This window comes from Leptospira limi (assembly GCF_026151395.1).
GTDB classification, from domain to species: Bacteria; Spirochaetota; Leptospiria; order Leptospirales; family Leptospiraceae; genus Leptospira_A; species Leptospira_A limi.
In genome coordinates this window covers 1,268,774-1,326,444 of the sequence record NZ_JAMQPV010000001.1, presented here as the reverse complement: position 1 = coordinate 1,326,444, position 57,671 = coordinate 1,268,774, and the positions used below count along the sequence as shown (strand labels likewise).

Here is a 57,671-nt window from a genome sequence, read left to right as displayed (position 1 = left end):
CAGTTAAATTTTCCGCAGGAAGTGTGCCCCATCCATGGCAAATATCTATTACGACGACAGTTGCGATCTCAATCTCCTTAAAGGTAAAACCATTGCAGTGATTGGCTACGGAAGCCAAGGTCACGCCCAAGCTCAAAACATGAAAGATTCTGGTTTGAAAGTCATTATTGGACTTCGCGATGGATCCAAATCCGTGAAAGAAGCAAAAGAAGCTGGTTTTGAAGTTTATAATGTTGCGGAAGCATCCAAAAAAGCAGACATCATCCAAATCCTTGCTCCCGATACCATCCAAGCTGACATGTATAAGGCGGACATTGAACCAAACCTGAGTGAAGGAAAAGCTCTTGTTTTCTCTCACGGCTTTAACATCCACTACGATCTAATCACTCCTCCGAAAAACGTAGACGTGTATATGGTGGCTCCGAAAGGACCAGGTCACCTCGTTCGTCGTGTTTACACAGAAGGTGGTGGAGTACCTTGTCTCATCGCGATTCACCAAGATGCAACAGGACAAGCAAAAGCTCGTGCACTTGCTCACGCTAGTGGAGTCGGCGGGGGAAGAGCAGGAATTTTAGAAACATCTTTCCGTGAAGAAACAGAAACAGACCTTTTCGGAGAACAAGCTGTTCTTTGTGGTGGTGTGGCAAACCTCATTATGAGTGGATTTGAAACATTAACAGAAGCAGGATATGATCCAGAAATCGCTTACTTCGAATGTTTACATGAAGTAAAACTCATCACTGACCTCATTTATGAAGGTGGACTTGCTCGTATGCGATTCTCCATCTCTGATACAGCAGAGTATGGTGATTACATCAGTGGCCCACGTGTGATTGATGCTGGTGTCAAAGCTCGTATGAAAGATGTTCTCACAGACATCCAAAAAGACAAGGGGGCCGCGTTTGCAAAACGTTGGATGGCTGATACAAAAGCTGGATACCCTGAATACAAAAAACTCAAAGAAAAAAATGCAGCTCACCCGATCGAAGCAGTAGGATCAAAACTACGCTCCATGATGAAGTGGCTTGCAAAGTAATTGTTTAGGTAACGAAAGTTAGAAGAAAGAAAGGAAGAAGGATTTTATATGAAAGTAACACAAAAGATAATACTCGCAGCACCTGCTCGAACTCCTTTTGCACAAATTGGTAAGGCGCTCGCACAGTATCCAGGCCACCACTTAGGTAAAATAGTGGGTGAAGAAGTAATGAAACGCAGTGGCCTTAAGCCATCTGACATTGACGGTGTGATCGTAGGAGAAGGTTTTGCAAATGCACCAAACTCTGCTCGTGTGATTGCAAACCTAATGAACCTACCTTTAGAAATTCCTTGCTTAACAGTTGCGAACAACTGTGTATCAGGACTCGAAGCAGTAGCAGAAGCATCTCGCCGAATCATGTTAGGTGAAGGTGAAGTTTTCCTAGTAATCGGTGAAGAATCCCAAACTTCTATGCCATTCGTTGTGAAAAATGCTCGTCTTAACAAAAAAACAAACAGCTTAGATTCACTTGTAAAACTACTTCCAAACGACCTTCCTGAAGGTGTAGAACTTCGTGATACATTAGAAGATGGTCTTGGTGATGGTGAAACTTCTTACGGAATGCAAGTAACAGCAGAAATCCTCGCACAAAACTATGCACTTCCACGTGAAACACAAGACAAAGTAGCTTACGAATCTTTCAAAAGAGCTTTCGAAGCAACACAAGAAGGTCGTTACAAACCATATATTATGGAAGTAAAAGACGATGAAGGTAACCCACTCCAAGCGGACGAAGCGGTTCTCCTTCGTGAAGGTCTTGTGAAAAACCCAACTCGTATGGGACGCGCTATGCTTATGTTTGATAACCCAGCGATGAAATTTGATGCTTGGAAAGAAAAATACGGCAAAGATTTGAAAAAATCTCATGGTCCTACTGTTTCCATCTTCAATGCAAGCCCACGTTCTGATGGAGCGGCTGGAATCATCGTCGCTTCTGAAGCAGCGGCAAAAAAACTCGGTCTCAAAGCAGAAGCAGTTGTAACTGGTTTCAAAATGAAAGGTGTTGCACCAAACCTTATGGGACTTGGACAAGCGGAAGCAACTCTTGGTCTTTTGGAAGAAGTTGGCGAAAAAGTGGAAAACATCGATGTAATCGAAATCCATGAAGCATTTGCAGCGACTGCCGTAGCAGCTCTTGAAGAAATCAAAATCAGAACTGGTTTTGATTGGGAAAAGAACTTTGATGCAAAGAAAATCAATCCTAATGGTGGATCAATCGCCATCGGACACCCGTTTGGTGCGACTGGAGTGAGATTACTACATAATGCGATCATGGACTTCCATGAAAACAAAGATGCAAAGAAAGTTCTTGTGACAGCGTGTGCACACGGTGGAATCGCAGGATCGATGATCGTAGAAAGACCATAATGCGAATCTAAGATTCAATTTTGTTCGTTCGAAAGATCGAAGAAAAAAGCCAAGGGAAACCTTGGCTTTTTTTGTTTTTTAAGGAAGAGTGAGTAATTTCGGGAAGGAATCTGCAAAAGGATGAACTCTTTTGAAAAGAATTTTCTGTATTCGAGAAGGGGTTTGCAAAAAGGGAATAGAGGTGATAAAGAGGACGTATTGGGTGGCGGGTGGTTAGCCCCACCCAATTCAGGGCGGGGATACTAGATTCACACCTTCCCCCCAAACCGCTCAAGCATCGGAACAACCCCATCTCGCGACTGCCTCGCTGTATCGTAACCCGGAAAAATTTTATATAATTTTATATAAAATTGTTTTTCGACGCGTTTCGTACCACCACTCGTTCTTTCCAGAATATCTTTTGTATAAAAATGAAATTCAAAAAAACCAATTTTAAATTTTCCGTCTACGCTCAGTCTTCCACCTAACCGTAATCTCAATGGTGTTTCTATGTTGATACTCGGATACATAGAAAATCCATCTTCAAAATCTGATTTTGTGATCTGAATGGTTTCTTTCATATCCATTTCCCGAAAATCTTTTTGATTTGGCAGTTGGCATAGAACTTTTCCTTCACGGCGAAATTCAATCTGGTAGGACAAATACTCTGTATTTCCAACATCGATAGGAAAAATATCGATTCTAAGGTGGTGATCTAAAATTTCAGTCGAATGGGTGATGATATTTCCTTCTCTTTGTCCAATCACAATGATTCGTTTTCCTTCATTTGGGATTGAATACTTGTAGATCGTTCCCGGTTCCGGTAAATCTTTTCCAGTTACCGTTCGTTCATTGTGAACGGGAGTTTGTGTGATCGTATGGACATCGATGATATTTGGATCTTCCATCTGACTCTCAATGGAACCTTTATCAACGGATTTAAAACTTTGTTTTAATTTAAAAAGTTCTGAGGATTTTAGTTTTGCCAATGCAAGTTTCTGCATGACAACAATTAGTAGAAGTACGGCAACAAACAAAACCAAAGCAAACACCCATATCTCATAAGTGATCATTTTCTCTTCTAAGATTCGAATTTGTTCTAATGAATATGGTTTCATATTGGTTCTTATTAAGTTTTGTTTTTACTTAAAAACAATCTTACCTTGAATATCGACTTCTTTGATTCAGAAAAATACCCTATGTTAGGAAAAGAGATCGACTCTAGTTATGCACTTCCCTATTTTTTACACTATGTCAGGTATTGTATTCTTCTTATCTCTTCTTTTAACGAGCCTCATTTCACCAATACTCTCACAAAATCATTGGGATGATTATATCGCTGAAAAAAACATCAAATCCACCTATTACATATTTGGTGACAATGTAAACTTAAGAGAAGCGGATCATCTCAATGGTAAAGTAATCCGAAAACTGCCTCTAGGAACAGTGATTAAGATTCTGACAAAAACGAACCAAATATTAGAACAGAATTCCTTGAAAGAATATTGGTATAAAGTGCAAGTTGGTGAGGAGATTGGTTATCTTTGGGGAGGCCTCATCTCAGATTATTCATTTCCCCTGAACGACACGATTGTCCTTTGTAAAAATCTTGGAACAAAAACTAAAAAATTGGAATTAAAGATCCTCCAAGGATCGAAAATTCTAAGCCAAGGAAGTTTTGAAGTTGGACCATTGAGTAATGAATCATGGGACCATACGATATACAATCCAAGTCTTTTTTCACCAAGTCCGAATGCAATATTTGCTATCAAATTTTTAATCTTTTCAGAAATTGAGTATGGTTATTCAAATGAACAAGTATTCACTTTGAACCGAGAATTGAAAATTACTCCGCAGTTTTCGTGGAATCCTGGTTCTTGTGATCCACCAGCATGTGCGGAAACATGGTTAGTTTTCCCAAAAGAAATCTTACCAGAAGATAAAAAAATGAATCGAAACACCCTAAAGGGAAAAGAGAACACAATCATTGAACTTATGCATAGTTTCGATATAGATGAGACAAACCAACATGATTTTTACCAATCTGAATATTTATGGAATGGATCTCAGTTTCAGAAAAAGGAAAAATAAACACCAATGAAAAAACAAATCATCTACAGTATTCTTATATTATTTTCCATACCCTGTTTTGCTTGGAATAATCACGCAGGTATTACCTATCTTATATTAAAAGACCATTGGAAAAATCAAAACACTCCCAATGTCAAAGTGGAATCATTAAAATCATTTTTAACAAAAGAAAAAGATTCAATCCAGGAAACATTATCTCTTTCAGAAGATTGGGCAATCAATCGTTTACCTCATTTATCCAAAACAAAGGATGAATTGAAGTTTTCGCCTAACAAAAACGAAGTGGATATTATTACCAAATTTTACCATGCACTACGTGTGAATCCCAAACATAAAGCAGCATTGTACATCCAATCGGTTCCAAGAAAAAACGGAAAAAACCTACCACTGGACGAACTCACAACATTGAATGAAAAGGGAAAACTCGTAAACGAAACATTTCTTTCACTCAAAGAAGGACAGATGATTGGTGCCGATGAAGTCATTGTTTCTGCAACAGATGAACCTGATTATGATTTGGACTTATACCTTTTCGAAGATAATGAAAGTGATGTGGGTAAGTTATATGGTTTTGGTTACCAACCTTTCGGAAATCCTGCAATTGAGTTTTCATCCCAAGCACCATTTCACATGGGTTTCTTTTATGAACCAAAAATCATTTTTACCCTAGCTGGATTTTTAAAACGTACATACCCAGAACTGAGAATCCATCAATTTACAGAATTATCAAAATTAGCTTTTAGAAAAGGACATCCCTATTGGGGTTATCGATTTGCAGGTTGGGCATTACATTACATACAAGACCTAACTCAACCGTATCACTCATCTGTATTGCCAAGAGTGAGCGCTTCCAAACAAATTGGAGTTCAATTGGTTTCAATTGTTGGTTACCAAATGCCCAAAGACAATATGATTCAATTTGTATCTGGCCGACACACTTTGATTGAAGAATACCAATACTATCTCATTAAAAATGTAATCTCTTCCAAAAACTGGAAACATCCAGTTGTAACTTCGATTATGAATTTTGGTCCAAATGATTTAACAGAATGGAAAAGTTTGGATGATCTCCGTGTGAATGTTTGTAAAGAAGCTTATGATGCAGGTGAACCAACCGACGAACAATTGGAAAACCTAAACATACCAAAGTATGAAACTTTATATGATGAAAATCATCCCATTCATACGATCTTAGCAAGTCTTTTAAGAAATACATCCAAACATACGAGAGCCTATTTGGATTCACTCAATGTGAAACGTTAATCGATAGGTTCCACAGCAAATCTTTCCAGAAGTTCCAAAGGAATGATTTCTAACGCTCGTTTGTGGGTTGACTCTAAAAAAACCTTAGGAGCTACTCCGTTTCGATATGCCTCGAGCCACCTTGAGGCACATAAACACCACCGTTCCCCTGGTTTCACACCAGGGAATGCATATTCAGGCCAGGGAGTGATGAGATCATTTCCAGATTCTTTTTGAGAAAGCAAAAAATCCTCAGTTGCCAATACACAAACGGTATGAGAACCAAAATCCTCATCTGAAGTATTACAACAACCATCCCTAAAAAATCCAGTCAAAGGATCTATAGAACAAGGTAAAAGAGGTCCGCCGAGTACATTGAGAGATTCATCCATATTGATACCAAATGTATAGGAATCTATAGGAGACGAGTGAGGAAAGTTGTTTCTCTACCCTAGATCTGAAAAAAGAAGGGGGTTTGCACCCCCACAGTACGACCAAAAGGTCTTGGAAAGCCCATAGCCATACTACTATACATATATTTACTTGTCAAACGATTACGCACTAACTTGGAAGAAAAAAACTTTTTTTTCGACACCATTTACTTTCACAACCATCCTCCATTTACCTACAAAATTTGGGTGTTTTGGGATTTCGAAATAACGAAATTCAACCGCTCCTTCATTTTGTGAGAACCACTTCATATAATATGGCTCGACTTTATCACCATCCGTTGTCAGTAAAAGTTCGATTTGATTTTTTGTAGGTTTTAAAAATTCCAATTGTAACGCATATCGATCACCCAACCGAAAATTTGTATCATTACATTGAGTTAACAATTCTTTTCCATTGGACTTACATAATAAGATATCTTCTTCCAATAGGTCCGTGTTTGGTGGGTCAATTCCTTGTATAGGTTTCCAATATAGATAAAACGGAGACAATGTTTCGTGATCGTTATATTGGGTGCGAAACGATGTGGGGAGTGTTATAATTTGAGAATCTTTTGTTGGTTTATGAACTTCAAAGTGCAAATGTGGACCTTGCGAATAACCAGTATTACCCGAATATCCAATCAATTGTCCTTCTTCCACTTGGTCTCCAACATTTACAATCACTCCGTCTTTCTTTAAATGAGCATAGTTACCAATAGTGCCGTCTTCATGTTGGATCATTACATAATTTGCTTTTGACAATAAATCTTTCCTAACTCCCCCTTCTGAATATTTTTTTACAAGAGAAACAACGATTCCTTTTCTTGCTGCATGAATTGGAGTGCCAATCGGCAAAGAAAAATCTAATGAATACTTTAAATTACCTGAATGAGTGAATCCTCCATTGTATCCTTGTCCGATTCTTGCACGAATTCCACTTGGGAATGGCAAAGAATAAGAATACGTATCATCATGTTTGGCATCCCAATCTCCCATATTGACTGTGATAGAATAGGAATAAAAGAAAGATTTTGTAACATCTTCAATCTTTAAGTTTGTTACAAAAACTGGATCTGCACCTCGAAGGACAAAAAATTTGGGGAACACTTGTTCCGAACTCATATTTTTGAGTGAAATATTGATTGTTACTGACTTTATTGCTGCGAGGTTCGGATCTTTATTTTTTAAATACAGTTCATAGCCATTTTCAGTTGGAACAAGGATTGTACATGTGCTCTCAACGATACAAGATTCTTCTCCAATCATTTCAGGCGCAGAAACAATCGGTAATGTAATCAAACAGATCAATAATATTAATTTTTTCACTTTAAACTCGTTATTTGGAATTCCATTTTCTTTTGGGTAATATGGTTCACCGATACAGTGAGGTTCCATTCACCATCTAAAGGTTCCTGAAACTCTTGGATGGGAATCATAAAGGAAGTCCACCAATCTTCTTTTTTAGAATCCCAAGTATATTCGTAAAGTATGTTACTATCTTTTTTACGCAAATACAATTGAAAAGTATAAAGATCAGGTCTTAAAATTGGGAGAGTTATGAATATTGGTTTTAGTTTCGAAAATATGTTTTGGTTACAAAGACTAACTTCGTTTACCTCTGAATTTTCACATAAATAAATCCCTTCTGGGTCAACTAACTTCTTTTCAAGTGGGATCCCAGATTCCCGTCGCCAAACAAGAGATCCCTCCGAAAGGATTTCTCCATCCGATATCTGGGTTTTAAATTTTGTTGGAATTGTCTTTTTTCTCAAAGTGTTAGTTGGTTGGTATACTTCAAAATGAAGGTGTGGTCCCTCACTGTATCCTGTACTCCCCGCATAACCAAGGAATGTTCCTATTTCCACATGTTGTCCTCGTTTGACAACCACACCCATATATCGCAAATGGGCATATTCTGCAATGGTTCCGTCATCATGAAGAATCTTAACAAAATTGGCGGATTGTTTATATTTTGGATCAAATCCACCTTCATTATTTTTTTCTTCGGTATCAATTACGATTCCTGGTCTTGCAGCCATAATCATATCATCTTCTTTCAGTCCAAAATCAATAGAATACCGATTATCTCCCGAATGGCTTTTTTTCCCATGATAGGCTTGGAAAACTCGAACCTTTAGTTTCGAGTCAAAGGGAAGCTCGTAAACATATCCTGAGTTATGCGATACATGGTAATTACCCAAAATCCACTTATAATGTATTTTATAGGAAATCTTCTTTCGCCGGTTAATGGTCTTTAAATGGAATAATTTAATCCTCTTTTTCCCTTTCAAAATTGTGACAAGTGGCAAAGGAACCGAACTTTTCATATTTTTGTATAGTGCATTCACAGAAATTGATGTTTCCGTAACGTTCGTTGCAATCTTATTTTGAAAAAAAACATCAACACCATTTCGATTCGGCTCAAAGTCTACGCATACACGATTCATAGAACAATAGGAAAGTGGTTCATTGGCAATTAACAATCCTAAAGGTAACAAAACCACTATTGAAAATAAACCGAATCTCATAATGATGGAATCAGATTATAGAAAAGAACAGTTTCGACAATCTATTTTCCGAGATAAAAACATAGTTGCATAAAGAATTATTTATTATGAAAGTCGACAGATGAGTGCAAAGCTTTATACGTTTCCGATCTCTCACTTCTCCGAAAAAGCAAGATGGGGTCTAGACTTAGCAAACTATCCTTATTTGTTAAACCCATTAATTCCTGGCCAACACATCCAAACCCTAAAACCACTTGTGAGTGATTTGTATGTTCCCGTTTTGGAAACTGATTCTGGAATTGTCCAAGGATCCGGGCTTATTTTGGATCTTGTAGAAGAAAAAGCCTTTGGTTCCAAATCTTCTGAAGAAGAAAAACAGATGGAAGAAACGATTGATTCAAAAATTGGGAAAAGCCTTCAGACACTCTTATACCATTTTATCCTAGATTTTCCAGAAATTGTAGGAAAACTTTTTTTACTCAAACCAGCACAACTTTCTGATACTGTCCCACCACCGGAACATTTTGAATTGATAGCATTATCACTAAAACGCAGGTATAAAATTACTCCCAAAAACATTGATGTCGTAAAACAGGCCCTAGATGAATGTGCAAAAGAACTGATTGAAATTTATAAAACAAAAAAGTACTTCAATGGAAAATCTTTCGGCAGAGTTGACTTAACAATTGCTAGTTTGATGGGAATGCTTGTGGAACCAAAAGAGTCCCCTGCTTACCCATGGTTTACTTCAGTCACAATGCCAGATTCATACATTCAGTGGAAAAAAGACCTTGGATACGAATTTTTGTTTGATAAGATTAAGGAATTTTACAAAGACTTTCGGATCCAGTCCAAATAATTTGGATACCCTTTTAGAATCGGCCAACCAACAATGCAGGGTGTTTCATAAGAATGTAATTCTCTTATCCTCTGCATGAGTGGTTCTGATTTTTCCATAGTAGTTTTCAATAAACAAACTACTTCGGTTGATTCCTCTAGTTGTTCATTCCAGACATAAATCGATTCCATTTGATCAATGAGATTTGCGCATGCTGCTAGTTTTTCTGTTACAAGAATCTTTGCCGTCTCTTTTGCTTCCACTATTGAGGGAAAAGTGGTATAAACTGTTACATATTCAATTTCAATTTCCATAAATAATATTTCCTACTTGCCCATTCTATCCACTGCTTATGATTTTGCTTTATGAATCTTCGTAATTTCAAATCCACATTACTCATCCTGAGCATTTCTCTCCCACTATTTTCCGAATCATTAAATCCACCTGTTATCACATCCACAAGCCAACTCCAACCCAAAACCAAAAAATATATCCCTGTCTTTGCCATGGATGGAAAACTAAAAACCAGTTGGGTAGAAGGAGCAGAAGGAGAGGGATTAGGTGAATCCCTCCAATTCAAATACAAAACTCCAATCAATTTCAGATCACTTTCCATTTATAATGGTTTTGGTGATCCGAAACTATGGGCTGCCAACAACCGAATCAAAAAATTAAAAGTTACGACGGAAAGTGGAATTGAAGAAGTGGTCACCCTAAAAGATTCACTCTCAAGACAAGTAGTAGAATTCAAAAGCGAGATTCGAGCCAAAGAAATTTCCTTAACGATCCAAGAAGTATACAAAGGAACCAACGCAGAAAACACAGCCATTGCAGAAGTGATGTTTGATTCAGAACAAGCTGGATCAGCATTAGTGCCACCTAAGAATACATGGGCGATTGGAAAATGGAAAACGAAATCAAACATTGCAAGGATCCAACTTCATAATGATGGAACTTGTGAAATGGGATATGAAACGGCAAAAATGTTATGTACTTGGACAGAAAAAGGGGACAAAGTCATTGTTAGCTTAGAAGCAACTTTACCTCTAACCAATACTGATATTTTGGAAATCAAACGTAGAGGGAATGCCACTGACCCAGTACTTGAAATCAATGGTAAACATGAATTTGTTCTCAACAGAGATGAAGTTTAAACAGAATCGCTAAAACTTCCTTCGGTCCATGTAGACCAAATGGATTCAACCACAGTGGATTCTTTTTCTACTGTGGTTTCAAAATACAATACTGCATTTTGGTAGGCTTTTCCAGCTAAATCCCGAACAGGTGTGAGTAGAACCAAATCACAATTTAGATCCGTTTCTAATTTCCTTAGTAGGTCCCATTCCTTAAGTTTTCCTTGTTTCGGATACGGTAACACTAGTAATCCACTAATCGTTTCCAATTTCACATTTCTTTTTTTGCGAACTTCCCATAAAATGCGCCCTATCGAATAACGAAAATTAAATTCTGAAACAGGTTGCACTACAGTAAATACCTCATCTGTATACAAAAAACCATCAATTGCACAAGGCCCTGTATATTCACTAGGGATGAGATTCTTCAAGTCTTTGATTAGATCATATACTTTCGGAAGGAACAAGGCTTCATATCCACTAGAATTGCCACCAATACGAATCCCTCTAAAACCACCATCAGGATCTATCCACATGTTTGTGGCTGTGAGATAAAAGAACTCGCTCTCTTTGACATCCCAAAGTGTGGAAAAATCAAAAAATCGAGAATCTCCCACCCATTCTTCACATACGATCGGATAACCAAACAATCGTTTATTGACTTGAGAGAGTTTCCATGAATCAGAAGGTGTTTTAAATATGATATGATTGCGACCTGCAAGTCCAAATTCACTTTTTAAAACTACAGGCAATTTTGTCTCTTCCAAATCGGCAAACAGATGTTCTTCGGATGAAATCAATTTGGCAGGAAGTGGGGAGTGGTTTTTGCGAAAGTCAAGTTGGGTGACCTTAGAATTTAGATACCTAACCATTTCCAATTGAATCGGATCAACTACAAGTTCACCATCTTCCCAGACATGACGCCTACCCCATTCGACAAGTGTTACTTCTTGTAACAAAGACCCAACTTGCGTTGGAACACCTGGAGTGAATCCTTTTTCTTTCCAATGTGAATACAATTCATCAGAAGGAAGTTCTTCAACAAGGACATAGTCCTCTTCATTTGTGATGGGGAAAAATAGTTTCTCCAAACAACGATTCCTCCTCTTAAGCGAGGAATCTAAATTGAGTGGAGGTGAATGGAGTTTATACTCAAATAATGAGTCTAAGTAATATAACTTTGGCACCAATCAATAGATACGTCGGATGGCGGTTGCAATCCTTTGCACATTATCTTTTGTTAGGTTAGGATAAATCGGGATACAATGCCCTCTTTGGAATAACCTTTCAGCATTTGGGTATTCTAAGTGGTTTTCTTCCAATACACGGTGAAGTGGTTCTTCCACTGTCCTTTGAGTTCCAATATGAATCGATTTAAAGTATCTTTGGATTTCTTCATAATTTTGTCCAGAGACAACAATTGGAAACCTTTGGAATGTATCTTCGTTTGGATTTTGGAAAAAAGTTTCGAGTCTTGAGTTTTGAACAGCTTGCAAGTACGCGGAAGCAATTTTTTTCTTACGTTCTAAAATCACACCAAGTTTTGACAATTGTTCGATTCCAAGAGCAGCTTGGTAATCCACCAAATTATAATCATATTTTGGTTCACCAAAGTTACGTTTGGCGGAAGTACCAGACTTGTAGGATTTCACAGCACTTGCTAGGTTACTTTCTGCCGTGATGATCATCGCACCATTACCTGTGGTGATGATGTTTTCAGCACTGAGTCCGCAGATGGCGATTTTGGTTTGTTTTCCAACAGTGATGGTTTCGGAAGTTGCACCAATCGCTTCGGTGAAGTCTTCTATCACTTCCAATCCTTCGATGGAATAATCAGTGATTCGGATGAGGGAACCAAAACTATGATCAAACAAAGCAAACTTTGCACCTGATTCATTTTTTTTACGTAAAAATTCTTCAGGGCATGGGTGGAAGGAATTACGTTTTAAATCCACTATCACCGGTTTTGCTTGGATTAAAAAAAGTGCATCCAAAGCAGAAATAGGTGCATAACTAGATAACAAAACAGAATCACCAGCTTTCACACCTAACCCAAGTAAAGCGAGGTGATAAGCGGAAGTTAAGGAATTAGAGGAAATGGCATATTTAATTTTGAATGTATGGCAAAATGTTTTTTCAAAACGTTCTACAATTTCACCTGTAGAAAGATGTTCTTCCACGAGACATTCTAAAACACCCTTTAAATCTTCTCTTGAAAGGGTCGGTTTGAAGAATTCGATGTTTTTTTCTTTTCGAATCGGTCTTTGTATTGTTTCGGTGCTCATCCAACAGCACTCCTCTTTATTATGTCACTTAAATACTCGATTTACGAATTATGTCACTTCATTTTTCGAAATGCGAACATAATTTTAGAAAATCCAAGGAAAATTGGTTCTGAGTAGAGAAAGTTCCCAAAATATGACCGAAACCATGGACCAAAATTACTCTTTGTGGGCCGATCGACTCCGAAAGAACCAAGGGATTCGATCTCTAATGGAAGACTTAGGCAAGGCCACTGGCCACCCAAATGAAATCCTCCTGGGTGGGGGTAACCCCGCTCATATCCCAGAAGCTGAGGCGATTTTTGAAGAAACGTTTGGCAAATTGGCAAAAGACCCCATCCTTCGCTCTCTACTGGGAGATTACCAAGCACCGATTGGAAATGACTCCTTTCGTGAATTGGCTGCTGACTATTTGTCTACCCTCCTCCAATCAAAATTCAGAAAAGAGAACATTGCATTTTTTAATGGAAGCCAAAATGCCTACTCCTTTCTTCTGAACCTCCATTCAGGACTTATGGCAGATGGGAGTTTTAAAAAAATACTTTTGCCAGTTGTTCCAGAATACATTGGTTATGCGGACCAATCCATTGCGGAGAATGTATTTTTAGCAAATCCACCGAATGTAGTTTCGACTGGGGAAAACCGTTTCCGATATGAGTTAAACCAATCCACTTTCGATCTAACGGATGTAGGTGTTTTGGCAATTTCCAGGCCAACCAATCCAACTGGGAATGTTCTTTCACTGGAACAATTGGAGTGGATGGAAAAAAGTACCACAAAACAAAACATTCCCATTCTCATCGACCTTGCCTACGGAAATCCATTTCCAAATTTAATTGGGAAGGAATCACCTATCCAATACAAAGAAGGACGAACTTTATCCCTAAGTTTTTCCAAAATCGGATTACCTGGAGTCAGGTTTGGAATCGTCGTTTCGGATGAAGAAACAATTGATACCCTCTCCTCTTTTGCTGCTGTGTCAAACCTTGCGGTTGGAAATTTGGGAGTGTATATGATGCAAATCCTTTTCCAAGAAAATGTATTACCTAAGTTATCAGAAAACATATTACGTCCGTTTTATGAAGCAAAAGCTAAACTCGCACTCCACTTGTTCACAGAGGCATTTGAGAAGATGGGAGTTGAGTATGAAATCCATGATCCAATGGGTGGTTTTTTCCTCTGGATTCGATTTCCATCACTCTCCATATCCAATCATGAATTGTATCACCTTTGTAAAGATAAACGGCTCTTCATTGTTTCAGGACATTATTTCTTTCCAGGATTAAACACTGATTTTTCGCATTCGAAAGAATGCATACGTTTGACATATTGCCGTAAGGAAGAAGAATTAGCCAGGGGAGCCCAAATCCTTGCAGAAATTGTGGCCTCTCACCAGGCGAATTCCAAATGAGTGAAGATAGTATCGATTTATCAGACACAGTCTTAGAGAATCCCTCATCTAAAGAGGAGACTACTTCTGAGAGACCATCTGCTCAATCTTATATATTTTTGTCTGATTCTGTTGGTAGCCTAACTCCCACAGCACGTTGTATCTTAGATGAATTGAAAGACTGGCACAAACGTGTCGAAAAACATGGGAGTAAAGAAAAACACGCATCTTACCTCATGACAGTGGACAAACTTCCAGAGGCCCTTGGGAAGTACACAAACCTAGGTGCACAAGGAAGATCGGAAAATTCCATCCACCATGCTCTCCGCCAAATTTTAGACATAGACCACCGTGGCCAAAACAGGGCCGCTTATGCATACCCATATCTGATTCGTACGGGAAGTAAAATCTCTTCGAAAATTGCCCTCATTGCACCACAAAACGAGAATAAGACGGACACCCAACCATACAGGCAAGCTTGTTTTCGATTCTCACAAGAACTCATTAAAGTTCTTTTGGAAAACAGAGCCAAAAAAGGAAGGAACTGGGACGAAGACAATCCGGGTTCTCTTCTTTTACAAAAAAACAAAGATGGGAATACTTGGCTTTATCCAAAGTTAGGTTCTCTGGAAGCAGAAATTTCTTCCCTTGTTCGTAAAGGTTTTGGGAACTTACCTTATATCCCGATGCCAGATTTTTTACAAGACTTCACCCTCTTTGCGAGAGAACAAAATTTGGCACTTCCAATCTTAACGGATTATCATATTGTCATTGATGAACTGAATATTTTACCAGATGGAAGTTTCAAACGATTACCAGAAGTGGTAAACCAAATCCTCGCACATTTAAATGGATTGGAACATTTTGCAAAGGAACAACTCACAAAACTTGCAAAGGATGCAAAATACGAATCGTTCTTATCACAATTTAATGAATACACTTCTGTTCCAAAGTTTTCTTCTTTAGAAGCAAAGATGAACCCAGAAGAAGAAGTAAAAAAGTTTTTATCCATCATCGAAAACTTTCCTGTCCCTGCAGAAAAAAACAACAGAGCACTTTCCATCAAAGAAACCATCGATCTCAGCATTAAAATATTAAAACGACTCGCTGAAGAAAAAGGATCTGTTTTAACCAGAAAAGATGATAGTATATACGGTACTGTCAAAAATGCAGTCATCAGCAAAATTCCGGAACATACAAAAAATCATAATACACTACTACGTATCAACTTTGAAGAAGAAGTTGCCAATGCTGGGATCACAGATCCCGCTAAGGTGTCAGAATACATCAAACGATTAAAGGACGATGTATTTTCCGAACATTCTTACTACGAAGAAAAAACTCCGGACGGTCGAGTTGTCTATTATGTTGTTGACCATGGTTATATGGCAGCTGTCATCCACAAACTTGCGTTTGAAGGGAGAACTAACCCAGAATACAAAAAACAATTGGGTTACGCTAAAATTATCAATCATAAACTTTCCAATCCCAAACACCCAGGACTCAATAGCAAACTCAAACCCGAGTTAATTGCAAAACTCAATGCAGATGTCAAAAATATGGAAGTGGAGGAATTGGAAAAAGAAAGGTCCAATGAAATCCGCTCACGTTTTAATGTCATTCCAGGGATTTTAACCTTCGTTGTGAGTACGATGATTTTTATTACAGGAGCGTATTACTTACGTTCCGCGATGCCAATCTTTTTTGGTGTCCCTTTTTCTGTGGTTCTTGGATTTTTAGCAGCGATTTATTTTAGAGAAAAAACAACAGAAGAAATCCGAGAAGACATTAAAAATTCAGGGAAATTTTCTGGGGTGGGTGACTGGGGAAAACCAAGTTATTCTTCCAGTTCCTCTCCTAGTTATGAAGAAGAACAAGAGACTAGCAAAAAAGAAGAAAAACTTTCTCACATTTACAAAGCTGCTGACAATTTTGTTTTTCCAAAACGTTTTAATAAAATCACAGACAAAGTGTTAGATCCAAAATCCTTACGATCCCGTATCTACGAAAATTTGGACAATATCAAACGGAACAACATGACTCTCGCCAAAGAAAAAGATGAGGATAAAGTTGCTTCCACCGTTGAATATGCGGTTTTACAATCTGTGTCAACAATCGTCATACCCGATGATGTAGCCGTGCGTGACCTTCCGAACACAATTCTCATCAATCGAAATGATATGAAATCTGCGCTTTTCCGAACCCAATTGGCAGATTTTTACCGCGAAGAGATGAACAAAAAGAAGTTCGATAAAAAATTAGTCAAATACTACACCTATCTCATCAATACAGTTGAGATGGAGTATTACAAATACCTTCCGAAAAAACGAGTTTAGAAACTAAAATCATTTGATTCTCTGTGGGACATACCTCCTATGGAGTTGATGTATCAAAACGGTATCGTACAATTTCCTATCATCATCATTGATGAAGATTTTCGTTCCGAAAATGCCAGTGGTCTTGGCATTCGAGCTATTGCAAAGGCCTTAGAAGGCGAAGGAATCGAAGTTTTGGGTGTGACCAGTTATGGAGATCTCACGAGTTTTGTACAACAACAAAGCCGGGCTTGTGGATTTATCCTCTCCATTGATGATGAAGAGTTCACTCCGGAGACAGAAGGTGAAGTGCCAGATGCTCTTCGCCAACTCAAAGACTTTGTGACCCAAGTGCGTCATAGAAACGCAGACATCCCTCTCTTTTTGTACGGAGAAACAAGAACAAGTCGCCACATTCCTAATAGCATTTTAAAAGAACTCCATGGTTTCATTCATATGTTTGAAGACACACCAGAGTTTATGGCTAGGGCCATCCACAGAGAAGTAAAATCGTATTTAGATAGTTTACCTCCTCCGTTTTTCCGAGCACTCACTCAATATGCACATGATGGAAGTTATAGTTGGCACTGCCCTGGTCACTCAGGTGGTGTTGCCTTTTTAAAAAGCCCAGTGGGTCAAATGTTCCATCAGTTTTTTGGTGAGAACATGTTACGAGCTGACGTATGTAATGCGGTAGATGAACTCGGACAACTTTTGGATCACACGGGTCCCATTTCTGCCAGTGAACGAAATGCTGCACGGATTTTCCAATGTGATAGTTTGTATTTTGTAACAAACGGAACATCCACTTCCAATAAAATTGTTTGGCATAGTACCGTTGCTCCTGGTGACGTTGTGATTGTTGACCGTAACTGCCACAAAAGTATTTTACATGCGATCACCATGACAGGTGCCATCCCAGTTTTCTTAATGCCAACTCGAAACCATTTTGGTATCATTGGCCCTATTCCCAAATCCGAATTCACTTGGGAAAACATCAAAAAGAAAATCGCCGAACACCCGTTTGCAAAACATGTAAAAGGGAATCCAAGAATTTTAACCATCACACAAAGTACTTATGATGGCATTTTGTATAACGTAGAAGACATCAAATCCGAGTTAGATGGTAAAATTTCCACCCTTCATTTTGATGAAGCATGGTTACCGCATGCTGCGTTCCATCGTTTTTATACAGGGATGCATGCCATAGGATCTGACAGACCACGTCCGAAAGAAAGTATGATCTTTGCAACACAGTCCACTCATAAATTGCTCGCGGGACTCTCACAAGCAAGCCAGATCCTTGTCCAAAACAGTGAAAAGGAAACCTTAGACCGAAATTTATTCAACGAAGCATTTTTGATGCATACAAGTACAAGTCCACAGTATGCCATCATTGCTTCCTGCGACGTTGCCGCAGCGATGATGGAATCTCCCGGCGGAAATGCACTTGTGGAAGAATCCATTGAAGAGGCGTTAGACTTCAGACGAGCGATGCGCAAAGTGGATTTGGAACTAGAAGAAGATTGGTGGTTCAGTGTTTGGGGTCCAGAGGCCCTCGCCGATGAAGGTGCTGGCGAACGAGACGAATGGATCCTCAAGGCAAATGACCGTTGGCATGGGTTTGGTGACATTGCAGAAGGATTTAATATGCTCGATCCGATCAAAGCAACTGTCATCACACCAGGTATGAGTGTAGAAGGTGAATTTGCTGATTGGGGAATCCCTGCTCTTATTCTCACCAAATACCTCGCCGAACACGGGATCATCGTAGAAAAAACAGGGCTTTATAGTTTTTTCATCATGTTTACCATCGGTATCACAAAAGGCCGTTGGAATACAATGGTCACCGAATTACAACAGTTCAAAGATGATTATGATTCCAATCAACCATTGTGGAGAGTGATGCCAAAATTTACGGCAGCACATCCAAAATACGATCGAATTGGGTTACGTGACTTATGCCAATCCATGCACGAAGTATACAGAGCCAATAACATCTCTCACCTAACAACGGAAATGTATCTGAGTCCGATGATCCCTGCGATGAAACCATCAGAAGCGTTTGCAAAAATGGCCCACCGCGACATCGAACGAGTTCCGATTGATGAATTGGAAGGAAGGATCACTTCAGTGTTACTCACTCCGTATCCACCAGGCATCCCACTCCTCATCCCAGGAGAAAAATTTAACTCAACGATCATTCGTTACTTACAGTTTGCTCGTGAGTTTAATACAAAATTCCCTGGGTTTGAAACAGACATCCATGGTCTTGTTGAAGAAAAATCGGAATCAGGAATTTTGACATACTTCGTTGACTGTGTGATTGAATCCTAAGTCGATAAAACCAAGGAAACAAAATCTATAAAAAATCTCTCGTGCAGTACAATCTGCACGGAGATCAAACTTCGATAGTTTTACCTTCGATTCACAATATTTCTTCAAAATGATTCGATTGGATTTTTTTGATAGTTATTCCCATTCAATCATTCTTACAACATCTTTCAAACAATCTTCCCTAAAAGATTGGTCTCCTTTTGCAGAAGGAAGACCAGAATACCATTTGCCATCAGGGAATTTTAAATCCACCCAATAGGTAAAGAGTGTCGTTTCTCCATTATTGTTTTTGATTTCGATGTTCAAAAGTTTTAAATCCGAAACTCCCGTTTCTTTATAAAATGTTTCCCCGTTTTTTGTACGGATGCGGATCTTTTTGGGCAACACTTCGTAAGTGGTTCCTTTTTTTTCTTCTCGTTTTGATTTGAGTTCCCAGGAATCAATTTTAATCGAATCAAGTTCTGCGATTGTTAATTTCTTTTTGTATAAAATCCCATCTTTTGTGTGTTCAAAAAATATCGACTGACTACCGCTAGTTGATTCTCCTCGGACCGTTCGTCCATCACAAAGGGTTAAGTTCAAAACCTTTGCTTCACCCGATTCTTTTTCACCACGGGCATTTCTTGGTTCTTTCGTTTCTTCATTCGGTAATGAAGGTAAACTAGGTTCTTTTGGCATTCGTGGTTCTCCGAAGGCCGGAGAAAAAAAACCGAGGGTCCCGAGCCAAAGAAAGAGTCGCAGTCGAAGTAAGTAGTCCATATTCTGACCTTTATCCATGGATGCATTTCTGACTGCAACTTTTCAAACCCTACCCTTACCATTCCTCATACTTGTCATCATTGGCTCTATCCTTGTCCTTGGGAAAGCTGCTGATGTTTTGGTAGACGAAGCCGTTTCCCTCTCCACAAGATGGGGTGTCCCAAAGATGATCATTGGTGCAACGATTGTCAGCTTAGGGACCACTCTTCCAGAAGTTTCTGTTTCTGTCCTCGCTGCCCTCGAAGGGAATCCTGGAATTGCCCTGGGAAATGCTGTGGGATCGATTATCTGTGATACTGGCCTCATTCTCGGGATTGCCATTCTAATTTCACCACCTGACATCGACAAACGCCTTGTCAACCGCCAGGGTTGGATCCAAGTACTCAGTGGATTTTTACTCGTGTTTGCTGCCTTACCATGGTCGAACCTGACTTCCGTTTTCACAACAGGTGGACGAATTGACCAAGGAACAGGGATTGTCTTTTTAATTTTGCTCGGTGTTTATGTTTACTTAAGCATTCGTTGGTCAAGGTCCAAACCAGGAGAAGTTGAAGCAGGTCTCGATGACACAACCGAATATGACGAATCTCCTTTTTGGATTGTTTTGATCAAACTGGTGACTGCCATCACTCTTGTCATTTTATCCTCGAAAGTGCTTATCCCTTCAGTACAAGAAACAGCAATTCGATTATCAATTCCTGAATCCATCATTGGGGCAACTCTTGTCGCATTCGGAACCAGTTTGCCTGAACTTGTCACTGCAATCCAAGCCTCAAGGCGTGGACACTCTGAACTTGCTGTGGGAAATATCATTGGAGCCGATATCTTAAACGTTCTCTTTGTATCAGGTGCAGCAGCTGCCGTCACAAAAAATGGACTCGAAGCTCCCGTAAGTTTTTTCAGTTTTTATTTTCCTTCGATGCTCATTGTTCTCGTTTTATTCCGTTTGGGAATTGTATTCTCCAAAGATAAAATCAAACGTCCGTTTGGTGTATTTTTACTAGTGATCTATGTAATCGCAACAATCGCTGGCTTTATCTTTAAAGGTTAAATTGAAAATCCAACACCACTTCTTCCTTTTTCTGAAGGAAGGAGGTGTTTTTTAGTTTTTGCCACTCTTCGTAAGTATAAATGTTTCGTTTTACCGTTTCCGTTTTTACGAATTGACTCCCACCATACAAAAGACTCGCACCTTGCCGTAACAACATCTTACCTCCTTCGTTATCAAATTGTTTTGGGTGATCAAAAACAAATATTTCTCTGTTTTGTTCCATAGCACTCATCGCCGTTGAAATAGTGCCCGATTTTTTACCTGACTCCATGATAAAAACCTTTTGGCAAAGACCAGAAATCACACGATTTCGTTTAGGAAATGTCCACTTTGCAGGTTCCGTATGCAGTAGGAATTCAGAGATTAACAATTGTTTGGGGTCATTTTTAATTTGTTTGTAAAGGTCACGATTCCCTGGTGGGTATTCGATTCCAAGTGTGGTGCCGAGAACTCCCACAACTGGGATTCCAAATTCGAGTGCAGTGACAAAAGCCTGTCTGTCAATCCCGAGGGCCATACCTGAGACAATGGCGATGTTTTCTTTTTCAGAGAATGAACCAACAAGTGCTTTTGTTGCAGATAAGGAAACAGGTGAAGATTTACGAGTGCCCACAATGGCAAAAAGGTCTTTCTGCAATAAAGTTAGGTCACCCATTCCCACAATCACAAGTGGGGGATCATAAATTTCTTTGAGAAGTTTTGGATAATTGGAATCAAAATAGGATACCAAGTTCCAACGAGGGTCTTTGTTTTGTTCCCAAGCCTTACATTCCGTTAACCAAAATTTCCAATCATCTTCTTTGAAGAACATGGGCAAAGATTGAAATAAAGGTAAAAAGTGATCATAATTACGCCAAATCTTTGTTTTGCGTAAAAAAGAAAGAACTTTCGGATGACCCAAAATGGAAAGTACCACATGGGATTAGGTCAGTTAGATTTGTTTTGGGCCCCAAGTGCAGTTAAATTCTTCAAAACATTTTGGTAAGAAGAGTTTTCTTCCAAAGGTTCTCGGATACTTCCTTTCCCCTTCATTTCTTCTAAAATGGATTTGATACGAAGGTATTCATCATAAGCTAGAGAAGACTTTCCAATTTGGTATAAAAAATTGGCCTTCGCAAAACGAGTGGGTACATTATAAGGTTCTTTTCGCAATATTTGGTCTAACAATGAAAATGCGGAATCCAATTCATCATAACCATTTGCTAGTTTTCCATTCCAACTTTCATCTTTCAAGGAAGAATCAAAATAGATCAGTGCCAATTGAAATGGGAAGCGAGTATCGTCTTTGTCTAATTTTGCCAATTGTTTGAATAAACTTATAGCACGGCTCCTTCGTGTAGGTTCCCACCCCATATCTTTAGATGCATTTGCATAAGCAACAGCTGTTTCATATAACAATTGTTTGTCTAATTTTCCCGACTGGATGGCCTTTTCAAAAAAAGGTAAAGCGGATTCGTAAGAATGGATTTCAAATCCACCTTGTTTTGCATTGGGAATGGATTCTGTGACGGCTTCTTCGTAATAACGGACACCCACATCTGCGGAACCTGCACGCATATAAGCGCGGGCAATTTTCCATGAGAGTGCAGCCGATTGGTTGGACTTTTGGACCAATTTTCGGATCCGTTTGTCCATTTCTTCAATTTCTGCTTCTTCCAAGGCCAATTTCTCTTTCCAATTGACGATGTCTTTTTCTGTGGGTTCTCCACCGATTCGTTTGCGGTAGCGGGATTCGGTAAGGGATTTTAAGTAATCACAATGGGTCAAAAAGAGGAGCGAACCCAAAACAACTCCCCACTTGAGTGTGAAAACCATTGAAAACCAGTTGTTTTTTGTGCCCATCGGTTCGATTTTAGTTTCTTTCTTTTGGATGAAAAGAAAAAAATGTGATTATGTCTCTTAGTTTTCAAAGGTTGGGTGAAGTCCATTTGCCAGAGATCCTTACTTGGGAAAAACTATGTTTTGCAGGTGAAGAATGGACACATAAGATGATCCAAACTCATTTGGAATTCCATGCCGCATTTGGTATTGGTGACCAAAACATACAATGTTATGCGTTAGTTTGTGAGACACCTTGGGAAATTGAAATTTTCCGAATCGCTACATTACCCAACTTTAGAAAGTTAGGCCTAGCAAAACAATTGTTAGAACACTTATTTAAAGAATTCCCAAAAAAGGAATTTTTCTTAGAAGTGAATGAATCAAACGAACCAGCAATCAAACTCTATTTGTCTGTTGGTTTCAATGAACTTGAGAGACGTAAAAAATACTACCCGGACGGATCAACTGCCGTTCTAATGAAGAGGAATCCCATCGAATGAAAAATGCATATGTTACAGGCGCATCGCAAGGTATCGGAAAAGAATTTGTTAGAGCACTCGGCAAAGATTATAATGTTTTTTTAATTTCTCGGACGGAAGCGGACTTAAAAAAAGTCATCCACGAATTGGAACCAAAGTCGAGAGGAATGTTGAAGTATTTCGTCTTAGACCTTACCAAAAAGAAAGATGTGGAAGAACTATCAAGTATCATTGAAAAAGATAAAGATGCCGAACTATTGGTGAATAATGCAGGATTTGGAACTGTTGGTGAATTTGCGGCCCTTCCTCTTGATAAAGAATTAGATGAGGTGAGTTTGAATGTAAAAACCCTTGTTCACCTTTCACACACAGCACTGAACCGATTCAAAAAGAATAAAAAAGGTTATTTAATCAATGTGGCATCTATCGCTGGTTATTTGCCAGCACCTGGCAGTGCTATATATGCGGCAACAAAAGCGTTTGTTAAATCTTTCACTGAATCCATTCATGAAGAAGCTAAAAACTACGGCATTCATGTACAAGCACTTTGCCCAGGCCTCACTCATTCTGACTTCCACCAACGTGCAGGAATCAGCAAGTCCAAATACCCTTCATTTATGTGGCAAAATGCAGATGAGGTCGTTGACGAGTCGTTAAGTGCACTCAAATACAACCAAGCAGTTTGTATCACTGGAAGTTTTAACCAAGGTGCGATCACCGTTTCAGAACTCATCCCTCGAGGTTTTTTACGAAAACTCAGTGGTAGATATTTAAAATTAGAAGAGGAATAAGATGGATGTTGCTAAGTTAGATACTTGGTATCGTAGACTCCTCGTATTATTTTCCGTTATTTGTGGTGGGTTTCAAATTTACTACGAAGGGAATATTTGGATCAACGCAATCTTTGTTGTGCTTATGGCGGGCATGGTTGGTTATTACACCAACTTCCTTGCGATCAAAATGTTATTCCAACCAAAACATGGTAAGGTGCTCGGTTGGTCTGGGCTTGTCCCCAAAAACAAATCAAAAATTGCAAAGTCTTTAGGAGAGAGCATCCAAAGTAATTTACTCCATCCCGACATCATCATTGCTTATATCTATGAAAGGAACTTAGTCGAAACTGGAATCCAAAAAATTGTCAAAGAAATTGACGAAGCCATCCACAACGACGAAATCCGCACCTTACTTGTTACCAAAATCATTTCCATGTTAAAGGAACGTGGCCCTGAAATTTTAGAAGTGATCTTTGATTTTTCAGAAGAAACCATGAAAAAAATGGCGGAACGTCCTGAAGAAGTACAAAAACTTTGGGAATACACAAGAAACCGCCTAACCTATTACCTAACAGAAGAAACCAATCGTGAAGAGTTGGGAAAACAACTCCGAGTCATTTTACTAGAAGAGATGCCTAAACTTGCGAACCTTTTAAACGAAGGACTCGAAGAATATTTAAAAACACGAAGTACATTGGGAAAAATTGGAATTGGTGTGAAAAAAATATTTTCCTTCAACGAAGATGCAATCCGCGAACTGTTAGAACGTTTTGTCAAAGACCCCGAAACATCCGATCAATTTATGAAAATGATGGATGATATGATGGCTGGTTTACAAGAAAGACTCAATTCCAAGGAAACACAAGAATTCATTACAGGTAAAATATCCAATTGGTTGGAAGCCAGTGGTGATTACGCCAGACAAAACCTATTGCCATCGGGCATTGAACGTTTACAATCTTATTTGGATGATCCCAACAACTGGGAAGAAATCGAAAAAAACTTTTTCCGTGCAGTGGATTGGGTAAAAAAACGCCTTCTTGAATTTATGAATAGTGAAGAAGGAAAAGCGTATCTCAAAACCAATATAGAAAAATTTGTCCATAATATCAATGTAACAGCACTTGTTGAAGAAAGAGTGATGGCACTTGATACAGACGATTTGGAAAAAATGATTTTGGACAATACTGGTGGGAATTTGGTCGTAATACAATTCTTAGGTGGAATTTTGGGAATGATTGCTGGGCTCATCCAAGTTCATATCTATTTTGCCGTTCCTGTAGGGGCTTTAGTTCTCATAACCTATTTGGCTCATTACAGAAACCAAAAAAAATTTGAAGAACCAACTCAAAATAAATAATGAAAAGAACCAGATACTTCTTGGTAGTTTGGTTCCTTTTTCATTTCCACACGGAATTCTGATTCTTGTGACCATAAGTATCGCAAAGTAACAGTCGATCCAATTTGGTTTTTGATGGTTTGGTTCCAATAGTGTTGGATAAAAAACCCACCTAACACCTTCCAATTCCCCCACTCTTTTTGGTAAAGGGTTTGGACGTTAGGACCAAACCTTCCCCCTTGTTCCCATCTCGGATGGAATTGCGATTTGATACCCAATAAAAAGGATATCGTGCCTAACCGATCTTTGGTTTTCGAAAATTCATCAGCAAATGTCCAACCTGCGGCAAGATCTAAATTGGGAACTTGTTTTCGTTCCCATTCTGTTTTCGCTCGTCCATTCAAACCTTCCCACCATAGATTCTGTTTGCTTTTGAAAAGAGTGGTTTGCATTCCAAAGTCGAATAAATAAGACAAATGTTTTGAGATAGGATTGTAAGGACTTAATGAAACCAATCGAACGAATGTTAAGGATGTAAGTTCTGTTTTTTTCCCTTCATAGTGACGAACACTCCCATCAAAAAACACCAACTCACCGTTTGGTGGGGAACCCTGACTCACATTGAGTAAATCATGGTAAGCAAATCGGTATTTCCATTCCAAAAATGGTCCAAAATTGGAAGTACCACCACCGGTCACAATCCTTGATTGGGGATGTGCCAATTCAGGTGGAGACGGAATGAGTCTTTCATACAGAGTTTCTGTTGGGTTTGGGAACCTAGAACGAAACTCCAATGTTTTTTGTTCATTGGATGTTTGGATCTCATTTGGTTTTGGAGATTGGAAACTTTGGTAACGAGAGGCCAATAAAAAAGCATCGAGTATGAGTGAATGGCGGATTCCTTTGTCTTTGTTTTCTAAGATGTGTAAATCAAAGGATTTATTTTTAGATGTGTCTAATAAATGATAGAAGGCTTTTTTTTCTTCCGGTTCCATTTGTCCAATAAGGAATGAGATCTCCGAATACAACGATGGTCTGTATTTTGTTTCCACGACTAGACCTTCTGTTTGGGTATACAGTTTAATGGTATCAACGGGACTCACAACACCACCTAATTTTGATTTTAGATGGAGTTCTGGTTTTACGACATCCAACCATTCGACAAGGAATGTGCCACAGTTGGCATTCAGAAAATAATAATCAAATTCTGCCCGTGACAATTCCCAAAGATGCGAAACAAGGAGTTCCAACTCATCTTTGTTTAACGACAATCGGTATTCCCATATATCACGACTTTCGAGGTCATTGTATTCATTCACCTTTAAATAATATGGGAACAATGAAAACTTGGCTTTGAATCCACCAAACAATCCATGGTAGGCATAACGAATGGGATCTAGATTGGGAGCATCGGCGGAAACATTCACCGCATAATCCAAAATTTCAGATCCATTCTCTTCATTTGACTTTTGGTTGAACTTGAGCATTGTATGCCCAAAAACAGAAGCAGGTGCCATTAGATAATAGGAAGCAAATACAATGGAAACCGAATCGACATGGATTGATTCTTTCCAAACTTCATAGCGATCACAACGAATTCCATTTCGTTTCAAAAAATCCACACCAAACTTTTGTTTAATGAATTGATGCCTTGCTGGATACGAACAAACAGGATGAATGAGTCCTTCGGGAATGGGTTCCTCTACAAAAAAACTATGAATGGTCGCTTCCAATTCTGCTCTTGGATTGGTTCTACCCTCGGAAGAAAAGTAAAAACGAGAATTTACGATTTTACTTTGGTAGTTTTCTTTTCCCTTCGATTCATAATGGACGAGCCTAAGCCATTTGGGATCCAAATCGAACCGCCTAACACCGATTTCATCCAACATGGATTGTAGTAAATTTTGATCGACTTCTCGTTTGGGAAGAAACTCACCCCATTCTTTGGTTTTATCTGCATCCAGGAGAATCAGAGAATTGGGTTCTCCGAAGAGGGAAAATGGCGGAAAACAAAAATGCAGTGCCAAAACAAGGGCCCACTCAAATTTCGTTTTTTGCATTCGCACAAGCCAGAATTCTCCCTCCTCTCAAAATGAAAAAATGCTTTTTACTTCCATCCGTTTCGTGGGGAAAACGGGAACATATGCCTAGAAAAGAGCCACTCATTTTGTCCAGTTTATCGCGACAAAATTCCAACCTAGCAAACGTTTAGAATGCAGAATTCGATTTTATACTTGAACCCCGGTCTTTGATTCTAAAGCAAACCTTGTTCTGGAACTGTCTTTCATTGGAATGATTCTCAATTTGCATGTTCTGTCATATTGGAGCTTAAAAATATGCGATAAAACAAATTTACGAAAAGGGAAAAGAATGTAAGGCGACAAAATGAGCCAAACTTTTGCTAGTTTAGGAAGTTAATCTCCTGTTAACGCAAGTAAAATAATAACATTTTAAATTTTTATGAAGCGAATCATGTTTAAAATCTTTGACTCATCTTAAAATTTTATTTGATTCAATTTGATAGAAAAGCTGAAATCGACGTCCAGGAGATATTTATGAGAAGAAAAATCGCTCTACTTGCCTTCGTTTTTTCTTTTTTGATTGTGAATTGTGCATCACCAACAATCAAAGAAATTAACGAGTCCGCAGTAGCCATCGCAAAAGAAGCAAAAGAATTAAAAGCAAATGGTAAAGCAGAAGAAGCTATCCGCGTGATCAGTGTGATTGATGTTTTACATCCTGATGATCCCATCATCGCTGAAATTAAAAGTGGAGCATCTGCTGAACAAATTGAATCAGTGACTCCTACAGTTTTGTTAGGTTATAACAAAGCTCTTCGGGCAAAAGTGCAACCAACTACAACTGAAAAAGTGCTTTGGTACATCCCAGATAGAGTTTTCGATTTTATCGACCAATTCGAAGGTTGGTTCCACGTTGGTCCTCAAATTGGAGTTGGTGGTCACGTAACACGAGCAATCCAAGGGGAAGTTTACTCTGGTGCAACCGTTGCGATCGGTGGTGGTCAAAAGAAGATGTTGGGTATCAAATCAGAAGCAAACACGGAAATTGGACTTGGACCGATTGTAGCTGCTGGAGTATTTGGAGCAAAAGTTGGAACAGGTGGGCTTGCTTACAATGCAGATGCACTTTGGTTTCATAAACCATCAGAAGCAATTTACCAAACTTACCGAGATTATTGGGGAGTCGGGGGACATTTTGGCTTTTTTATCGTCGGTTTAGAAATAGAGTACCATCCTCTTGAAATCTATGATTTCTTAGCTGGTATCATCCTTTATGACCCAATGAATGACGATTTTGCAACTACAAGAAGATTACAATACACTTCCAGACAAACAGGACTGATTCGAAATTTCTCGAAAAGTGTAGGTAGTTTAGAAGAAGAGGATATCGCTATGTATAAAAAAGAATATCCGAAACTGAATGTTGGAAGCACAGGAACTCAAGAAACAACTCCTGCTCCAAAAAAGAAGTAATTTACATTACGAATTTACAGTTAGCTGAATGATTCAGCTAACTGTCACTTTTTCAATGTTAGCTGATAAAGTAATTCTCTCTCAAATTCTTCCACGTGAATTTTGTAAGCATTTTCAGGAGGAACTTCTGCCTGACTAAAAAACGTTTGGAATCCTTCGTTCGGAATCATCCACAAAGCTGATATAATTGTGTAAGGACGATTATAATAAAAACTGTTTTGGTATTTTAGGTTTTTATCAAATACAACATAGAATGTTTCAGCTTTAGAAGCTTCATAAATGGGTATCAACCCAAGTGTAATAATTCCAAAAAATCCAGTGACTGCGTTAATTCCAGCTTTCGTTCTTTCGTGGTAATAAGGTAAATGAATCGCCATTACGATATAATCAACGTCAAATTTTTTGATTAAAAATTTATCTTTTTTACCTTTTGCTGGAACCAAAATTTTTTCTAATTCTACCTTCCCTGTGGCTTCCGTTTTTGATAGGTATTCGATCACAAATCTTTTAAGATCTAAGTCTTTTACGGGTATGGTTTTATCAGCCTTTTGTGTATCAATGTATTGCCCATGTTTAAAGAATTTGTAAGTAGCTGTATTATAATCAACTTCCGCAAACTGAGCATTTTTGAGTAGAGTCGACTCTGATTTGGATATTTTATAAGTATGAAATCCAAAGAGTAAAATTTTCGGATTCGTTTTTTTGGAAACTAACTCGTTCCAATGATCATCTGCTGTTTTCACATTGTCTGTACGAATCGTATAAGTTGATTCGTAAACATAACGACTACAATTGAAAAAAAGTAGGAAAACAGAGACAATGAAGAGGAGATTGATTCTAAATGTTGAAATCATAAAATTCTAATTGGTAAAGAATCTTAAATCGAAATGAAAAATCAACAAACTTCTCAATATTTTGTAGTCTGTCGAAAAATTTCTTTCAAAAAAAGCATTCTTTATAAATTCTTATCAAAATCAACCGAATCATATGACAACTGTTCAATGTAATTGTAAAAATTTAAATTCCAGAAAGTTGCACAAAATATTACCTATAATACTTTCGTTTGTTTGCCTTAGTTTTTTTCTTCAATTATGTAAATTGCCAGATATTTCTAAAGAAGATCGAAAAGAAAAGGATTTAAAAAGTCTTTGTACCATTACCCAATTGGATTATTATACATCATGCCAATCTACAGGTGGTAGCAGACCATCAAGATGTTCTGACCTCTACATGCAATGCACATATCTTTGCGGATTTGCCAATCAGTTCGGCTGTGGGTTTTAATCCTTTCGGTATTCCCCACCTGAGTATTGGATCAAGGGTTTTCCTTCTTTACTCCCAATCGTAAGTCTCTCACCTAAATTACGCCCGTAACCTAAGATTCTCAGTGTGTTGTCATTTTCCCATTGGCAAGGAACTTGGACTGCGTTTTCCATTTCACCTAATGAATAGTATATGGTCAAAAGTGGGAATCCCCGTTTGTCCTTTTCTAATTTGAGTTTGGGAATGATGGCATAGGATTCTTTTGTAACGAAGGTCCCAAAAAATTGTGCATCCGGATAACGGTTGTCTGGTGTAAATTTGACTCCGATTCCTGCGACACCCTTGGGAAGATCCTTGGAATACAATGTAAATATAGAGTTCCCTTCCCATGTTTCAAATTCAACACGCATTTCATTGATACTAGGATCGTTAATTTTGATAAGTCCGAATAATACCCGTAAGTCGATTCCGTAACGATTTTCCTTTTCAATGAGTCCTACATCAAATCCCATCAAACTGAGAGTTGGCGGATTCCCTTTTTTGTATTCGTGGATTCCCATAGGAGAAATATAAACCCCTTCTTCCCCTGGAACTGATCCTTTATTGCCCATTATGGGTAGGAGGCTTGGTTCTGGTTGTATGCCCATTTTTTCTTCCCATAACACTTGCATCACTTCTGTATTGGTACTTTTTAGTTTCCCTGTTTGTAAACCAAGGGTGTTCCCTGCGACAAAGGAAACAATTTCCGTATTAGGATCATACACTAAGTCTGCAAAAAAAGGTGGGAGAGAACCAGAATGCCCATAAAACCAAATTGTTTTTCCATCTGTTTGGTAACTTGTTTTCATAACAGGTAATCCCAGTTTCATTTCAAAATTGGCAACAGGGCCAATTTGTGTTTTGTGAAACTCTTCAAAACTAATAGAAGTTAATAGACCTTTGTTTTCCTTACTACGGAAAAAAGCCTTCATAAAAAGACCCATATCGTTTGCCGTTGTGGAGATGGATCCTGCTGTCAAATCTCGGATCACAGGCCGAATGGTTCTCGTTTTCCAAAAAATCCCTGAATAACCTGTAATGAGTTCTGATCCTTCTAAATTTTCCAATAGAGTTGTATGTTTCATTCCCGCTTTTTCGAATAGATGGACACGAAAGTAAGATTCTATTGATTCACCTGACACCCGTTCAATGATATTTCCCAGTAACCCAAAACTTAAATTGGAATAAGAATGGATTTTTCCAGGTTCGTTTCGTTCTAGTCCTGCAAGTGTTTTTGGTAAAGATCGAAAGGAACGATATATCTCATCTTCTTTTGAATCGGGAGAAAGGAAAAAACCATTCGCCAAATCAGAAGGTAAACCAGATTGGTGGGTGAGTAAATCACGAATGGTGATCTCTCGATACCCTTCTTTTTTCGGTTTTACCAAGTTCAATTCAGGTAAAAACTTGGAAGCAGGGTCATCTAACTTTAGTTTACCGGATTCTTGTAATTGTAAGATGGCAATCCCTGTAAAAAGTTTTGTGATACTACCAATTTTAAATCGTTCGGTTTTGGAATCGGAACTTGCCCCGATCTGAGATTGGTAGATCTCTCCATCTCCCAACATCACCATATACGTGAGTGATTTGATCCCTGAAGGAGCTAGTGTTTCCCATTTTGATTGGATATCTGCTTTTGTTTTTTCTTTGTTTTTGAAATACGAAATTGTTTTCGAATCCCCATTGGATTGGCATTGGAAAAGAAGGAAAAAAAGAAACACAAAGAGGATCCGGAACGGAAAGTATAAATCGTGAATTGGGTTTTGGAATTGAGAGGGAAAAGAAGGAGTTTTTTCGAGTGATCGACTTTCTTTCGTTTGAACGTAATGAATCTTTTTTTCTTTCTTCGATTTCATACCCCAAGGAAAAAATGAAAGGAAATTGGAACAAGCTTATAAAAAACAAATCTCCCCAAACCTATGGAATGGGGAGTGATCGCTATGCCAAATGGAAAGAACTACAATTTGTCTTTCACAACATGGCCCGTGTTTGTTGGCAAGATTCTAAAAAATCGAACCTTACCCTTTAGTCTTGGATCACACTCATTGAATATTCAGAAATTGCTTCACGGCGTTTTTCTGCATAATCTTTATGGAACCATAAGTCTTGTGTGGTCTTAGCAGATTTTTTATTACCAATTGTAATAGTTGTCATACAATGATCTACAGCATACTTCATGGCTTCTTTCCCTGTTTCCCCAAGACCCTTGTTTCGTTTTTTACGAGTGATTTCCGCACCTTGTTTGTTGACTCTAGCAACTAACTTATCATAGTCGGAGTCATCAATACAGAAAACAGTTTCTTTTTTACCATCTTTCCACTTTACATCCACCTCATAGAGTGGTGCTGCAGAAATATTGATAAAACCTAAATCAAACAGTTCAGGCCAATACTCATAAAAGAAAGACAACATCAAAGAACGAATCGCATAACCATCAAAATCGGCATCGGTGATGATACTGATTTTATCATAATTCAATTCATCAATGGATTTTACTTTTTGGTCGAGAGGAAGTCCCACAATGGCAACGATGTTTTTCATCTCTTCGTTTTGTAATGCTTTGGCTAGTGACATCCCTTTACAGTTGAGTGGTTTTCCCCTGAGTGGGAACAAACCATGTAATTTTGGATTCCGTGCTGGGCGTAGTCCCGCAATCGCCGAGTCCCCTTCTGCCACAAACAAAATTCGGCCTGGATCGTTTGGTTTGCCTGTCGGAGGCATGAGCTTAGGGATGTTGTTCCGAGACGCCTTACGGAGGCCTTTCTGCGCATCCTCGAGCTGTTTCATCTGGGTTCTACGTTCCATTACCATCTTAATTTCTTCGATGAGGCCAGTTTTCTTCAAAAGTTTGTCGAGGTGTTTGTCCACGGACTTTCGAATGTCTTCATTCAAATCGTTGATGAGATAAGATTTATCTTGGGATTTAAAACGAGGGTTGAGAATCCGAAGGTTCACATACATGTGAAAACAACTTCTCACATCATTTCGTGTACATTGTGTATTGAGTTTTTTCTCTAAACTGACAATTTGTGATTTTTTACGAATCTCATCACAAAGTCTGTTTTCCAAATATTCAATCGCGGATCCACCTTGAGGGCAAAAAATAGAGTTCACCCAAGTGAGAGTTTTATTTTGTCCCACCACTACATAGGTATCCATATGGATTTGTGAGGCAGAAGTTTTGTCTGCATAATCCAATTTGTAGTATACCATTTCGGAGTTACTAAAGATCTCATCAAAACCTTTTTTGAACTTATACTTTTCTTTCCCAGTTTTGTGAATAAAAACAACTTCGAGACCTGGGTTTGACATCGCAATGTCTTGGAGGTATTGTTTCACCAAATTGATGTTAAAAGAAGTATCAAGGTTGTTGAAGTATGCCGGATTGAGTTCAAACTCAACTGTTGTTCCGTGGTCTTCTTTTTTCGCTGCTTCTACAACCGCAGTCATTCCTGTTTTGTCACAAGGTGCTTTCAGCTGTTTGATTTGGTCAGCGGAAAGTAATGGGCAATCAACAAAGGTTCCATGTTCATCATAATACAAGTGAACACGTTCTGTATCTTCTTTGGAAAGTTTGAAACTGCGGATGACTTTTTTCACATCATCATGGATGCTAAACATTTTTTTGTAAGCTTTTCCACCGTTGATGGTTTTCACTCGGAAGAAGGAGGAAACCATTCTTACAAGTGAAATCCCCACCCCGTTTTGTCCGGCAACATGATCTTCTTTGACTTTGTCGTCAAAGTTTTCCCCATACATCAAGTGGAGATAAACTCCTTCCGCATTGTCGGCAGGGATACCACGTCCATTGTCTTGGATGATAACACGTTTACGATCCGTTGACAATTGGATGATGAGTTTGTTCATCTTATCTTTTTCGGGAATTGATTTATCGTTTAAGTTCTTTCTGTATTCATCCACACAGTTCATACATGCTTCATCCAAACATTTGAGTTTGGCTGGGATGTCAGAAAGTTCTTCGTGTACGATATCATACTTACCAGAGTTATCTTTGGTAAAAAAATGTTGTTCAAATGTGGAAAGGGAGTTTTGCCCAAGCCACATTCCTGTACGCATACGAACGTGTTCTACGTTCGATAATTTCTTAAAATTTCGCGAATTTCCTGAGGTTTTTTCAGTTTTTTGAGCCATAATTATCTATTTCGGATCCCATTTTTTCTTCAGTTCATCCAACTCATCAGTCATAAAACCTGTGAGTTTTTTATCATCTTTTTGTAGTGCCGTATACTCGGTGTATTTTGTTTTTGCTTCTACAATGGCTTCTTCACATTTACGAACTTCTTCCAAAGTCATACGGTAAACGGGAATGGAACTCAACCATTCGAAGTAAACGAATTTGGCAGCTTTTAACTTTTCTTCGAATTCTTTTTTCGATTTAATGCCTGTTACTTTTTCGTTCCATTTTTCTTTGATGAAACGAATGAGTTCGGAGTTCCGATCAATTTTTTCTTTTTCTAACCCAGCAAGGCGTTTGAATCTGCGGATGAGATGGGTTTTTCGGAAATCACAGAAACGTTTGATGATTTCTTCTGGAACAAAATTACGAAGTTTTCCTTCATGTGTGATGACATTGATGGTCAAAACTTCGTTGTTTTCTTTTGAGAATAGTTCTTTGATTTCTTTCTCGGAAGGTTCTTCGCCTTTTTTAGCAACGAGTTCGATTTTAAACGTTTGGCTGGAATGATCAATGTAGTCCTTTAACCAATTGTCTTTCTTTTCAATTAAATCATCTAAGTAGTTCACAACCTTTTCGCGGTTCCAGTTCATGGGAGAATCTACCAAATACAATTTCCCATCTTCTTTTTTGAAACCAAATGTCGTAGACATGACAGTGCTACCATTGTCATTTTTTGACATTTTTACCTCTCCACCGTACCCTTTGTACCATGGAGTGATCTTTTTCGGTTTGCCCGTTTTTAAATACGTTACTTGAGAATCAATGACGTCACTGAGTTTGTGTGCAGGAATAAAACAACGGAATCCCGTTGCAATCCCTTGGATGTTATTTAAGAGAACAACAGGAACCTTTCCAACAAAATGAATCGGTTCATCTTCTGTTTCATCGTAGTTTTTGACATAATCAATGTCAGGTAAACTTTCAAAAAATCCTAAATCTTTTGCAAAGTCAGAAAGTTTGACTTCTGTATAACGAGGAGATGCAATTGCATTGGGATCAAGTACGTCACCAAAGGTTCCTTCCCCATGAACCAAAGGATAGTTGTTTGCAAACGCAAAGTCTTGTGCCATTTGGGAAAGGGCATCTTGGATTGATCTGTCTCCATGTGGATGGTATCCCATCGCAAGTCCCGCTACTTTTACAGTTTTGGTATGACGGTTTCTCGCATCAGAGTTCCACATCGCCCAAAGAATGCGTCGTTGAACAGGCTTTAGGCCATCAATTTCTTGTGGAATGGCTCTCGAATCGCATACATAGCGGGAGTATTTCCTTTGGTCATCGTTAACTTGGTCTTCAAAGGGGCGTTTCGGATACTGTTCTTCGTTCTTCATGGTTCCAAATGACACAGGGGTGCGATGAATTGACTTGTCAAGCGGTTTTCCCTTTTTAGACTGGCGATACGCACCTATCTATGTCCCCACAAACTCAAGAATACTCCCGTTTTCATTGGCTAATCTGGTTCTTGATTTTTTTTTCTGGGTGGAGCTGCCAAACAGTCAATTCTCTCCTTTCGAGAGATCCTAAATCCGAAATTCCTGCTTCCGTTTTATTCCTCAAATCACCTCGAAAAATGAGTTCCACTTTCTTCAAAGATGGGTCTTCTCATTACCGTTGTATCCAATGGGAACCAGGCAAATCCAGTGGATATGCTGAAAAAATTGAGCTCAGTTTCATTGCTTACGACACTAATTTTTCAAACAATATCAATGCAGAATTTGGGAATGATGTTGTTGAATCATACAAACTTATTTGGAATCGCAAAGTTGGAAAATTCCAACGAGATAAACTTGAGAAAAAAATTGTCTTTGTTTATAAGGAATCTTTTTTCAAAGAAGTGAAGGGAAATACAATCGAAGCACTTCTCGAAAACCAAATCGCATACAAAGAAAATAAGTTCGTCATCGATGAGATGGAAGTGTTTGAACTCAATGGAGATACGGGAATCCTTTTAGAAGAAGGAAATCGTTCTGAAATTGGAGGAGAAAATCGTTGGTCTCACAATCTCGGTTCCAATCAATTTTTTACTTCTTCCAGTACATACACCAAAATCAACAACCAAACGATTGTTATGGAACATACTTCCACAAACTACGACTACCACCAACTCAGTTACGAATGGAATGAAACAGAACCAGACAAACTTTTTTTCAAACCCATTTATAAAGAAAACAATCTGCAATTATTTTTTGTTCCTCCCTATACCAATGGTCTCACTACCAAAACCAAAGAACCATTTGGATACAAACGATTGGGAGATTTTTTACTCAAAGAGGAAATCAAATGACAGAAGTTCGTACCCGTTTTGCACCATCCCCTTCCGGATTTCTCCACGTTGGTGGGGCAAGAACTGCTCTATTTAATTATTTATATGCAAAGGCAAAAAAAGGGAAATTTTTACTTCGGATCGAAGACACAGACCAAGACAGATCCACAGAAGCATCCTTCAAAATCATCTTAGAATCTCTCAAATGGCTCGGAATGGAATGGGATGAAGGTCCAGGAGTTGGTGGACCTAACGGGCCTTATACCCAATCAGAACGAATTCATATCTACAAAGAATACACAGACAAACTCATCCAAGAAAAAAAAGCCTACCGATGTTTTTGTACGGCAGATGAACTAGAAGGCAAAAAAAAACAAGCAGATGCAATGGGGATTCCTTACATCTATGATGGAAAATGTTCTGATTTAAGTGATGAAGAAATTCATTCACAACTAGAGAAAAAAACTCCCTATACAGTTCGCTTTAAAACCCCTCACAAGATTGTGATCGTAGATGATATGATCCAAGGGAAAGTAAAGTTTGAATCCAAACTGATTGGTGATTTTATCATCGTAAAATCAGATGGATTCCCATCGTATAACTATGCCGTGGTGATTGATGACGCGCTTATGAAAATCACACATGTGATCCGAGGTGTGGGCCATCTTTCCAATACACCAAGACAAATTCTGATTTTTGAAGCCTTTGGATTCCCTCTCCCACGATTTGCACATGCCAGTGAAATCGTAGGAACCGATGGTAAAAAACTATCCAAACGAGCTGGTGCTACATCTGTCCTTGCGTTCCGTGATTTAGGATACTCAAGCGAAACGATGCGGAACTACATGGCACTCCTTGGATGGACTTCCCCTGACGGAAAAGAATACATGAGTGATGAAGAATTGTGTTCTGTCTTTGATGTGGAACGATGTTCGAAATCTCCTGCAACCTTTGATGTATTCAAAAAATTGAAAGAAGAAGAAAAGGAAACAGTTGATTTCAATAAACTATCCTTACTTGGACTTGCTGAATACCTAAACCCAAAATCAAAACTCAATTGGATGTCCAATAAGTACATCCGTGATGCCAAAATTGAAACCCTCGGCAAAGCACTTGAACCATTTTTAAAAGACTGCCAAATCCCTGACGCTTACAAATCAGGTGAGAACCCACAACTCCTTTCCATCTTGGATTCTGTTCGTGTGTATTTGGACAGACTCATCCAAGCCCCTCCTTACATTGAAGAATTCTTTTTAGAGAATGTCAGTTTCGAAAATGACGAAGCCAAACAATTGGTGACAGATGGCAAAGGAATAGAAGTCGTCACTCACTTTTACCAAATGGTCAAAGGAAGTGCTCTTACCACTCCTGATGCGTATAAGGAAACCATGGCAAAAGTGGGCGAAGTGACTGGGGAAAAAGGAAGGACTCTTTTTATGCCAATCCGTGCCATCACTACGGGTAAGTCACATGGATTGGAACTTCCCATCCTCTTTAGCCTTCTTGGCCAAGAGAAGATGGTCAAACGAATGGAACAATTGGCAAGTTCCCTAGGCATTTCACTTAGGTAACTTTTTTACTGCTCGTTCGGTTTTCGGGTTTTTTTGACTTTTTTTCTCACTTCGGATCGTGTAATATGATGAGAGAGAGGAAAAGGCGGCCATTGACAGCACCATCTGAAGTGATTCCCTATCTGTTAAGCCCTTCACCAGGTTCATACGCCATGTTCCTGCCTCCCGATATGTCTTCTGTCAAACAATTTCGTCATGAACTGAAACGAACCTTGTTAGATAATGGCTTCAGTTTTGAAAACATCATGCAAATTGAACTCGCAGCTGACGAAGCACTCACCAATGCTGTTGCTGCCAATGTATCTTGTGACTGTGATGAGACAATCATCTGCCGTTGGCGGATTGATGCTGCAAAGTTCACTTTGTACATTTTGGATTATGGATCTGGTTTATCAGGTGAGTCACCTGTTCCAGACAATGACAAAGAACTTTTACGTTCCAATCAATCCCAATGTTTTTCTACCTTCCTCGACCACATCAAAAACCACCAAAGCAAAAAACCAGAAACCCTTCCTTATAATGGTTCCGGCCAAAAACATAAGAACATGGGAAAAGGATTGAAAATTATCAATGCCATGATGGACTCCGTTAAAGTAATGTTTCACGGAGAAGGAATGGTAGACGAAGCACCTGCTGGATTCAAAGTTATGGGATCCATCGTTGCACTCGAATACGACCGTTCCAAACACTTATAATTTGATCCTACATATCAACACTTCTCGCGAATGGCGCGGTGGAGAACAACAGCTTTATTATCTCGTTCAAGGTTTGGCAAATTACAAAATCCCACAAATGGTCGTGGGCCAACCAGGTTCCCCACTTGAAGCAAAATGCAAAGACAATGGATACGAATTTGTTCCCATTGAGATGCGTGGAGAATGGGATAGAAAAGCATATAAGAATATTCGATCCCTCTGTTTATCTAAAAACGTAAAACTCATTCATACTCATACTGCACACGCGCATACCTTGGCACTTCTTGCGAAACGAAATCACCTCAACATTCCTCTCATTGTTTCGAGACGAGTTGACTTCAAACCTAAAAACAGTTTTTTCTCAAGATGGAAATACCAACACCCAGCTAACGATTATTATCTTCCCGTTTCTCAAAAAATTAAGGAAGTGATGATGAGTAGTAAAATTGCTCCTGAAAGGATCATCACCGTTTATTCTGGGATTGATCTCAAACGATTTTCGAAACCTACAGCACATGAATATTTACGCGAAGAGTTTCAGATTCCCAAAAAAGCGGTAATCATTGGAAATGTGGCTGCCCTTGTTGACCACAAAGACCAAGAAACCTTAATTCATGCCATTTCTAAGATGAAAACAAATCTGGATTTTCGGCTTTTGATAGTTGGTGAAGGTAAATTAGAAAAAAAACTAAAAACACTCACCGATAGTTTAAATTTAAATGATAAAATCATTTTCACTGGATACAGAAAAGATATTCCCGCCTTACTTTCCTTATTCGACATTTTCACACTCACCTCAAAGGAAGAAGGACTAGGGACAGCCGTTTTAGATGCAATGGCTTGCAGTTTGCCTATTGTTGCAACCAATGGTGGTGGGATTGGAGAAATGTTGGATCATAACGAAGGTGCATTTGTTTGCCCTGTAGGAGATTCAGAAGTGATTGCCCAAGGCCTCGACAAACTTGTTTCTTCAGAAGACCTTAGAGACCAATTTGGAAACTTTAACAAAAATTCTGTTAAGCGATTTTCTGTTACAAAAACGATCGATAAAACAAAATTAATTTATTATTCCTTTTTAGGTGATTCCTTATACGGAGAAGGCAAATGAGTGGGAGATTATTAATCATTGATGGGCATGCACTTGCCTTTCGGGCTTATTTTGCATTTGCTGCTTCTAATCTAACCAATTCCAAAACTGGATTACCCAGTGGTGCTATTTTTGGATTTTGGAGGATGCTTTTTAAACTGCTCCAAGATGAACATGTCACCCATATAGCCTTCACATTTGATCCAGGCACAAGATTAGAAAGAAACGATCTTTATGAAGAATACAAAGCGCATAGAAAACCTATGCCTGAGGATTTAAAACCTCAAATTCATAAAATTTATGAAATGTTACAAGCATTGGAATTCCCAATGTATAAAATCAATGGCATTGAAGCAGATGATATCATAGGTTCTCTTTGTAAAAAATTTGGAAAAGAATTTGAAGAAATAGTCATACTTTCAAGTGATAAAGATTTATACCAAGTATTAGACAAAAACATACACATGTTACGTGGGAAACGGGGTGTATCTGAATTTGAAAAAATTGATCCCAAGTGGGTGAAGGCAAATATTGGGATCACAAAAGAACAAGTTCCAGATTATATGGGACTTCTAGGTGATGCTTCTGACAATATTCCTGGCGTAAAAGGGATTGGAGAAAAAGGTGCTGCAAAACTCATCCAAGAATTTGGAGATTTAGAAACCATTTACAAAAAAATTGATAAGGTCAAAAACAAATCACTTATCGATAAACTCATTGCTGAAAAAGAAAATGCATTTTTATCCAGGAAACTGGCAACCATCGTAACCAATCTCAAACTAGACATCAAAAAGTCGGATCTAAAATTACCGAACTACCATGATCCCAAAAAAGTTCAGTATTTTAAGGACGAAGGTTACAATGTCCTCCATCGTGATTTAGCAAAACAAGCTGGGATTCCCATTGTAAGTGATGGAGATACAAAAGAAGAATTTCCTGCGGCCAAAAAATCATCGAAAGGAAAAAAAGAAACAATCTCAGAAGTTTCTTTAGATGGATCCAAAAAAGGAAAATCTGCTGTTTCCACGACTGCAGTTGTCGCCAAACAATCATACAAACGTATCCAATCCATTGATGAATTAAAAAAGATCATCTCAAAACTAAATCCTAAAAAACCATTATCTATTGATACAGAAACAACCTCACAAGACCCGATGTTGGCTGAATTACTTGGTATTTCCTTTTCGGAAGAACCAGGTGTCGCTTTTTACATTGCATTTTCCCATTCAGAATCCATTTACAGCCACCTTCTCCCTTCTGCAGAAGAAGCACTTAAGATCCTCAAACCAATGTTAGAGGATACAAAATGGAAAAAATTAGGCCAAAACATTAAATACGATCTACTTGTATTTAGAAATTATGGAATTGAATTAAAAGGCATTTTTTTTGATACAATGCTTGCTTCCTATCTCTTAAATCCAGGAGAACGACGCCATAATATGGATGATATGGCTGTTGATTACCTCAACTACAAAACCATCACATATGAAGAGTTAGTTGGCACAGGAAAAAAGAAACAAAATCTCTACGATATTGATCCAGACAAAGTTTCAGAATATGCATGTGAAGATGCAGACATCACATTACAACTCCATAATGCCCTTGCACCTAAAATGGAAGAAGGCATACATAAAAAACTGTTTTATGAAATGGAGATGCCAGTACTACTTACATTGGCCGATATGGAATTTGAAGGAATTGCTGTAGACAAAAAGTACTTTGAATCTTTGTCAGTTACCTTTGATACCAAAATCAAAGAACATGAAAAAAACATTCATTTTTATGCGGGAAGACAGTTTAATGTTAATTCTACAAAGGAATTGCAAACAGTTTTATTTGAAGACTTACGATTGCCTGCTGAGAAAAAAACGCAAACTGGGTATTCAACCGACCATTCGGTTTTGGAATCTTTACAAGGCACTCATCCCATCATCGATGATTTATTGGCTATTCGTAAATTCTCTAAATTAAAATCCACATATACAGATACATTACCAACACTCGTGAATCCAAAAACCAATCGGATCCACACAAGTTATAACCAAACCATTGCAGCAACGGGACGACTCTCTTCTACCAATCCAAACCTACAAAACATCCCCATCAAAGATGAAGAAGGAAGGTTATTACGAAAAGGATTTATTGCGAAAAAAGGCTATGAAATCCTTTCCCTTGACTATAGTCAAATTGAACTTAGGATCATGGCTCATTTCTCCAATGATCCCAATATGATTGATGCATACAAATCGGGAGCGGACATTCACAAACGAACTGCTGCTGGTATATTTGGAGTTTCCGAAGACCAAGTAACTCCCGATATGCGAAATAAAGCAAAAGTGGTGAATTTTTCTGTGATTTATGGTGTTACTTCTTTTGGATTGTCTAATAATTTGAGAATCAGCCGAAAAGAAGCAAAAGAATTTATAGAGAAATACTTTGCCGCATACAAAGGTGTTGCCACCTATATGGAAGAGATCGTTGAGTTCTGCAAAGAAAATGGATATGTAGAAACCTTACTTGGACGTAGGCGTTACCTTCCTGATATCCACTCCACCCATAAAATGGTAAGTGAAGGTGCCAAACGAGTTGCGATCAATTCTCCCATCCAAGGGACATCGGCTGATATGATCAAATTGGCTATGATTCGGATCCATGAAAAAATCCAAAAAGAATCCTTTCGATCCAAACTTTTATTACAAGTGCATGATGAATTAGTATTTGAAGTTGATCCGAAAGAAAAAAAAGAATTTTACCAAATGGCAAAAGAGGAAATGGAATCTGCAATGAAACTCAAAGTTCCAATTGTCGCACAAGGGAAGTTTGGTGGAAATTGGGATGAAGCACATTAGGTCAAGTTTAGGCCTTTTATTCTTTTTTGTTTTCTACCTTTGGAACTTTTCGATTGTTTTCCAATCAAACGATTTACTAGGTCGTTTTGATTGGGACTTGTATACATTTCATGTTGAGTTTTTACGAAAATCCTATTTAGACTTTCACAGTTTTCCACTCTGGAATCCCTATTATGGAGCTGGGTTTCCTGTTTGGGAAAATCCATCGAGTAAATTGGGAAGTTTAACTCATCTTCTGGCAATTCTATTTCCAAGCCTTACTGCTTTAAAATTAAGTTTCGTATTTTATTTTGTACTCGCAGGAGGATTCAATTACCATTCTTTCCAACTTTATAATAAATCCTCGAAACTCATAACGATCCTCTTTGTTTGTTTCTTTCAATTCTCAGGATATTTTTTTCAAAAATTCTATGCTGGGCATATGAACCAAGTCCAAGGTTTGTTTTTGCCTGCGTTTCTTTTTTATTTTTTGTACACCATTCAAAACAAAAGTAAGTGCATTCCTGTACTTGTGATCTTAATCACCTACATTTTGTTATCTGAAGGTGCAATTTATACAATCACCCAAGCCACTTTTTTATTATTCTTTTTATGCTGTTGGGAAATTTACCATGCATCCAATCCAAAAGAATCATTCATCCGATTTTCTAAAATTGCACTATTGGTTCTTGTTGTACTTTCCTTCAAATGGATACCTATGTTTTTATTTGTCCACCATGTAGGAAGGTATTTTGTCCCCGACCAATTTCCACTCTCCATTTCTGATTTGTATCCTATCTTCTTTGGAACTTCCCAACACCCACTTCTTTCCCAATCCTTATCACAAATGCAATACCGTTATTGGGAATATGGGAACTATCTTGGCCAAATTCCACTCTATTTATTACCACTCCTAATTTTAACCAAACGTAAAATGATTTTTATCGTCGGTTTATTATTTCTTACCATCTGGATTATGTTTGGTAATGTAGATACTGTTTCACCTGTGAAACTTTTAGAACAATTGCCGATTTATTCCCAGGAAAGGGTGTACCCGCGCTGGAGCCTTAGTGTTGTTATGTTGTATACTTGGTGTTTAGCCATAAACATCAAATCCTTAACGGAACGAACAAATCCCAAATTCAAAATCTACCTATCGATTGTGATCTTTGTTTTGCTCATCCTCCATACCATTGATACAAGAAAAATGAATACCAAGTATTTGGATGAAATATTTGTGTTACAACCTCCTGCCCATACCATCTATAACCAAGAAATTTATCCGATCACCATCGGTTCGATTTCTGATTATGGATCAGACTCCAGGATGTTACCAGCATTAAGAGCCAATCTATCGATCAATGACATTTACGAAAACCTTACGTTTACCTTCTTGAATGTAACTTATGATTCCAAAGATTACCATGGAGAATTTTTTCTAAGTCCATCTCTCCAATCTGTCAAACCCACAAATTGGGAACCAGACCGTTTTAGCTTTGGCCCACTCCCCCAAGGGCAACTCCTAGTGATCAATCAGAAATTCCACCCTGGATTTAAGGCTATCAATACAGAGAATCAAGCTTGCTCGTGGAACGGGTATTTGGCGGTTCCTATCCAACTAAATTCCGAATCCATAAAATTAAAGTATTCATTGTTAGATTCCTTTAGACTATATAGTCCATGGGAAAAATCGTATAACTGTTCAGTATTGTTTCCCCGTTTTTTCGGACCCAATTGGAATTAAATTTCTTTACTTTATTTCAAAAGAAAACCATTCTTTTAGATTGTCTCCTGTAAGAGTGAACTGTGTCACCGATTTGTAATGAATCGATTTCCACATTCTTTCCTGGAATTTCATTGGAATGTCACATAATCGTAACCGAGATCCTTTAGCGTAATATGAAGATAAACAAGAGGAAAACAAATCCTATGAAACCAAATACAATCAGTAAAACAGAACGAATCTTAGAAGTTCGTTTAGCAGAAAACCAACTCGAAATTGAAAGAGCACTCGCGTTACGTTATGAAGTGTTTAACTTGGAAATGGGAGAAGGTCTGCCACAATCTTCTGCTACAAGAAAAGATCGTGATGAGTATGATTTATACTGCCACCATTTAATCGTAATTGATAAATCTACAGAAGATAAAAAAATCGTTGGAACGTATCGTATCCTCACTCGCCAAAATGCTAAAAAAGGAATCGGTTTTTACAGCGAAAACGAATTTGATATCACATCCATTTACAACCTTCCAGATGAAATTGCTGAAGTAGGACGTTCTTGTGTTCACCCTGAATACCGAGATGGTTCTGTAATTTCTTTATTATGGCAAGGCCTTGCAGAATTCATGAACAAACATAATGTTCGTTATCTCATGGGTTGTGGTTCCATCCACTCCACTGATGTTTCTGTAGCATCACAATCTTATGGATTTTTAAAAGCGAAAGATGCAATTGCACCAGAAGAATTTCGTGTGTATCCAAATCCTGATTACGTTCTTCCAGGTTTTGATGCTAATTTTCATGTAGAAGATCCGAAATCAATCTCCAAAAATATCCCTCCACTTTTGAAAGGATACCTCCGAGTAGGTGCTAAAATCTGTGGAATTCCTGCACTGGATTCTGTTTTTGGTACTACAGACGTGTTCATTCTTTTCGACCGCAAGGAAATTACGGAGAGATATGCGAAACACTACATGAATGCATGAGCCAAAACCAGGAAATTGATTACCAGCACCCAACAAAACAAGACCAAATTCGTTTTTTCGTTTTTGCCTTCGTTTTAGTGATCGGGATCACAGCTGGTTATTTCCTGGGCATTCCTCGGTATTATCTCGGATGGTTTTCCTTTGCGATTGCATCATTCTCTGTGGCAGGAAATGATGCAGTCCAAACCATCGGGACCTTTATCGAAAGTAAAAAGTCAGTCCATTGGCTCCATAAGATCCTCGTATTCGGTGGTCTTTTATTTTTTGTGCACTTACTTGCTTGGTTTTTCCATGGCGGAGAAATCCACTTCCATAGATTGGATTCCATTCCCGAAACAAAAGAATTCAACTTACTCCAACTCCTAGCACCTGTTTTACTCGTTGTCATCACTAGGCTTAGAGCACCTGTCTCCACAACATTTCTCGTTTTAGGTTTGTTTGGTGGCAAAAGCATCGACCAAATGTTAACCAAATCTTTTTTTGGGTATGGACTTGCCTTCCTCGTAGCCATTGCGGTTTGGGCCATTCTAGTCAAAGTTGACCCACATGAATACCATGAGGTCCACACTCCAGACCCTGTTTCCGAAAGGCGTTGGTCACGTTTGCAATGGTTATCAACGATGTACCTTTGGGTAGCATGGCTTTTCCAAGACACAGCCAATATCGCAGTGTTCCTTCCCAGACAATTAGGATTGATTGAATTCCTTGTTGCCGTTTTCATTTTGATCTTTGCCCTTCTCGTCATTATCCGAACCAATGGTGGCACCATCCAACAAGTGGTTTCTGAAAAATCCGACATCCAATGGGCGAAGGCCGCCACGATTGTCGATTTGGTATATGGAAGTTTGTTATTTTTTTTCCAAGCAATTAGCAATATCCCAATGTCCACCACTTGGGCTTTCCTTGGCCTCCTCGCTGGTCGTGAGATCATTTTAAATGTCATCACCTACAAGGACCTCCCATATCTAGATACCTTCCGTAAAGTGGGAAAAGACGTTGTCCTTGCCACCATCGGGATTGTTGTTTCGATCCTGATTTTTTTCCTCTCTTATTTCCTCTACCCAGAACAAAGAAAGTCCACCCCACTCGAATTCTGGAATTCAACAAACCAAGAAGATTCCCTTTAATTCTCTTTGACAGTTCTCCCAATTGTCAGGGAAGTGTCATATATGAGATTGATTCTCACATCCAGAGACAAGGAGTCATTATGTCAGTTGCGATGATGTTACGAGAGGGAACGGCACAAAAACACGAGGAAACGGAAAAAGTACCTTACATCCGTGCGATTTTCAGAGGAGGTTTGGACGCACAAACCTACACCTACCAGTTGGAAAGTTTACACGCAGTGTACCAAGTCATGGAAGACCTCTACCGCCAAAATAAAGACAATCCCATCCTATCCAAATTGTACTTCCCAAACCTTTTTCGTGAAAAAGCCCTTTTAGAGGATATCTCCAGTTTTCAAAAGAAGTTTGGCACAAAACTTCGCGGAGAAGTTTCCAAAGCGACTCAAAACTACATCGATCATATTCGTAAAATTGCAAATTCCAAACCTGAACTTTTAGTAGCACAAGCTTACGTGCGTTATTTGGGAGATTTATCTGGTGGCCAGGCAATTAAAAAAGTAGTGGCAAAAACATTTGGTCTGGAAGGGAATGAAGGAACTGCTTTTTATGAATTTCCAGAGATCGAAGATTTAATGGCATTTAAAGGAATTTATCGCCAAAATTTGGATACTTTGCCTTTGAATGATTCACAAAAAACAGAACTACTAGAAGAAGCAAAAACTACGTTTGATTTGAATAAATTTTTGTTTATGGAACTTGATTCCGATCTGAAACAAAATATTGGAATGGAACGTTACCAAACTCTTCTACCAGCAGGTTAATTTTTGGGATTCCCGTATACACTCGTAACTTTAGTTTTTTTATCGATGTTACCGGTCACAATGATTGTGCCCGTTGTCAAAGATATCGTTAAGGACCGCCTGCTCGGATCCAACTGGGAAGTTGCTTATTTCACAAGCATACCCATGTTAGGTTCTTTTTTATTTGCTCCAGTTGCGGGAATCATTTCTGATCGTTTTAAAAACAGAAAATACTTCATCAGTTTATTCTGTTTTTTGGACGCTGGATTATTTTATCTTTTAACTGTCGTTACAGATATGGGGTTATTTTTATTCCTTCGTTTTTTGGAAGGAGCATCCCACATTTTCATTATTGGATTACTCTTAAGTTCTGCTGCTGACCAGGAAAATGATCCCAAAAACAAACGTTATTATGGCAAAGGAATTCTGATGGGAATCACGGGAATGTTTTTATCCCTTGGTGGAGCCTTTGGGATGCCTCTTGGAATTTTAGGTAGGAGTAATCCGCTATTACCTTTTTACGTTGGCTCAGGTATTTTAGTTTTTGTTGGTATCATGAGTTTATTCATGTTAAAAGACAAAGGAATCCACAAAGTAAAAGATTTTAAGTTAAATGATTTAAAATTAGCAATTTTAGAAAACCCATTCCTTTTTGTTCCATTTTTATTTAATTTTATCGATCGTTTTACAGTTGGCTTTATTATCTCTTCATTTAACATCCATTTGAGGGAAACGTTAGCATTCCACCCAGGGATGTTGGGTGTGTTTTTGGGACTTGTGCTTTTTCCGATGAGTTTATTGTCCTATCCGTCAGCGTTGTTGTCTCGCAAAACAGGTGTTTTACCACTTGTTCTTGTTGGTTCTACGATTTACGGTGTGTTTTTAGGATTATCGGGAACAACTAATGATTTTTGGTTTTTGTTTATTTTTTTACTCATCTGTGGGGTTGGAGCAGGTGTGATGTTTGTTCCATCTATGATGCTTGCAAGTAAGATGTCAAAACCTGGACTCACAGCCACCACTATGTCGGCTTTTACTGGTGTGGGTTCCCTTGGCTTTATGTTAGGTCCGATTGTTTCTGTGCAAATGCAGTCCGTTTTTAATTCCCTCTTACCCCAAGAATACAGTTTTTCCGCCCTTTCTTTCTTTTTTGGATTTTTAGAGATTGGACTTGTTTTTATGACAATTCCATTTTTTAAAAAGATTTTGAGTAAAATCAACCGAATCGATGAAGAAAGAGAAAAGATTACACTTGCCAATCCAGATCCAATCCTGTAGAATTTTTCCGAATCCATTTTAGGAAAGGTTTATGTTCAAACGATTATTGATCCTTAGTACACTTACATCCGTGTTATTCCTTGTTGCTTGTTCCTCAGGAAACAAAGTACAAGCAGGAAGCACAAAAGTTCACCCACACACTGCACTTCGCAAACTTGAAATTGATATGATCAAAGTAGGTGATGGATTGGTGAAAACAGAAGCAGTCCTCGGCAAACCAACTGAAAAATCAATTGATCCAAGTGGAACAGTCATGACTTGGTACTTTGCAGAAGACCGTGATGTTCCAGAACAGTATTACACTCTCAAAGAAAAACCAGAAACAGTAGAGAAGTTTTTAAAGTTAACATTTGATCCTAAAAACAAAATCACTGCAAAAGACTTCAAACTATAATTGAATTAAGGTCCTTCCGATTCTTCTTCGTTTTCTTGGTCGGTAGGGGCTGGGAATGGAAAACCAGGGAAACTTGGTTTTTCTTTTCCTTCCACATCATCATCTAACAAATCAACGGTGGTAAATCCTAACAAAAAATCAAAAGCTTCGGCAATATTAAATCCTACTCTCGCTCCTCCGTACACACCACCAACTACTTCGACGTTCCATGAATAACCGGGAGGATACCCAAATGGTTTTAAATCTTCTTTGGGAAGGTAAATTAAAAATTCTTTTTGACCTGTGCTTGCCACGATGTCTTTCGTAAGTTCTCGCCTAAAGTGTTCTTTTTTTCTTACCTTTCTATCTTTGACGGGATCATAAAAATAAGAATAATATCTCATCTTATAACTTTTTAAATTGGACCTTTCATCATTCGTGAGGGGGATACCTTTTTTATCCACAAGCCAATTGCCCTTAGCATCAAGAACAGGAGAACCTGAATGGAAACTTTCTCCACCTAAGATACCAAAGACGAGTTGTTGGGAATGATACCCACCAATTTCTCCACCTCTGATTCCAACACCACGACCTAAATCGCGTTTTCCCATTTCTGATTCGCCACCTTGGAATACAAATCCAATAGGAAGAGGCCCTACTTTAACAGCTGCTCCATACATCGGAGTTTCAGCTCCTACGGTAACAATATCTTTCAGATCATTTTTCCGATTTTTCCAATAAGTGGCACAGTTGACTGTCAATACGAGGCAAATGATTGGGCCGATGAAACGCATTCTTTTCCAATTTTTTTCATTTTCTACTTTTCGGAATCAAAAAAACAAACTTTTTGGGAAGATATGGCTTCTTTTGAAGATTTTCCCATGATTGAAGTAAAAAAAATGAACGAAACTGAGGTCCGCCTTTTCAGTTTGTTGTTCAACCTTTTACGCGAACCAAAAGGAATTAGTTTCCAGAAATTTCGCAACATCATGCCACGTTTTTATAAAAACGAAGACATCGAATCGGATCGTAAAAAATTATACCGTGACCTAAACCAATTAAAGAGCCTTGGATTTAATATCAAAGTGGCTCAATATGGATACCAATCAGAAGATTTTTTTCCCTATTACATTGAAAAAGAATCCATTGATCGTTCATTAAAATTTTCCAAAGAAGAATTAGAGTATTTATCCAAAGTTTTATTTAGTTCTGAGTTATCAAAAGAACTCATTAGTTTGTCACAAAAACTATTTTCACATCATTTGGATTTGATTCCCAATCTAACAAAACAATTTGTTCCTATTGATTCGGATGATAATGCAGTTGATACAACCAACACAGAAAAAATCCTGCAAGCCATCAAAGACAAACGAGCAATTACCATTGTATATGGGTATGATGAAAAAGAAAGAACCATTGAGCCATACCGTTTGATCCGAAAAAACACAACAGACTTTTATGTGTTAGCCTATGACCGAGGTAAAAAATCTCTACGACGTTTTATCCTTCCCAGAATCACTGTAAAAAAAGAAACCAAAGAAGAGTTTTTTTCGAATTTGAAAATCACAAAGGAAGATTTAAACTTTCATCCTCTTTCTCTAAAAGTCCATCCAGTAACAGAAATCAATTTCACGATTCATACAAATTATGAAGATAGATGGAAATCCTTTTTGGAAGGAGTTACATACGAAAACATTGAAAACAAATACAAAGTAATAACAACAAATCAAAATGCATTGTTCCAATTTTTTGTAATCTTACCAGAAGCATTAGTTGAGTGTAGTTCCGAATGGAAAACTACATTTGCCAAATATGTAAATGAATGGGAAAATTTATACCAACCCGTTTGATAACCCTTTGACTCCTATTACAAAATCATTATACTTACAAGCTCTTAAATGCCAGAATGCATTCCATTTGATCCATGATGGGGTCATACAAAAACCAAATACCGCATCCTTCGGTGGTTATTTAGAATGGGGAGATTTTCTTTCGTTATGCAAAGGATTATTTCCTGGCACACCAACCGTAGAAAAATCGACTAACAGGGAAGAATCGATTGAGTTATCTTCCAATTATTTAAAACAAAAAATTTCACATTTTGGTTCCCAACTTCGGTTCCAAAACTTTGTGGGCAGTGTCGAATTGATGGAATACGAAAAAGAGAGAGATGGTTGGATCCTTTGGGATTTTCGTCCGATTGGTTCCATCAAACAAGACATCCTTCGGTCCTTTTTCTTTTACCAAAAATTGGTAGAAGGTTTAGGTTACCGCGTCCTTGGATTTAAACTCATTCGGATCCAAACTAAATTTGTGTATAAAGATGGTGAAATTCCATCGGAAGAATATTTACTCATTGATGATGTAACATCCCGAATGGAATCAGAGTTTGGTGTGAGAGAAGAAGAGTGGAATCTATTTTTACAAACCATCCAAACTGGAAACGAAGGTAATTTTCCTTATTCATTTCTTGAGAACAAACCAAGTTGCCGTTCCTTAAAGACCTGTTTGTCACCTTCCCACTGTGCCAAAGGAAAAGAATCCGCAAAGGAGGTTTTTGATTACAGAGACAGTTCTGAGTTGGCAAAACAATGGTTTCAATCAGGGTACAGTTCGTACGAATCTGTGCCCGATTCAGAACTTTCACCCATTCAAAAAATCCAAAAAGAGTCTCATCTTTCAGGAAAAGTACATTTTGATACAGCGGCACTTTCACAATACCTATCTAATGTGACAAAATCTGTTGCCTTCCTTGATTTTGAATCCATCAATCCTTATCTCCCAATTTATCCCGAGACAAAACCCTTCCAACACATCCCCTATTTATATTCCCTTCACATTTGGGACAGGGAAACGGATACTTTAACGCACAAAACGTACTTACATGATGATTTGGGAAGTGATCCTAGAAAGAATTTGATGGAACATCTACAAAATGACCTTCCAAAAGGCATTACGATCTTCTCGTTTAATGATTTTTTTGAAAAATTGATCATCCAGGAATCTGCAACCGTCTTCCCAGAGTACTTAGAGTTTTGGGATTCAGTCAAATCGATGTTTATCGACCTTGCTTTGCCATTTAAAAAACTTTGGATTTACCATCCAGGCCAAAATGGGAAAGCATCTCTTAAGGAAATCCTACCTTGTTTTAGTGACGAAAGCCATTTTGGACTTACAATCCGTGAAGGACAAGATGCCAATTACCAATATTTGAGATTAATAAAAAAGCAGGTGACAGCCGAAGAAAAAAAACGTGTTTTGGAGGATTTGATAGCTTACTGCAAATTAGATAGTTATGGTTTGTTTTTAATCTATAGAATGTTACAAGAAAGATTATCGGTTATTTAATGTTAGGTATCAAAAAATCAGTCGCACAGTTTGTCTTTTCCTTACCTGAGAATTGGATATCCACTCTCACACGAAAGAACAACTCAAACGAAACCAATGTATTGGATCCACGTTGTGCACTTGCTTGTAACATTGCAAAGTTCCTTCCTAAAATGGAACAAATGAGTCCCGAAAAAGCGAGAAAACACTACCGGGACCAAATGAAATTGTTTGAAGGAACAGAATTCCCTATTGCTCATATCGAAGACAAACTCATCCCAACACCCAGTGCCTCTTTTATACCCATTCGTGTCTACAATGCAAATCCACAGAAGAGAAACTTACCAACTGTTCTTTTTTTCCATGGTGGTGGACTCACGATCGGCAATTTGGAGACACATGATTCCTTTTGTCGCAAATTGTCTCATTATACAAAAAGTATCGTCATTGCTGTGGACTACAGGTTAGCACCTGAACACCCCTATCCGGCTGCTCATGAAGATGCTTGGCTTGCCTACCAATATGTCCGCAATTCTGCTTATATCTTTGGAGGCTCACCCAAGGCCATTGCGGTCTGTGGGGACAGTGCGGGAGCCCTTCTTGCCACTACCCTCTGTTTGCGTGCCAAAAAAAGCAATGTCCAAGCACCGATTTACCAAGCATTACTTTATCCCATGCTTGATACTTCCAAAGAATCCGATACGTATGAACTCTTTGGTGAAAATTATGTCTTAACAAAGTCCCTCATGAGATGGTTCATCCAAAATTATCTGCCTCAATCCAAAGACAGATCCCTCATTCAGAATTCTCCCGTTTTAGCGGAAACCAAAGAGTTAAAAGGGCTTCCACCTACCTACATTGGCATTGCTGGTTTTGATCCTTTGCGAGAAGAGGCCGAAACCTATGCCAAACACCTCCAAACAGCAGGTGTCAAAGTGGAAGAAAGGCATTTCCCTTCCCTCGTTCATGGTTATATCCAATTATCAGGCCTTATCCCCAAGGCAAAAGAAGCAGAAGATGACCTATTCCAGGCCATGTTGCGATTTTTTTCACAAATAAAAATCTAACTCACTTCCATTCAAGAATCGACACAGAAAGATTCGATACTATAAAGGACAACATCTAGAGGTATGTCATGATGCTACGATTTTCTATTCTTCTCTGTTACTTTTTAGGAATGACTGTAGTTTTTGCAGAAAAACCAGCTTCCGCCACTTTAAAAGAAAGGGACTCCCAAAAACAAATCGACCTACAAAGGAAAAATGGGTTTGGAGACAACGAAATTGATACCTTACATGCGAGTATCATCGAAAACCTTCGTAAGATGAAAAAATTACAAGAGTTAGGTGTAGATAAAACAGCAGCCCAATACTTAGCCCAAACTCCACAAGAACACAAAGAGTTATATAAAAAAGATAAAGATGGAAAACCGTATTTGGAAATCAAACTTCCACAAGGGCAATCCTATATCGATTATCCTACTGTATTTTTATATGATGGAATTGCTTATATTTATCCAAAAGAGGATTTTAGTGATTTAGACAAAATCATTTTAGCATTCCGACGAGTGAACGCAGATGGAACCATCCATGTGAAAGAAATGCGTCGCCTCATTAACCCATCTCCAAGATCAGAAAGCCCTGAAAAAGATGAAAAGGGAGAAGCAAAATTGGATACCAACTCTGATATTCGATTGGAGTACTTTCGATCTTTAACTTCTGATACCATCTGGCCAAATGATCCTGTACAAACTTCAGAAGCTGACATTGCAATGGTGTTAAATGACGAAAAGGATCCACTTCCTTATGACAAACAAAAACACATTATGATGTCTTACAAAAAGATGTTACGTAAAATATCAAAACAGACTGCTTTTAAATTACGTAGTATTGAACTGGATCAAAAACAAATGATCACAAAAATTTTGGATTATAACACGAACTAAAATTAAAAAAATCTAAATACAAAACCTCAAGATTGTTGTTTTTCCCTTCGACTCATGAGGAGCTGCGAAATCGTTTGCTCCTCAGTCACATACTTCCTTTTTAAATAAGACAAAGCATTATTGATAAAACGAGGAACTTTTTTCTCGGCATCTAACAAATCCATTTTCGTTAACATCAATTCATCGATGGTTGCGAGAGCCAAATTTCTTTGGCTCTGGTGTAATTCAAAATCGTCCTCGTCTTCTACAATCATGTTTTTTCTTGGAAACGGTTGGCCGCCTCGACTCCCCTTTCTTCATTTACAAATAAGTTAATGAGAAGAGATAAAAAGTAAAAGAAAGCAACAACCAAGAAGGCATTGCGTAAACTCATCAAAGTTTGGATATAACCGAATAAAAAGAGTCCTAAAGCTGCTGCAATTTTTCCTGAAAGTCCCCACATCCCAAAAAACTCTCCTGATTTTGATTCAGGACTAAAGATACCAACAAGTGCCCTTGACGCAGATTGTGTTGACCCAAGCCCCATTCCTGCAAGAGAGGAAATAAAAACAAACACCCATTGAACGGTCCAATTTTTTCCAAGCACACCATTCATAAATGTTGTGAGATCATGAACGTAATAAATTAATCCGCAAGTCATAAGCCACAAAACAAGAGTAAGGTTGAATGTTTTTTTAGCTCCTATACTATCTTGGATCACACCAAACGCAAGTGCACCAATTGCGGCAGAAATTTGGATGAATATAAACATTGCTTGTTTGTGTTCTGCTGCGATATGAATTTCTTGAGATCCATAAATGAAGGCAAATGAAATGACAATCGCAAGTGCCGCCATTGTAAAAAATAAGGAAACAAGATAGATCATCAAATCTTTGAAGTGAGTCGCATCTTTTAAAGTTTGGATCACTCGGTCTTTCCCAATTTTAAAGTAATTTACCTTATGAGATACCCCAAGCGGAAGGTGAGGTTCTTTTAAAAAAAGGAATGTTGGAATTGCAGCAACCAAAAAGAAAATCGCCGTATATGGACCCACTAACTTTAAGTTATCGAAATTTTCTAATGTATAATCACCGAGTGTGGTCGCTAAGGCTACGGATCCAATCCCACCGAAGTAACCAATCCCCCATGCGTAACCCGATATTTTTCCTAGATCCTCTTTGGATCCAAGGAAAGGCAAAAAACTGGAAGCAAAGTTTTCGCCAGAAGCAAAGAAAAAATTGGAGAATGCCACAAGCACCATTCCAAGCCAAATCATTCCAGGTTCTACATAATAGAGTAAAAAAGTTGCAACGACACAACCAACGTAACTGAGGAAAAGGAATAATTTTTTCTTAGAACTATAGTCTGTGATGGCACCAAAGATGGGACCTGTTGCCACTACAAATAAATAGGATGCTGCCAGTGCCCATGCCCAGAGCGTATTCCCGATACGGAACGGATTGTCCGATCCCACTTCTGCTGGTACGACGAGTCTTGTGAAAATTTCACAATAAACGACACTGATAATGACTGTGGTATAGGATGAGTTCGCAAAATCAAACATACACCATCCGAAAATTTCACGGTTTTTTTTCTTTTTAGCTTCCGGGTTTTTGTCTTGGGACATAGAGGGTTTCAGAATTTTCCTTGTTTGAAAGTAATTAAAGAGTTTCCCTCCCTTTCGTAAATCTGTCAAATGATTAGTTCAGGTATGGATCCTTTCGATTTAAATTCCCTAATGAGACCAAAACGGGTCTGTTTATGTCGAATGGTGACGGAAGAAGATTTAGTCCGTGCCATCCATGCGGGTGCCGTAACCATGGAACAAATTAGAGAAACAACAAGGGCCTCTACCGGCTGCGGGACCTGTTCAATGCAGGTCTACCACATCCTCCAGCGCGAATTGCAGAATCTCTCTCGGAGGAAAATTTCATGAAATTATCGATTAATATGGCGATGACCTTGGATGGAAAGGTTGTTCGCCCCGATGGCCGTTGGTATGGCCTCACGTCCAGTGAAGACAAAACCCAAATGGACGTTTACCGCTCTCAATCCGATGCAGTCCTCATTGGAAAAAATTCCATCATCAATGACAATCCCATCGTAAAAATCCGTGCCGTTCCCAATGCCTTAAATCCAAGGCCTGTCATCCTTGTCCGAAAAGGAACCCTTCCTCCTGACAAACATGTTTTCGAAGAATCTGACCACATCCCACTCATCATCTGTACAAAATCCAATTTAAAAGAAATCAAAACCAGCTTAGAAAACAAAGCGGAGATCTTTGCTTTGGATTCCGATGACATTGACCCGAAAAAAGTGACAGGGATCCTCAAACGAAAAGGATACAAAAACGTCCTCCTTGAAGGTGGACCTAAACTCAATTTTTCCTTTTTGGAAGCTGATCTTGTGGACCGCATTTATATCACAGTCGTGCCTTATATCATTGGAAAAACAGGCCTTGCCGGGATTGCCGATCGGACTTCCGAACTTCCAGATTTTGACAAACAGAATTGGACCCTAAAACAACATTTTGCCAAAGGAAACGAGATCTTTCTCGTGTACGAAAAAACCTAGAAAAAATTCTAAATTTTAGATTGACCGATTTCTCTATCATTAAGTAGTTTGATATTAAACTATTTAGCAATAAGAGGTTCTATGTTTTACAAATTGCTCGCTACTAACAAAGACATCACTCTCACGATCCTTCGTGTGACACTCGGTCTCGTCATTTTCCCACACGGAGCTCAAAAAGTTCTAGGATCTTTTGGTGGATACGGTTTCGAAGGAACTATGGGATTTTTTGGAAGTTTAGGGATCCCTTACATTTTTGGAGTTCTTGCCATCGTTGCAGAATTTTTTGGCGCGATTGGACTCATCCTTGGACTTTTCACTCGCCTTGCAGCGTTTGGAATTGCATCCACTATGGTTGTAGCAGCAGTGCTTGTACACTTACCAAATGGTTTTTTTGTGAACAATAATGGTTACGGTTATGAATTCCACATCCTTGCAGTGGGTCTTGCAATTCCATTAATCATCAAAGGTGCTGGATCGTTCTCTTTAGATGATGTCATCGCACATAAAATCGAAGGATAACCAAAACTTTGTTGGTTAAGACTAGCTAATAGTGTTAGCCAAACTTTAACCTCTCTGATTCCTTGTCTTAAATCCATTGATAAGGAATCGGAGATGACTCAAATCAATCTAGCTACACTCCAAACATTACTTCCAGAAGCAAAATTTCAAAATTCCGAAACAATAAAGAATGTAAACTTTACTGGTCTTACTTCCTTAACACTTGCTGGTCCTACTGACATATCTTTCGTTGCTTCCAAAACTTTCGTAAATGAAGCAAAAGCATCAAAAGCATCTTTACTTGTTGTATCATCTGAAACTGCTGAGTCTCTTAGCGACAAGACAATCGTTGTTGTTCCGAAAGTGGAACTTGCCACAGCAAAAATCATTCGGTTATTCTTTCCAGAAAAACAACCTTCAGGAAAACGAAGCTCACAAATCGCAATTGATCCAAGTGTAAAAATTGGTGCTAATACAGATATCGGACATTTTGTAACCATTGGAAAAGACAGTGT

General features: G+C 38.4%; 51 protein-coding genes (1 of these 51 cut by a window edge). 33 read left to right on the top strand and 18 right to left on the bottom strand.

Features of this window, described 5'->3' with window-relative positions; translation table 11 throughout:
• Positions 1-34 precede the first annotated feature (34 nt).
• Positions 35-1,036 (top strand): ketol-acid reductoisomerase, encoded by a 1,002-nt coding sequence (gene ilvC / locus ND812_RS06205; protein WP_265358686.1) that lies wholly within the window; start codon positions 35-37, stop codon positions 1,034-1,036.
• Between the two features lie 48 nt (positions 1,037-1,084).
• Positions 1,085-2,404, top strand: a complete 1,320-nt coding sequence (locus tag ND812_RS06200) for a thiolase family protein (protein WP_265374735.1) — start codon at positions 1,085-1,087, stop codon at positions 2,402-2,404.
• 248 nt (positions 2,405-2,652) lie between these two features.
• Here the strand turns inward: ND812_RS06200 and ND812_RS06195 are convergent, their stop codons facing one another.
• Positions 2,653-3,501: a hypothetical protein gene (locus ND812_RS06195; protein ID WP_265374734.1), complete on the bottom strand. Its 849-nt coding sequence runs from the start codon at positions 3,499-3,501 to the stop codon at positions 2,653-2,655.
• Positions 3,502-3,610: 109 nt separating this feature from the next.
• Here ND812_RS06195 and ND812_RS06190 point away from each other — a divergent pair, with 109 nt between their 5' ends.
• Together ND812_RS06190 and ND812_RS06185 are read left to right on the top strand one after the other, a co-directional pair.
• Positions 3,611-4,474 carry an SH3 domain-containing protein gene (locus ND812_RS06190; protein WP_265374733.1) on the top strand — a complete coding sequence of 288 codons (864 nt, stop codon included), beginning with the start codon at positions 3,611-3,613 and terminating at the stop codon, positions 4,472-4,474.
• Between the two features lie 6 nt (positions 4,475-4,480).
• The gene (locus ND812_RS06185; protein ID WP_265374732.1) at positions 4,481-5,737 is read left to right on the top strand and encodes a phospholipase C/P1 nuclease family protein; all 1,257 of its coding nucleotides are present in this window, start codon (positions 4,481-4,483) and stop codon (positions 5,735-5,737) included.
• On the opposite strand, the gene ND812_RS06180 is transcribed toward ND812_RS06185, so the two are convergent.
• From ND812_RS06180 to ND812_RS06170, 3 genes are all read right to left on the bottom strand, one after another.
• Positions 5,734-6,114 (bottom strand): DUF2237 family protein, encoded by a 381-nt coding sequence (locus ND812_RS06180; protein WP_322113680.1) that lies wholly within the window; start codon positions 6,112-6,114, stop codon positions 5,734-5,736. The genes ND812_RS06185 and ND812_RS06180 overlap by 4 nt on opposite strands.
• A 156-nt stretch (positions 6,115-6,270) precedes the next feature.
• The gene (locus ND812_RS06175; protein WP_265374730.1) at positions 6,271-7,542 is read right to left on the bottom strand and encodes a M23 family metallopeptidase; all 1,272 of its coding nucleotides are present in this window, start codon (positions 7,540-7,542) and stop codon (positions 6,271-6,273) included.
• A complete protein-coding gene (locus ND812_RS06170; protein ID WP_265374729.1) occupies positions 7,470-8,675 on the bottom strand; it encodes a M23 family metallopeptidase in 1,206 nt (401 codons plus the stop codon). The genes ND812_RS06175 and ND812_RS06170 overlap by 73 nt, the downstream gene beginning before the upstream one ends.
• Positions 8,676-8,775: 100 nt before the next feature.
• On the opposite strand from ND812_RS06170, the gene ND812_RS06165 reads away from it, so the two are divergent.
• Positions 8,776-9,513: a glutathione S-transferase N-terminal domain-containing protein gene (locus ND812_RS06165; protein ID WP_265374728.1), complete on the top strand. Its 738-nt coding sequence runs from the start codon at positions 8,776-8,778 to the stop codon at positions 9,511-9,513.
• Here ND812_RS06165 and cutA read toward each other — a convergent pair.
• A complete protein-coding gene (gene cutA, locus ND812_RS06160) occupies positions 9,483-9,806 on the bottom strand; it encodes a divalent-cation tolerance protein CutA (protein ID WP_265374727.1) in 324 nt (107 codons plus the stop codon). The genes ND812_RS06165 and cutA overlap by 31 nt on opposite strands.
• 51 nt (positions 9,807-9,857) lie before the next feature.
• On the opposite strand from cutA, the gene ND812_RS06155 reads away from it, so the two are divergent.
• Positions 9,858-10,646: an NADase-type glycan-binding domain-containing protein gene (locus tag ND812_RS06155; RefSeq protein ID WP_265374726.1), complete on the top strand. Its 789-nt coding sequence runs from the start codon at positions 9,858-9,860 to the stop codon at positions 10,644-10,646.
• On the opposite strand, the gene ND812_RS06150 is transcribed toward ND812_RS06155, so the two are convergent.
• Both ND812_RS06150 and ND812_RS06145 read right to left on the bottom strand, forming a co-directional pair.
• The gene (locus ND812_RS06150) at positions 10,643-11,716 is read right to left on the bottom strand and encodes a hypothetical protein (RefSeq protein WP_265374725.1); all 1,074 of its coding nucleotides are present in this window, start codon (positions 11,714-11,716) and stop codon (positions 10,643-10,645) included. The genes ND812_RS06155 and ND812_RS06150 overlap by 4 nt on opposite strands.
• Before the next feature lie 99 nt (positions 11,717-11,815).
• Positions 11,816-12,910: a DegT/DnrJ/EryC1/StrS family aminotransferase gene (locus tag ND812_RS06145; protein WP_265374724.1), complete on the bottom strand. Its 1,095-nt coding sequence runs from the start codon at positions 12,908-12,910 to the stop codon at positions 11,816-11,818.
• 133 nt (positions 12,911-13,043) lie between these two features.
• On the opposite strand from ND812_RS06145, the gene ND812_RS06140 reads away from it, so the two are divergent.
• The 3 genes from ND812_RS06140 to ND812_RS06130 are packed head-to-tail and all read left to right on the top strand — an operon-like array spanning position 13,044 to position 18,949.
• Entirely contained in the window at positions 13,044-14,318 is a 1,275-nt protein-coding gene (locus ND812_RS06140) for a valine--pyruvate transaminase (protein WP_265374723.1), read from the top strand.
• Positions 14,315-16,633, top strand: coding sequence for a hypothetical protein (locus tag ND812_RS06135; protein ID WP_265374722.1), 2,319 nt, complete (start codon positions 14,315-14,317; stop codon positions 16,631-16,633). The genes ND812_RS06140 and ND812_RS06135 overlap by 4 nt, the downstream gene beginning before the upstream one ends.
• Positions 16,634-16,681: 48 nt before the next feature.
• Positions 16,682-18,949, top strand: coding sequence for an arginine/lysine/ornithine decarboxylase (locus tag ND812_RS06130; RefSeq protein ID WP_322113679.1), 2,268 nt, complete (start codon positions 16,682-16,684; stop codon positions 18,947-18,949).
• 135 nt (positions 18,950-19,084) lie between these two features.
• On the opposite strand, the gene ND812_RS06125 is transcribed toward ND812_RS06130, so the two are convergent.
• Positions 19,085-19,726, bottom strand: coding sequence for a hypothetical protein (locus ND812_RS06125; protein WP_322113651.1), 642 nt, complete (start codon positions 19,724-19,726; stop codon positions 19,085-19,087).
• Between ND812_RS06125 and ND812_RS06120 the strand changes: the two genes are divergently transcribed.
• Positions 19,725-20,759 (top strand): calcium/sodium antiporter, encoded by a 1,035-nt coding sequence (locus ND812_RS06120; RefSeq protein ID WP_265374719.1) that lies wholly within the window; start codon positions 19,725-19,727, stop codon positions 20,757-20,759. The genes ND812_RS06125 and ND812_RS06120 overlap by 2 nt on opposite strands.
• On the opposite strand, the gene ND812_RS06115 is transcribed toward ND812_RS06120, so the two are convergent.
• Positions 20,749-21,660, bottom strand: coding sequence for a DNA-processing protein DprA (locus ND812_RS06115; RefSeq protein ID WP_407658463.1), 912 nt, complete (start codon positions 21,658-21,660; stop codon positions 20,749-20,751). The two genes, ND812_RS06120 and ND812_RS06115, sit on opposite strands and share 11 nt — an antisense overlap.
• Before the next feature lie 26 nt (positions 21,661-21,686).
• The gene (locus ND812_RS06110) at positions 21,687-22,601 is read right to left on the bottom strand and encodes a tetratricopeptide repeat protein (RefSeq protein WP_265358700.1); all 915 of its coding nucleotides are present in this window, start codon (positions 22,599-22,601) and stop codon (positions 21,687-21,689) included.
• A 50-nt stretch (positions 22,602-22,651) separates the two neighbouring features.
• On the opposite strand from ND812_RS06110, the gene ND812_RS06105 reads away from it, so the two are divergent.
• Genes ND812_RS06105 through ND812_RS06095 form a run of 3 tightly spaced genes read left to right on the top strand, consistent with a single transcriptional unit; the run spans position 22,652 to position 25,192 of the window.
• Positions 22,652-23,080, top strand: coding sequence for a GNAT family N-acetyltransferase (locus ND812_RS06105; protein ID WP_265374717.1), 429 nt, complete (start codon positions 22,652-22,654; stop codon positions 23,078-23,080).
• Positions 23,077-23,850, top strand: coding sequence for an SDR family NAD(P)-dependent oxidoreductase (locus ND812_RS06100; RefSeq protein ID WP_265374716.1), 774 nt, complete (start codon positions 23,077-23,079; stop codon positions 23,848-23,850). The genes ND812_RS06105 and ND812_RS06100 overlap by 4 nt, the downstream gene beginning before the upstream one ends.
• Before the next feature lies 1 nt (position 23,851).
• The gene (locus ND812_RS06095) at positions 23,852-25,192 is read left to right on the top strand and encodes a DUF445 family protein (RefSeq protein ID WP_265374715.1); all 1,341 of its coding nucleotides are present in this window, start codon (positions 23,852-23,854) and stop codon (positions 25,190-25,192) included.
• Here the strand turns inward: ND812_RS06095 and ND812_RS06090 are convergent.
• Entirely contained in the window at positions 25,180-27,231 is a 2,052-nt protein-coding gene (locus ND812_RS06090) for an Lnb N-terminal periplasmic domain-containing protein (protein ID WP_265374714.1), read from the bottom strand. The genes ND812_RS06095 and ND812_RS06090 overlap by 13 nt on opposite strands.
• 495 nt (positions 27,232-27,726) lie before the next feature.
• On the opposite strand from ND812_RS06090, the gene ND812_RS06085 reads away from it, so the two are divergent.
• Positions 27,727-28,665: an outer membrane protein assembly factor BamD gene (locus ND812_RS06085; RefSeq protein WP_265374713.1), complete on the top strand. Its 939-nt coding sequence runs from the start codon at positions 27,727-27,729 to the stop codon at positions 28,663-28,665.
• A 44-nt stretch (positions 28,666-28,709) separates the two neighbouring features.
• Here ND812_RS06085 and ND812_RS06080 read toward each other — a convergent pair whose 3' ends face one another.
• The 4 genes from ND812_RS06080 to ND812_RS06065 form a co-directional block, all read right to left on the bottom strand.
• On the bottom strand, positions 28,710-29,519 hold the full coding sequence (locus ND812_RS06080) for an Lp29 family lipoprotein (protein ID WP_265374712.1): 810 nt from the start codon (positions 29,517-29,519) through the stop codon (positions 28,710-28,712).
• A gap of 426 nt (positions 29,520-29,945) precedes the next feature.
• The gene (locus ND812_RS06075) at positions 29,946-31,823 is read right to left on the bottom strand and encodes a serine hydrolase domain-containing protein (RefSeq protein WP_265374711.1); all 1,878 of its coding nucleotides are present in this window, start codon (positions 31,821-31,823) and stop codon (positions 29,946-29,948) included.
• 169 nt (positions 31,824-31,992) lie between these two features.
• Positions 31,993-34,119: a toprim domain-containing protein gene (locus ND812_RS06070; protein ID WP_265374710.1), complete on the bottom strand. Its 2,127-nt coding sequence runs from the start codon at positions 34,117-34,119 to the stop codon at positions 31,993-31,995.
• A gap of 6 nt (positions 34,120-34,125) precedes the next feature.
• A complete protein-coding gene (locus ND812_RS06065) occupies positions 34,126-35,496 on the bottom strand; it encodes a DNA gyrase subunit A (protein WP_108959836.1) in 1,371 nt (456 codons plus the stop codon).
• An 80-nt stretch (positions 35,497-35,576) separates the two neighbouring features.
• Here ND812_RS06065 and ND812_RS06060 point away from each other — a divergent pair, with 80 nt between their 5' ends.
• The 11 genes from ND812_RS06060 to ND812_RS06010 all read left to right on the top strand — a co-directional run bounded on the left by ND812_RS06060 (position 35,577) and on the right by ND812_RS06010 (position 48,854).
• Positions 35,577-36,449, top strand: a complete 873-nt coding sequence (locus ND812_RS06060) for a hypothetical protein (RefSeq protein WP_265374709.1) — start codon at positions 35,577-35,579, stop codon at positions 36,447-36,449.
• Positions 36,446-37,999 carry a glutamate--tRNA ligase gene (gene gltX / locus ND812_RS06055; RefSeq protein ID WP_265374708.1) on the top strand — a complete coding sequence of 518 codons (1,554 nt, stop codon included), beginning with the start codon at positions 36,446-36,448 and terminating at the stop codon, positions 37,997-37,999. Before ND812_RS06060 ends, gltX begins: the two co-directional genes overlap by 4 nt.
• 92 nt (positions 38,000-38,091) lie before the next feature.
• The gene (locus ND812_RS06050) at positions 38,092-38,694 is read left to right on the top strand and encodes an ATP-binding protein (RefSeq protein WP_265374707.1); all 603 of its coding nucleotides are present in this window, start codon (positions 38,092-38,094) and stop codon (positions 38,692-38,694) included.
• A gap of 1 nt (position 38,695) precedes the next feature.
• Positions 38,696-39,802 (top strand): glycosyltransferase, encoded by a 1,107-nt coding sequence (locus ND812_RS06045; RefSeq protein ID WP_265375914.1) that lies wholly within the window; start codon positions 38,696-38,698, stop codon positions 39,800-39,802.
• Positions 39,799-42,630, top strand: coding sequence for a DNA polymerase I (gene polA, locus ND812_RS06040; protein ID WP_265374706.1), 2,832 nt, complete (start codon positions 39,799-39,801; stop codon positions 42,628-42,630). The genes ND812_RS06045 and polA overlap by 4 nt, the downstream gene beginning before the upstream one ends.
• Positions 42,617-44,353: a hypothetical protein gene (locus ND812_RS06035; protein ID WP_265374705.1), complete on the top strand. Its 1,737-nt coding sequence runs from the start codon at positions 42,617-42,619 to the stop codon at positions 44,351-44,353. Before polA ends, ND812_RS06035 begins: the two co-directional genes overlap by 14 nt.
• A 185-nt stretch (positions 44,354-44,538) precedes the next feature.
• Positions 44,539-45,315: a GNAT family N-acetyltransferase gene (locus tag ND812_RS06030; protein WP_265374704.1), complete on the top strand. Its 777-nt coding sequence runs from the start codon at positions 44,539-44,541 to the stop codon at positions 45,313-45,315.
• Positions 45,312-46,442: a hypothetical protein gene (locus tag ND812_RS06025; protein WP_265374703.1), complete on the top strand. Its 1,131-nt coding sequence runs from the start codon at positions 45,312-45,314 to the stop codon at positions 46,440-46,442. The genes ND812_RS06030 and ND812_RS06025 overlap by 4 nt, the downstream gene beginning before the upstream one ends.
• An 80-nt stretch (positions 46,443-46,522) precedes the next feature.
• Positions 46,523-47,203: a biliverdin-producing heme oxygenase gene (locus ND812_RS06020; RefSeq protein ID WP_265374702.1), complete on the top strand. Its 681-nt coding sequence runs from the start codon at positions 46,523-46,525 to the stop codon at positions 47,201-47,203.
• Positions 47,204-47,206: 3 nt separating this feature from the next.
• Complete coding sequence (locus ND812_RS06015) at positions 47,207-48,460, top strand: MFS transporter (protein ID WP_265374701.1); 1,254 nt, start codon at positions 47,207-47,209, stop codon at positions 48,458-48,460.
• A 31-nt stretch (positions 48,461-48,491) separates the two neighbouring features.
• Positions 48,492-48,854, top strand: a complete 363-nt coding sequence (locus ND812_RS06010; RefSeq protein WP_100715639.1) for an LIC13410 family lipoprotein — start codon at positions 48,492-48,494, stop codon at positions 48,852-48,854.
• 5 nt (positions 48,855-48,859) lie between these two features.
• Here ND812_RS06010 and ND812_RS06005 read toward each other — a convergent pair whose 3' ends face one another.
• The gene (locus ND812_RS06005; protein ID WP_108959844.1) at positions 48,860-49,627 is read right to left on the bottom strand and encodes an LIC13411 family adhesin; all 768 of its coding nucleotides are present in this window, start codon (positions 49,625-49,627) and stop codon (positions 48,860-48,862) included.
• A 63-nt stretch (positions 49,628-49,690) separates the two neighbouring features.
• Here ND812_RS06005 and ND812_RS06000 point away from each other — a divergent pair, with 63 nt between their 5' ends.
• The 4 genes from ND812_RS06000 (at position 49,691) to ND812_RS05985 (ending at position 54,105) form a co-directional block, all read left to right on the top strand.
• Positions 49,691-50,683: a helix-turn-helix transcriptional regulator gene (locus tag ND812_RS06000; protein ID WP_407658462.1), complete on the top strand. Its 993-nt coding sequence runs from the start codon at positions 49,691-49,693 to the stop codon at positions 50,681-50,683.
• A complete protein-coding gene (locus ND812_RS05995; protein WP_265374699.1) occupies positions 50,652-52,181 on the top strand; it encodes a DUF2779 domain-containing protein in 1,530 nt (509 codons plus the stop codon). Before ND812_RS06000 ends, ND812_RS05995 begins: the two co-directional genes overlap by 32 nt.
• Entirely contained in the window at positions 52,181-53,227 is a 1,047-nt protein-coding gene (locus ND812_RS05990) for an alpha/beta hydrolase (RefSeq protein ID WP_265374698.1), read from the top strand. Before ND812_RS05995 ends, ND812_RS05990 begins: the two co-directional genes overlap by 1 nt.
• Positions 53,228-53,295: 68 nt before the next feature.
• Complete coding sequence (locus ND812_RS05985; protein ID WP_322113650.1) at positions 53,296-54,105, top strand: LIC13212 family protein; 810 nt, start codon at positions 53,296-53,298, stop codon at positions 54,103-54,105.
• Positions 54,106-54,131: 26 nt separating this feature from the next.
• Here the strand turns inward: ND812_RS05985 and ND812_RS05980 are convergent, their stop codons facing one another.
• Positions 54,132-54,359 (bottom strand): hypothetical protein, encoded by a 228-nt coding sequence (locus ND812_RS05980; protein ID WP_015677408.1) that lies wholly within the window; start codon positions 54,357-54,359, stop codon positions 54,132-54,134.
• On the bottom strand, positions 54,356-55,711 hold the full coding sequence (locus ND812_RS05975; protein ID WP_265374696.1) for an MFS transporter: 1,356 nt from the start codon (positions 55,709-55,711) through the stop codon (positions 54,356-54,358). The genes ND812_RS05980 and ND812_RS05975 overlap by 4 nt, the downstream gene beginning before the upstream one ends.
• A 69-nt stretch (positions 55,712-55,780) precedes the next feature.
• On the opposite strand from ND812_RS05975, the gene ND812_RS05970 reads away from it, so the two are divergent.
• From ND812_RS05970 to lpxD, 4 genes are all read left to right on the top strand, one after another.
• A complete protein-coding gene (locus ND812_RS05970) occupies positions 55,781-56,020 on the top strand; it encodes a (2Fe-2S)-binding protein (protein WP_308192264.1) in 240 nt (79 codons plus the stop codon).
• Positions 56,017-56,658, top strand: a complete 642-nt coding sequence (locus ND812_RS05965) for a RibD family protein (protein ID WP_265374695.1) — start codon at positions 56,017-56,019, stop codon at positions 56,656-56,658. Before ND812_RS05970 ends, ND812_RS05965 begins: the two co-directional genes overlap by 4 nt.
• Positions 56,659-56,739: 81 nt before the next feature.
• The gene (locus tag ND812_RS05960; RefSeq protein ID WP_265374694.1) at positions 56,740-57,177 is read left to right on the top strand and encodes a DoxX family protein; all 438 of its coding nucleotides are present in this window, start codon (positions 56,740-56,742) and stop codon (positions 57,175-57,177) included.
• Between the two features lie 93 nt (positions 57,178-57,270).
• On the top strand, positions 57,271-57,671 hold the start of the coding sequence (gene lpxD, locus ND812_RS05955; RefSeq protein ID WP_265374693.1) for a UDP-3-O-(3-hydroxymyristoyl)glucosamine N-acyltransferase. Its footprint extends 658 nt past the window's final position; only the first 401 of its 1,059 coding nucleotides appear in the window; the start codon lies at positions 57,271-57,273; the stop codon falls past the right edge of the window.

What these genes read in the sequence shown, in the direction of transcription:
- ND812_RS06110 (WP_265358700.1), bottom strand. Translation starts at nt 22,601, where the DNA reads ATGGGCACAAAAAACAACTGGTTTTCAATGGTTTTCACACTCAAGTGG.
- ND812_RS06070 (WP_265374710.1), bottom strand. Translation starts at nt 34,119, where the DNA reads ATGGCTCAAAAAACTGAAAAAACCTCAGGAAATTCGCGAAATTTTAAG.
- ND812_RS05970 (WP_308192264.1), top strand. Translation starts at nt 55,781, where the DNA reads ATGATTAGTTCAGGTATGGATCCTTTCGATTTAAATTCCCTAATGAGA.
- ND812_RS06065 (WP_108959836.1), bottom strand. Translation starts at nt 35,496, where the DNA reads ATGAAGAACGAAGAACAGTATCCGAAACGCCCCTTTGAAGACCAAGTT.
- ND812_RS05960 (WP_265374694.1), top strand. Translation starts at nt 56,740, where the DNA reads ATGTTTTACAAATTGCTCGCTACTAACAAAGACATCACTCTCACGATC.
- ND812_RS06090 (WP_265374714.1), bottom strand. Translation starts at nt 27,231, where the DNA reads ATGCAAAAAACGAAATTTGAGTGGGCCCTTGTTTTGGCACTGCATTTT.
- ND812_RS06190 (WP_265374733.1), top strand. Translation starts at nt 3,611, where the DNA reads ATGCACTTCCCTATTTTTTACACTATGTCAGGTATTGTATTCTTCTTA.
- ND812_RS05980 (WP_015677408.1), bottom strand. Translation starts at nt 54,359, where the DNA reads ATGATTGTAGAAGACGAGGACGATTTTGAATTACACCAGAGCCAAAGA.
- ND812_RS06025 (WP_265374703.1), top strand. Translation starts at nt 45,312, where the DNA reads ATGAGCCAAAACCAGGAAATTGATTACCAGCACCCAACAAAACAAGAC.
- ND812_RS06195 (WP_265374734.1), bottom strand. Translation starts at nt 3,501, where the DNA reads ATGAAACCATATTCATTAGAACAAATTCGAATCTTAGAAGAGAAAATG.
- ND812_RS05985 (WP_322113650.1), top strand. Translation starts at nt 53,296, where the DNA reads ATGATGCTACGATTTTCTATTCTTCTCTGTTACTTTTTAGGAATGACT.
- ND812_RS06010 (WP_100715639.1), top strand. Translation starts at nt 48,492, where the DNA reads ATGTTCAAACGATTATTGATCCTTAGTACACTTACATCCGTGTTATTC.
- ND812_RS06185 (WP_265374732.1), top strand. Translation starts at nt 4,481, where the DNA reads ATGAAAAAACAAATCATCTACAGTATTCTTATATTATTTTCCATACCC.
- ND812_RS06085 (WP_265374713.1), top strand. Translation starts at nt 27,727, where the DNA reads ATGAGAAGAAAAATCGCTCTACTTGCCTTCGTTTTTTCTTTTTTGATT.
- ND812_RS06165 (WP_265374728.1), top strand. Translation starts at nt 8,776, where the DNA reads ATGAGTGCAAAGCTTTATACGTTTCCGATCTCTCACTTCTCCGAAAAA.
- ND812_RS06200 (WP_265374735.1), top strand. Translation starts at nt 1,085, where the DNA reads ATGAAAGTAACACAAAAGATAATACTCGCAGCACCTGCTCGAACTCCT.
- cutA (WP_265374727.1), bottom strand. Translation starts at nt 9,806, where the DNA reads ATGGAAATTGAAATTGAATATGTAACAGTTTATACCACTTTTCCCTCA.
- ND812_RS06060 (WP_265374709.1), top strand. Translation starts at nt 35,577, where the DNA reads ATGTCCCCACAAACTCAAGAATACTCCCGTTTTCATTGGCTAATCTGG.
- ND812_RS06125 (WP_322113651.1), bottom strand. Translation starts at nt 19,726, where the DNA reads ATGGATAAAGGTCAGAATATGGACTACTTACTTCGACTGCGACTCTTT.
- ND812_RS06075 (WP_265374711.1), bottom strand. Translation starts at nt 31,823, where the DNA reads ATGAAATCGAAGAAAGAAAAAAAGATTCATTACGTTCAAACGAAAGAA.
- ND812_RS06130 (WP_322113679.1), top strand. Translation starts at nt 16,682, where the DNA reads ATGTATCAAAACGGTATCGTACAATTTCCTATCATCATCATTGATGAA.
- ND812_RS06120 (WP_265374719.1), top strand. Translation starts at nt 19,725, where the DNA reads ATGGATGCATTTCTGACTGCAACTTTTCAAACCCTACCCTTACCATTC.
- ND812_RS05995 (WP_265374699.1), top strand. Translation starts at nt 50,652, where the DNA reads ATGAATGGGAAAATTTATACCAACCCGTTTGATAACCCTTTGACTCCT.
- ND812_RS06100 (WP_265374716.1), top strand. Translation starts at nt 23,077, where the DNA reads ATGAAAAATGCATATGTTACAGGCGCATCGCAAGGTATCGGAAAAGAA.
- ND812_RS06020 (WP_265374702.1), top strand. Translation starts at nt 46,523, where the DNA reads ATGTCAGTTGCGATGATGTTACGAGAGGGAACGGCACAAAAACACGAG.
- ND812_RS06135 (WP_265374722.1), top strand. Translation starts at nt 14,315, where the DNA reads ATGAGTGAAGATAGTATCGATTTATCAGACACAGTCTTAGAGAATCCC.
- ND812_RS06080 (WP_265374712.1), bottom strand. Translation starts at nt 29,519, where the DNA reads ATGATTTCAACATTTAGAATCAATCTCCTCTTCATTGTCTCTGTTTTC.
- ND812_RS05975 (WP_265374696.1), bottom strand. Translation starts at nt 55,711, where the DNA reads ATGTCCCAAGACAAAAACCCGGAAGCTAAAAAGAAAAAAAACCGTGAA.
- ND812_RS06095 (WP_265374715.1), top strand. Translation starts at nt 23,852, where the DNA reads ATGGATGTTGCTAAGTTAGATACTTGGTATCGTAGACTCCTCGTATTA.
- ND812_RS06105 (WP_265374717.1), top strand. Translation starts at nt 22,652, where the DNA reads ATGTCTCTTAGTTTTCAAAGGTTGGGTGAAGTCCATTTGCCAGAGATC.
- ND812_RS06005 (WP_108959844.1), bottom strand. Translation starts at nt 49,627, where the DNA reads ATGCGTTTCATCGGCCCAATCATTTGCCTCGTATTGACAGTCAACTGT.
- ND812_RS05990 (WP_265374698.1), top strand. Translation starts at nt 52,181, where the DNA reads ATGTTAGGTATCAAAAAATCAGTCGCACAGTTTGTCTTTTCCTTACCT.
- ND812_RS06000 (WP_407658462.1), top strand. Translation starts at nt 49,691, where the DNA reads ATGGCTTCTTTTGAAGATTTTCCCATGATTGAAGTAAAAAAAATGAAC.
- ND812_RS06140 (WP_265374723.1), top strand. Translation starts at nt 13,044, where the DNA reads ATGACCGAAACCATGGACCAAAATTACTCTTTGTGGGCCGATCGACTC.
- ND812_RS06175 (WP_265374730.1), bottom strand. Translation starts at nt 7,542, where the DNA reads ATGGAACCTCACTGTATCGGTGAACCATATTACCCAAAAGAAAATGGA.
- ND812_RS06035 (WP_265374705.1), top strand. Translation starts at nt 42,617, where the DNA reads ATGAAGCACATTAGGTCAAGTTTAGGCCTTTTATTCTTTTTTGTTTTC.
- ND812_RS05965 (WP_265374695.1), top strand. Translation starts at nt 56,017, where the DNA reads ATGAAATTATCGATTAATATGGCGATGACCTTGGATGGAAAGGTTGTT.
- polA (WP_265374706.1), top strand. Translation starts at nt 39,799, where the DNA reads ATGAGTGGGAGATTATTAATCATTGATGGGCATGCACTTGCCTTTCGG.
- gltX (WP_265374708.1), top strand. Translation starts at nt 36,446, where the DNA reads ATGACAGAAGTTCGTACCCGTTTTGCACCATCCCCTTCCGGATTTCTC.
- ND812_RS06170 (WP_265374729.1), bottom strand. Translation starts at nt 8,675, where the DNA reads ATGAGATTCGGTTTATTTTCAATAGTGGTTTTGTTACCTTTAGGATTG.
- ND812_RS06155 (WP_265374726.1), top strand. Translation starts at nt 9,858, where the DNA reads ATGAATCTTCGTAATTTCAAATCCACATTACTCATCCTGAGCATTTCT.
- ND812_RS06030 (WP_265374704.1), top strand. Translation starts at nt 44,539, where the DNA reads ATGAAACCAAATACAATCAGTAAAACAGAACGAATCTTAGAAGTTCGT.
- ND812_RS06145 (WP_265374724.1), bottom strand. Translation starts at nt 12,910, where the DNA reads ATGAGCACCGAAACAATACAAAGACCGATTCGAAAAGAAAAAAACATC.
- ilvC (WP_265358686.1), top strand. Translation starts at nt 35, where the DNA reads ATGGCAAATATCTATTACGACGACAGTTGCGATCTCAATCTCCTTAAA.